Source organism: Providencia vermicola, from assembly GCF_010748935.1.
GTDB classification, from domain to species: Bacteria; Pseudomonadota; Gammaproteobacteria; order Enterobacterales; family Enterobacteriaceae; genus Providencia; species Providencia zhejiangensis.
This window is the reverse complement of record NZ_CP048796.1, coordinates 353,358-411,028: the sequence shown is the minus strand read 5'-3', so window position 1 is coordinate 411,028 and position 57,671 is coordinate 353,358. Positions and strand designations below refer to the sequence as shown.

General features: G+C 43.4%; 53 protein-coding genes and 1 riboswitch (2 of these 54 cut by a window edge). Of the genes, 21 read left to right on the top strand and 32 right to left on the bottom strand.

Annotation, left to right across the window (positions count from 1 at the left end):
* The 10 genes from G3341_RS01780 to G3341_RS01735 form a co-directional block, all read left to right on the top strand.
* Positions 1 to 309, top strand: partial view of an ABC transporter permease gene (locus G3341_RS01780; protein WP_154624795.1) — the end only. Its footprint begins 510 nt before the window's first position; 309 of the gene's 819 nt are visible here — the last part of the coding sequence; the start codon falls outside the window, past its left edge; it ends in the stop codon at positions 307 to 309.
* On the top strand, positions 309 to 1,325 hold the full coding sequence (locus G3341_RS01775) for an ABC transporter ATP-binding protein (RefSeq protein WP_163860566.1): 1,017 nt from the start codon (positions 309 to 311) through the stop codon (positions 1,323 to 1,325). The genes G3341_RS01780 and G3341_RS01775 overlap by 1 nt, the downstream gene beginning before the upstream one ends.
* A gap of 21 nt (positions 1,326 to 1,346) precedes the next feature.
* Positions 1,347 to 2,009 carry an HAD family hydrolase gene (locus G3341_RS01770; RefSeq protein WP_154624793.1) on the top strand — a complete coding sequence of 221 codons (663 nt, stop codon included), beginning with the start codon at positions 1,347 to 1,349 and terminating at the stop codon, positions 2,007 to 2,009.
* A 238-nt stretch (positions 2,010 to 2,247) separates the two neighbouring features.
* Positions 2,248 to 2,359: riboswitch (TPP riboswitch) on the top strand.
* Positions 2,360 to 2,559: 200 nt separating this feature from the next.
* Entirely contained in the window at positions 2,560 to 4,509 is a 1,950-nt protein-coding gene (gene thiC / locus G3341_RS01765; protein ID WP_163860565.1) for a phosphomethylpyrimidine synthase ThiC, read from the top strand.
* The gene (gene thiE, locus G3341_RS01760) at positions 4,493 to 5,131 is read left to right on the top strand and encodes a thiamine phosphate synthase (RefSeq protein ID WP_154624791.1); all 639 of its coding nucleotides are present in this window, start codon (positions 4,493 to 4,495) and stop codon (positions 5,129 to 5,131) included. The genes thiC and thiE overlap by 17 nt, the downstream gene beginning before the upstream one ends.
* A gap of 62 nt (positions 5,132 to 5,193) precedes the next feature.
* Entirely contained in the window at positions 5,194 to 5,952 is a 759-nt protein-coding gene (locus G3341_RS01755; protein ID WP_163860564.1) for a HesA/MoeB/ThiF family protein, read from the top strand.
* Complete coding sequence (gene thiS / locus G3341_RS01750; protein ID WP_154624789.1) at positions 5,940 to 6,140, top strand: sulfur carrier protein ThiS; 201 nt, start codon at positions 5,940 to 5,942, stop codon at positions 6,138 to 6,140. The genes G3341_RS01755 and thiS overlap by 13 nt, the downstream gene beginning before the upstream one ends.
* Positions 6,141 to 6,142: 2 nt before the next feature.
* Entirely contained in the window at positions 6,143 to 6,913 is a 771-nt protein-coding gene (locus G3341_RS01745) for a thiazole synthase (RefSeq protein ID WP_154624788.1), read from the top strand.
* The gene (gene thiH, locus G3341_RS01740) at positions 6,910 to 8,031 is read left to right on the top strand and encodes a 2-iminoacetate synthase ThiH (protein WP_154624787.1); all 1,122 of its coding nucleotides are present in this window, start codon (positions 6,910 to 6,912) and stop codon (positions 8,029 to 8,031) included. Before G3341_RS01745 ends, thiH begins: the two co-directional genes overlap by 4 nt.
* Before the next feature lie 108 nt (positions 8,032 to 8,139).
* Positions 8,140 to 8,790: a hypothetical protein gene (locus tag G3341_RS01735; RefSeq protein ID WP_154624786.1), complete on the top strand. Its 651-nt coding sequence runs from the start codon at positions 8,140 to 8,142 to the stop codon at positions 8,788 to 8,790.
* A 53-nt stretch (positions 8,791 to 8,843) separates the two neighbouring features.
* On the opposite strand, the gene G3341_RS01730 is transcribed toward G3341_RS01735, so the two are convergent.
* Positions 8,844 to 10,157, bottom strand: a complete 1,314-nt coding sequence (locus G3341_RS01730; RefSeq protein ID WP_154624785.1) for a uracil/xanthine transporter — start codon at positions 10,155 to 10,157, stop codon at positions 8,844 to 8,846.
* A 782-nt stretch (positions 10,158 to 10,939) separates the two neighbouring features.
* On the opposite strand from G3341_RS01730, the gene pepT reads away from it, so the two are divergent.
* Positions 10,940 to 12,193 (top strand): peptidase T, encoded by a 1,254-nt coding sequence (gene pepT, locus G3341_RS01725; RefSeq protein ID WP_163860563.1) that lies wholly within the window; start codon positions 10,940 to 10,942, stop codon positions 12,191 to 12,193.
* Positions 12,190 to 13,563: a C4-dicarboxylate transporter DcuC gene (gene dcuC, locus G3341_RS01720; RefSeq protein WP_154624916.1), complete on the top strand. Its 1,374-nt coding sequence runs from the start codon at positions 12,190 to 12,192 to the stop codon at positions 13,561 to 13,563. Before pepT ends, dcuC begins: the two co-directional genes overlap by 4 nt.
* Positions 13,564 to 13,845: 282 nt before the next feature.
* On the opposite strand, the gene rpoC is transcribed toward dcuC, so the two are convergent.
* From rpoC to fkpA, 17 genes are all read right to left on the bottom strand, one after another.
* Entirely contained in the window at positions 13,846 to 18,066 is a 4,221-nt protein-coding gene (rpoC, locus tag G3341_RS01715) for a DNA-directed RNA polymerase subunit beta' (RefSeq protein WP_163860562.1), read from the bottom strand.
* 114 nt (positions 18,067 to 18,180) lie between these two features.
* On the bottom strand, positions 18,181 to 22,209 hold the full coding sequence (gene rpoB / locus G3341_RS01710; protein WP_154624917.1) for a DNA-directed RNA polymerase subunit beta: 4,029 nt from the start codon (positions 22,207 to 22,209) through the stop codon (positions 18,181 to 18,183).
* 348 nt (positions 22,210 to 22,557) lie between these two features.
* Positions 22,558 to 22,926 carry a 50S ribosomal protein L7/L12 gene (rplL, locus tag G3341_RS01705; protein WP_004924778.1) on the bottom strand — a complete coding sequence of 123 codons (369 nt, stop codon included), beginning with the start codon at positions 22,924 to 22,926 and terminating at the stop codon, positions 22,558 to 22,560.
* A gap of 60 nt (positions 22,927 to 22,986) precedes the next feature.
* Positions 22,987 to 23,484, bottom strand: coding sequence for a 50S ribosomal protein L10 (gene rplJ, locus G3341_RS01700; RefSeq protein WP_004924776.1), 498 nt, complete (start codon positions 23,482 to 23,484; stop codon positions 22,987 to 22,989).
* A 304-nt stretch (positions 23,485 to 23,788) separates the two neighbouring features.
* A complete protein-coding gene (rplA, locus tag G3341_RS01695) occupies positions 23,789 to 24,490 on the bottom strand; it encodes a 50S ribosomal protein L1 (RefSeq protein ID WP_154624918.1) in 702 nt (233 codons plus the stop codon).
* 3 nt (positions 24,491 to 24,493) lie between these two features.
* Entirely contained in the window at positions 24,494 to 24,922 is a 429-nt protein-coding gene (gene rplK, locus G3341_RS01690; protein ID WP_154624919.1) for a 50S ribosomal protein L11, read from the bottom strand.
* Positions 24,923 to 25,083: 161 nt separating this feature from the next.
* Positions 25,084 to 25,629, bottom strand: a complete 546-nt coding sequence (gene nusG / locus G3341_RS01685; protein WP_154624920.1) for a transcription termination/antitermination protein NusG — start codon at positions 25,627 to 25,629, stop codon at positions 25,084 to 25,086.
* The gene (gene secE, locus G3341_RS01680) at positions 25,630 to 26,016 is read right to left on the bottom strand and encodes a preprotein translocase subunit SecE (protein WP_163860561.1); all 387 of its coding nucleotides are present in this window, start codon (positions 26,014 to 26,016) and stop codon (positions 25,630 to 25,632) included.
* A 622-nt stretch (positions 26,017 to 26,638) separates the two neighbouring features.
* Positions 26,639 to 27,823 carry an elongation factor Tu gene (gene tuf, locus G3341_RS01675; protein WP_154624778.1) on the bottom strand — a complete coding sequence of 395 codons (1,185 nt, stop codon included), beginning with the start codon at positions 27,821 to 27,823 and terminating at the stop codon, positions 26,639 to 26,641.
* 77 nt (positions 27,824 to 27,900) lie between these two features.
* Entirely contained in the window at positions 27,901 to 30,027 is a 2,127-nt protein-coding gene (fusA, locus tag G3341_RS01670) for an elongation factor G (RefSeq protein WP_154624192.1), read from the bottom strand.
* Positions 30,028 to 30,110: 83 nt separating this feature from the next.
* Positions 30,111 to 30,581: a 30S ribosomal protein S7 gene (gene rpsG, locus G3341_RS01665; protein ID WP_004262486.1), complete on the bottom strand. Its 471-nt coding sequence runs from the start codon at positions 30,579 to 30,581 to the stop codon at positions 30,111 to 30,113.
* A 98-nt stretch (positions 30,582 to 30,679) separates the two neighbouring features.
* Positions 30,680 to 31,054 (bottom strand): 30S ribosomal protein S12, encoded by a 375-nt coding sequence (gene rpsL, locus G3341_RS01660; protein ID WP_163860560.1) that lies wholly within the window; start codon positions 31,052 to 31,054, stop codon positions 30,680 to 30,682.
* A 137-nt stretch (positions 31,055 to 31,191) separates the two neighbouring features.
* Entirely contained in the window at positions 31,192 to 31,479 is a 288-nt protein-coding gene (gene tusB / locus G3341_RS01655; protein ID WP_154624190.1) for a sulfurtransferase complex subunit TusB, read from the bottom strand.
* 20 nt (positions 31,480 to 31,499) lie between these two features.
* Positions 31,500 to 31,859, bottom strand: a complete 360-nt coding sequence (gene tusC / locus G3341_RS01650) for a sulfurtransferase complex subunit TusC (protein WP_163860559.1) — start codon at positions 31,857 to 31,859, stop codon at positions 31,500 to 31,502.
* A 111-nt stretch (positions 31,860 to 31,970) separates the two neighbouring features.
* Positions 31,971 to 32,372: a sulfurtransferase complex subunit TusD gene (gene tusD, locus G3341_RS01645; RefSeq protein WP_163860558.1), complete on the bottom strand. Its 402-nt coding sequence runs from the start codon at positions 32,370 to 32,372 to the stop codon at positions 31,971 to 31,973.
* The gene (locus G3341_RS01640; RefSeq protein WP_154624187.1) at positions 32,369 to 33,073 is read right to left on the bottom strand and encodes a helix-turn-helix transcriptional regulator; all 705 of its coding nucleotides are present in this window, start codon (positions 33,071 to 33,073) and stop codon (positions 32,369 to 32,371) included. The genes tusD and G3341_RS01640 overlap by 4 nt, the downstream gene beginning before the upstream one ends.
* 533 nt (positions 33,074 to 33,606) lie before the next feature.
* Entirely contained in the window at positions 33,607 to 34,359 is a 753-nt protein-coding gene (gene fkpA, locus G3341_RS01635) for an FKBP-type peptidyl-prolyl cis-trans isomerase (protein WP_154623262.1), read from the bottom strand.
* Positions 34,360 to 34,568: 209 nt separating this feature from the next.
* Here fkpA and G3341_RS01630 point away from each other — a divergent pair, with 209 nt between their 5' ends.
* Complete coding sequence (locus G3341_RS01630; RefSeq protein ID WP_154623261.1) at positions 34,569 to 34,790, top strand: SlyX family protein; 222 nt, start codon at positions 34,569 to 34,571, stop codon at positions 34,788 to 34,790.
* Between the two features lie 65 nt (positions 34,791 to 34,855).
* Here the strand turns inward: G3341_RS01630 and slyD are convergent, their stop codons facing one another.
* The 4 genes from slyD to kefG all read right to left on the bottom strand — a co-directional run bounded on the left by slyD (position 34,856) and on the right by kefG (position 38,126).
* A complete protein-coding gene (gene slyD, locus G3341_RS01625; protein WP_154623260.1) occupies positions 34,856 to 35,464 on the bottom strand; it encodes a peptidylprolyl isomerase in 609 nt (202 codons plus the stop codon).
* Between the two features lie 87 nt (positions 35,465 to 35,551).
* Positions 35,552 to 35,755 carry a YheV family putative zinc ribbon protein gene (locus G3341_RS01620; protein WP_163860557.1) on the bottom strand — a complete coding sequence of 68 codons (204 nt, stop codon included), beginning with the start codon at positions 35,753 to 35,755 and terminating at the stop codon, positions 35,552 to 35,554.
* Positions 35,756 to 35,766: 11 nt separating this feature from the next.
* Positions 35,767 to 37,572, bottom strand: coding sequence for a glutathione-regulated potassium-efflux system protein KefB (gene kefB / locus G3341_RS01615; RefSeq protein ID WP_154623258.1), 1,806 nt, complete (start codon positions 37,570 to 37,572; stop codon positions 35,767 to 35,769).
* A complete protein-coding gene (gene kefG / locus G3341_RS01610) occupies positions 37,572 to 38,126 on the bottom strand; it encodes a glutathione-regulated potassium-efflux system ancillary protein KefG (protein ID WP_154623257.1) in 555 nt (184 codons plus the stop codon). Before kefG ends, kefB begins: the two co-directional genes overlap by 1 nt.
* A gap of 300 nt (positions 38,127 to 38,426) precedes the next feature.
* On the opposite strand from kefG, the gene G3341_RS01605 reads away from it, so the two are divergent.
* Entirely contained in the window at positions 38,427 to 40,364 is a 1,938-nt protein-coding gene (locus tag G3341_RS01605; RefSeq protein ID WP_163860556.1) for an ABC transporter ATP-binding protein, read from the top strand.
* A 128-nt stretch (positions 40,365 to 40,492) separates the two neighbouring features.
* On the opposite strand, the gene adiA is transcribed toward G3341_RS01605, so the two are convergent.
* Complete coding sequence (gene adiA, locus G3341_RS01600; protein ID WP_163860555.1) at positions 40,493 to 42,769, bottom strand: arginine decarboxylase; 2,277 nt, start codon at positions 42,767 to 42,769, stop codon at positions 40,493 to 40,495.
* Positions 42,770 to 42,887: 118 nt separating this feature from the next.
* Positions 42,888 to 43,748, bottom strand: coding sequence for a MurR/RpiR family transcriptional regulator (locus G3341_RS01595; protein ID WP_154623254.1), 861 nt, complete (start codon positions 43,746 to 43,748; stop codon positions 42,888 to 42,890).
* Positions 43,749 to 43,984: 236 nt separating this feature from the next.
* On the opposite strand from G3341_RS01595, the gene murQ reads away from it, so the two are divergent.
* Both murQ and murP read left to right on the top strand, forming a co-directional pair.
* Positions 43,985 to 44,896: an N-acetylmuramic acid 6-phosphate etherase gene (murQ, locus tag G3341_RS01590; protein ID WP_154623253.1), complete on the top strand. Its 912-nt coding sequence runs from the start codon at positions 43,985 to 43,987 to the stop codon at positions 44,894 to 44,896.
* Between the two features lie 27 nt (positions 44,897 to 44,923).
* On the top strand, positions 44,924 to 46,396 hold the full coding sequence (gene murP / locus G3341_RS01585) for a PTS N-acetylmuramic acid transporter subunit IIBC (protein WP_163860554.1): 1,473 nt from the start codon (positions 44,924 to 44,926) through the stop codon (positions 46,394 to 46,396).
* A gap of 68 nt (positions 46,397 to 46,464) precedes the next feature.
* Here murP and G3341_RS01580 read toward each other — a convergent pair whose 3' ends face one another.
* Positions 46,465 to 47,070 (bottom strand): LysE family translocator, encoded by a 606-nt coding sequence (locus tag G3341_RS01580; protein WP_154623251.1) that lies wholly within the window; start codon positions 47,068 to 47,070, stop codon positions 46,465 to 46,467.
* 95 nt (positions 47,071 to 47,165) lie between these two features.
* On the opposite strand from G3341_RS01580, the gene G3341_RS01575 reads away from it, so the two are divergent.
* The 3 genes from G3341_RS01575 to G3341_RS01565 are packed head-to-tail and all read left to right on the top strand — an operon-like array spanning position 47,166 to position 49,290.
* Complete coding sequence (locus tag G3341_RS01575; RefSeq protein WP_163860553.1) at positions 47,166 to 48,140, top strand: hydrolase; 975 nt, start codon at positions 47,166 to 47,168, stop codon at positions 48,138 to 48,140.
* 5 nt (positions 48,141 to 48,145) lie between these two features.
* Positions 48,146 to 48,364, top strand: a complete 219-nt coding sequence (locus G3341_RS01570; protein WP_154623249.1) for a YheU family protein — start codon at positions 48,146 to 48,148, stop codon at positions 48,362 to 48,364.
* A gap of 59 nt (positions 48,365 to 48,423) precedes the next feature.
* Positions 48,424 to 49,290, top strand: a complete 867-nt coding sequence (locus G3341_RS01565; RefSeq protein ID WP_154635710.1) for a phosphoribulokinase — start codon at positions 48,424 to 48,426, stop codon at positions 49,288 to 49,290.
* Between the two features lie 71 nt (positions 49,291 to 49,361).
* On the opposite strand, the gene G3341_RS01560 is transcribed toward G3341_RS01565, so the two are convergent.
* Positions 49,362 to 49,766, bottom strand: a complete 405-nt coding sequence (locus G3341_RS01560) for an OsmC family protein (protein WP_154635684.1) — start codon at positions 49,764 to 49,766, stop codon at positions 49,362 to 49,364.
* Positions 49,767 to 50,072: 306 nt separating this feature from the next.
* On the opposite strand from G3341_RS01560, the gene crp reads away from it, so the two are divergent.
* Both crp and G3341_RS01550 read left to right on the top strand, forming a co-directional pair.
* Complete coding sequence (gene crp / locus G3341_RS01555; protein WP_004923862.1) at positions 50,073 to 50,705, top strand: cAMP-activated global transcriptional regulator CRP; 633 nt, start codon at positions 50,073 to 50,075, stop codon at positions 50,703 to 50,705.
* Between the two features lie 182 nt (positions 50,706 to 50,887).
* Positions 50,888 to 51,982: a hypothetical protein gene (locus tag G3341_RS01550; RefSeq protein ID WP_244316465.1), complete on the top strand. Its 1,095-nt coding sequence runs from the start codon at positions 50,888 to 50,890 to the stop codon at positions 51,980 to 51,982.
* A gap of 66 nt (positions 51,983 to 52,048) precedes the next feature.
* Here G3341_RS01550 and G3341_RS01545 read toward each other — a convergent pair whose 3' ends face one another.
* The 6 genes from G3341_RS01545 to G3341_RS01520 form a co-directional block, all read right to left on the bottom strand.
* A complete protein-coding gene (locus tag G3341_RS01545; RefSeq protein WP_154622467.1) occupies positions 52,049 to 53,269 on the bottom strand; it encodes an aspartate aminotransferase family protein in 1,221 nt (406 codons plus the stop codon).
* A gap of 130 nt (positions 53,270 to 53,399) precedes the next feature.
* Positions 53,400 to 53,975 carry an aminodeoxychorismate synthase component II gene (locus G3341_RS01540; RefSeq protein WP_154622466.1) on the bottom strand — a complete coding sequence of 192 codons (576 nt, stop codon included), beginning with the start codon at positions 53,973 to 53,975 and terminating at the stop codon, positions 53,400 to 53,402.
* 325 nt (positions 53,976 to 54,300) lie between these two features.
* Positions 54,301 to 55,449 (bottom strand): N-acetylglucosamine-6-phosphate deacetylase, encoded by a 1,149-nt coding sequence (gene nagA / locus G3341_RS01535; RefSeq protein ID WP_163860552.1) that lies wholly within the window; start codon positions 55,447 to 55,449, stop codon positions 54,301 to 54,303.
* Positions 55,450 to 55,493: 44 nt separating this feature from the next.
* Positions 55,494 to 56,348 (bottom strand): tagatose bisphosphate family class II aldolase, encoded by an 855-nt coding sequence (locus tag G3341_RS01530; RefSeq protein ID WP_154622078.1) that lies wholly within the window; start codon positions 56,346 to 56,348, stop codon positions 55,494 to 55,496.
* Positions 56,349 to 56,357: 9 nt separating this feature from the next.
* A complete protein-coding gene (gene agaF, locus G3341_RS01525) occupies positions 56,358 to 56,792 on the bottom strand; it encodes a PTS galactosamine/N-acetylgalactosamine transporter subunit IIA (protein WP_163860551.1) in 435 nt (144 codons plus the stop codon).
* An 11-nt stretch (positions 56,793 to 56,803) separates the two neighbouring features.
* Positions 56,804 to 57,671, bottom strand: partial view of a PTS system mannose/fructose/sorbose family transporter subunit IID gene (locus G3341_RS01520; protein ID WP_154622088.1) — the 3' portion only. It continues 26 nt past the right edge of the window; only the last 868 of its 894 coding nucleotides appear in the window; its start codon lies beyond the right edge, outside the window; it ends in the stop codon at positions 56,804 to 56,806.

Here is a 57,671-nt window from a genome sequence, read left to right as displayed (position 1 = left end):
CTGCATGATTTGATGGATGCGGCACATTTGTTAGGTGCAAGTACTTTCAAGGCTTTTTTATTGATTGTGTTACCGAATATTCGTAAAGGCCTATTGGTATCTCTATTAATTTCATTTTCATTTTTAATGGGTGAATTCGTCTTTGCCAACATTTTGGTCGGTACACGTTATGAAACCCTGCAAATCTATCTATTTAATATGCGTCAAACCAGTGGGCATTTTACCTCTGCGTTAGTGATGTCTTATTTCCTATTTACATTGCTTCTCACATGGTTAGCAACTCGAATGAGTCGCTCTGGAGATAAATAATGAGTTATGTCATTGCTGAAAATTTGAGTAAATCATTCGGCCAAAATCACGTCTTCTCAAATATCCAATTCACAATTGAAAAAGGTGAATTCATCACCTTACTCGGGCCCAGTGGCTGCGGAAAATCGACATTATTACGCTGTATTGCAGGACTCGAACAACCGGATCATGGTGAGCTGTATATTAATCGTCAAAATATAACCCACCAAGCTGCTCAGCAACGTGGGATCGGTATGGTTTTTCAAAGCTATGCCTTATTTCCGAATATGACTATTGAAGATAACATCGCTTTCGGCTTAAAAATGCGCAAAGTAGAGTGTCAGGAACGAAGAAAAGCAGTAGCAGAAGTTATTGAAATGGTTGAATTACAAGGTAAAGAACATCAGTTTCCTCATCAGCTTTCAGGGGGACAACGTCAGCGGGTAGCCCTTGCACGAGCACTGGTGATGAAACCACAGATTTTACTCTTAGATGAGCCATTATCAGCACTTGATGCACGTATTCGTAAACATCTGCGACAACAGATTCGCCATATTCAACGTGAATTAAAACTCACGACGATTTTTGTGACTCATGATCAAGACGAAGCGATGATCATGTCTGATCGCATCTTTTTAATGAATAAAGGCGCTATTATCCAGAGTGATACCGCTGAAAATATTTATACCCAGCCAGCGAATGAGTTTGTGGCACGTTTTATGGGTCACTATAACCTTGTTGATGCAGATAAAGCGAATGCCTTATTGGGGCTAAATTTACAAGGCACACTCGCTATTCGCCCTGAATCCATCTATGTTAAGGAGACAGGACGCCACTACGGCGATCATATTTCACACCCTGTTGATGCAATCATTCTTGATCATCAACTACTAGGAAACATTATTCGTTACTCAGTCAATACGGCAGCGGGTAACATGACGGTTGATTTGCTTAATCGTTCGTCTGAACGACTCTTTGAACCCGGTACTCGCCTAGAGTTAATGTTTAACAAGAATGAAATTCGTGCATTTAGTTAGCGAATCGTAAAAAGAGGCATAATGCAAAATAAATTAGCCGTTTTTGATTTAGATGAGACCTTAATTCAAGGTGATAGTAGCGTGTTGTGGACACAATACCTGTGGGATCAGCAAATTATCACAGATCCTCGCTTTGTCGAAGCGGATAAACAGATGATGGCACAATACAATGCGGGTACGCTGGATATGGCAACTTACCTGCGTTTTAGCCTACAGGCTTTAGCTGGGATCAGTACCTCACAAATTGATCTCTGGTTAGCCGATTTTGTTGACACTATGGTGGTACCACGCATCTACCCTGAAGGGATCCGTACTATCGAAAATTATCGACAACACGGCATTCCGATCATAGTGATCTCCGCAACAGTCTCATTTATTGTGAAAAAAATCGCCGAACGTTTAGGCGCTGACGTTGTAATGGGGATCGATATAAAGCAGCAAAATGGCTGCTATACCGATGAAGTCGAAGGTATTGCGACATTTAAAGAAGGTAAAGTCAAACGGCTCCTCCAGTGGATCCGCCACCAGCCAATTACCGATGCCTATATCTATTTTTATACTGATTCCGCTAACGACCTTCCTATGTGTCAATTTGCGGATGAAGTGTTTATTGTTAATGGCGATCAAAAACTACAACGGGCAGCGGAAGAAAATAACTGGCGACAATATACGTGGCAACTTTAACCTTATTTTTAGTTTGAATACGCCATTATTAAAATATTCTTTTCCTTTAAGCCATGTATATGCCATTCCTCGAAACCACGCATATGTCACTTCCTCTAAAGCGCATATAGGAAAGCAAAGATATCCCAAGGAGCATACACACGTATGTGACTTGGGTCGCTGAGCGTAGCCAACACACTGATCGTGTGAAGGATGACAAGGAAAATGCTTGAGAATAACCCAGAGAACACTATACTGGAGTCTCTTGTCGGAGTGCTCAGTGGTGTATACCACGAGCTGAGACCGTTAATTCGGGATCCGCGGAACCTGATCGGGTTAATACCCGCGAAGGGAACAAGAGTAATCATTTAGCGCCCAATTTTGTTTATTTCGCAGCTCATATTGATATTGATGAAAAAACTCACAATATGGCGAAACTAACAGCACAGCAAAATGAAAGCGCAACATCTTACTATTACTCCATCCGAACTCCAGACAAGCAACTTTCTTACGATAAACCAGAACGCTATGCATACCGCATAATCGTTCGTGACAATGTCAGGAAATTGCTATGTCCCAAAATAATATTATCCCTACAACTGACCTTTCACCTAAAGCTGCACCTGCACGAACGCGAAAAGCGCAACGTGATGCTGCTGAGAACTTCATTAACACGGTTTCTGGCGTCTCATTCCCTAATTCCAAACGTATCTATTTAACGGGATCGAGAGAGGATATTCAGGTACCTATGCGAGAAATTCAACTCTCGCCAACACTGATTGGTGGTGATAAAGATAATCCACAATTTGAAGATAATGAAGCGGTGCCCGTTTATGATACGTCGGGTCCTTATGGTGACCCAGACTCGGAACTGAATGTCCATAAAGGATTAAAAAAGATCCGTGAAGGTTGGATCCGCGAACGTAATGATACTGTTCAGGTTGATAATCTCAGCTCTGATTTTACACAACAGCGACTCGCTGATGCGGGGCTAGACCATTTAAGGTTTAATCATCGCCCTCGCCCATTAAAAGCGATCTCTGGCAAGCGTGTCACTCAGTTACACTATGCTCGCCAAGGTATTATTACCCCGGAAATGGAATTTATCGCCATTCGTGAAAATATGGGCCGTGAACGTATTCGTGGTGAGGTATTAAGGCAGCAGCATCCAGGACAAAGTTTTGGGGCGAATCTACCGGAAAACATCACGCCTGAATTCGTTCGTCAAGAAGTCGCAGCGGGTCGTGCCATCATACCCGCCAATATCAATCACCCTGAATCAGAGCCCATGATTATCGGCCGTAACTTCTTAGTGAAGGTGAATGCCAATATCGGTAACTCATCGGTCACTTCATCCATTGAAGAAGAAGTCGAGAAACTGATTTGGTCTACTCGCTGGGGGGCAGATACCGTGATGGATCTGTCTACTGGACGCTATATTCATGAAACTCGCGAATGGATTCTACGCAATAGCCCTGTGCCTATCGGTACTGTTCCTATTTATCAAGCATTAGAGAAAGTCAATGGTGTCGCCGAAAACCTAACATGGGAAATGTTCCGTGATACGTTACTTGAACAGGCAGAACAAGGCGTCGATTACTTCACCATCCATGCAGGCGTATTATTGCGTTATGTTCCAATGACCGCGAAGCGTTTGACAGGCATTGTCTCTCGCGGTGGCTCGATTATGGCGAAATGGTGCCTCTCTCATCATCAAGAAAATTTCTTGTATGAAAATTTCCGTGAAATTTGCGAAATCTGTGCGGCTTATGACGTTTCTTTATCATTAGGGGATGGTTTACGCCCTGGCTCCATTCAAGATGCAAACGATGCTGCACAATTTGCCGAGTTACACACGCTTGGTGAATTGACAAAAATTGCATGGGAATATGATGTACAGGTGATGATTGAAGGGCCGGGGCATGTGCCAATGCAGATGATCCGTCGTAACATGACTGAAGAGCTTGAGCACTGCCATGAAGCACCATTTTATACATTAGGCCCTTTGACTACCGATATTGCACCGGGCTATGACCATTTCACATCAGGCATTGGAGCCGCCATGATTGGTTGGTTTGGTTGCGCAATGCTGTGTTATGTCACGCCTAAAGAGCATCTGGGTTTACCCAATAAAGAAGACGTTAAGCAAGGGTTGATTACCTATAAAATCGCAGCGCATGCCGCTGATCTTGCCAAAGGCCATCCCGGTGCACAAATTCGTGATAATGCCATGTCCAAAGCACGTTTTGAGTTCCGCTGGGAAGACCAATTCAACCTCGCACTCGATCCTGATACTGCCCGTGCTTATCACGACGAAACCTTACCGCAAGCTTCTGGGAAAGTTGCTCATTTCTGCTCTATGTGCGGCCCTAAATTCTGCTCAATGAAAATTTCGCAGGAAGTACGTGACTATGCGGCACAAAAAGAAGCGGGAATGGAACAAATGTCCGAAGCTTTCCGAGCCCATGGTAGTGAGTTATATCATAGCGCTGAGGTCGTATCCGATGACAAAATTGCCTAATACACCTTTTGCCCCTACAGAACATCGACTCGGCCTGTATCCCGTGGTCGACTCTGTCGAATGGATTGATCGTCTACTCAATGCAGGCGTCACAACCATACAGCTCCGTATAAAAGATAAGCGTGAAGATGAAGTTCGTGATGATATCCAACAAGCGATAGCTTTAGGCAAAAAACATCATGCACGGTTATTTATCAATGACTATTGGCGTTTAGCCATTGAGTTTGCTGCCTATGGTGTGCACCTCGGTCAAGAAGACCTAGAAACCGCCGATCTACTTGCTATTCATCAAGCAGGGCTACGTTTAGGTATCTCAACCCATGATGAGCATGAACTCGCCATCGCAAAATCAGTGCGTCCTTCTTATATTGCGATGGGGCATATTTTCCCGACACAAACTAAAGAAATGCCGTCATCTCCTCAAGGATTAAACACGCTAAAAGCCATGGTGGAGGCGACTCCAGACTATCCAACCGTTGCTATCGGTGGCATTTCTATCGATAAAGTGCCCGCCGTACTCGCAACTGGGGTGGGTAGTGTTGCCTTAGTAAGTGCAATTACCAAAGCGGACGATTGGCTAGAGGCAACAAAAACACTTTTGCGCCTCGTAGAAAATCATTGATTACCTGAATCAAACCTACAGCATACTTTCTTGTAGCTGTAGGTGAATTCGAGGAGTTTATCATGTTAAATGATCACGAATTTATGCGTTACAGCCGCCAGCTATTGCTTGAAGATATTGGGCCAGAAGGTCAAACCAAGCTGAAAAACAGTAAAGTGCTCATTGTTGGTCTCGGTGGTTTAGGTGCCCCAGCATCCCTTTATTTGACAGCTGCTGGTGTGGGTGAATTGTGGCTTGCTGACCACGATGAATTGCATCTCTCTAATTTACAAAGGCAAGTTTTATACGGTACCGAAGACATCCCACAATCAAAAGCTAAGCTGGCCTCAGAACGACTGCAACACCTTAATCCATTAGTGACAACCCATGTTTTACAAAAGAAATTAGATAGTCAAAGCTTATTGCCACTTGTCGAGCAAGTCGATCTAGTCCTCGATTGTTGCGATAACATGGCGACGCGTCATGCTGTGAATGAAGCCTGTGTGATAGCCAATAAAACACTCGTTAGCGGGAGTGCTGTTGGGTTTGGTGGACAGTTAATGGTGCTCGAGCCTCCTTTTAATCATGGTTGTTATGCCTGTTTATATCCCGACCAAACGGAGCCTCAACGTAACTGTCGTACCGCTGGTGTTCTTGGGCCTGTCGTTGGTGTCATTGGCACCTTACAAGCCTTAGAGGCGATTAAGCTATTAGTTGGGTTACCTTCCTCTTTAAGTGGAAAATTGCGTTTATTTGATGGCAAACAGCAACAATGGAATACATTGCAGCTAACCCCTTCTATTCAATGTCCTATCTGTCGAGAAGAAACATGCGCCTTATAATTAACGACCAACCAATGGAGTTCGAGGCGCCATTAACGGTGTCTCAATTACTTACCGCGATAGAACGTAGTACCGTTGGTACGGCTTTGGCCATTAACCAAATTATCATTCCTCGTCATCAGTGGGATTCACACCATCTAAATGATCAAGACAATATTTTATTGTTTCAAGCTATCGCTGGAGGCTAATCATGTTAAAAATTGCCGATGTCACTTTTCAATCACGTCTATTTACCGGAACAGGGAAATTTGCCAACCCAACCTTAATGCAAGCGGCAATAACGGCATCAGGTAGCCAGCTCGTTACTATGGCGATGAAACGTGTTGACTTACGTGGCAATGACGATGGAATTTTAAAACCTTTACAAGAACTTGGCGTAAAACTACTCCCCAACACGTCGGGGGCCAAAAATGCTCAAGAAGCCATTTTCGCGGCACGGCTTGCTCGGGAAGCTTTAGGTACGAATTGGGTAAAGTTAGAAATCCACCCAGATGTCAAATACCTACTGCCCGATCCCGTTGAAACCCTTCTTGCAGCAGAGCAGTTGGTCAAAGAAGGCTTTGTGGTACTTCCCTATTGCAGTGCAGATCCGGTTCTCTGTCGACGGCTCGAAGAGGTGGGTTGTGCGGCCGTAATGCCTTTAGGTGCGCCGATTGGAACCAATAAAGGGTTAGTAACCAAGGAGATGCTACGGATCATTATCGAGCAAGCCGCCGTTCCTGTCGTCATTGATGCGGGGATTGGTGCGCCTAGCCATGCCCTTGAAGCCATTGAAATGGGCGCCGATGCGGTATTAGTCAACACGGCCATTGCCGTTGCTAATGATCCGGTACTGATGGCAAACGCATTTAGAGTTTCCCTAGAAGCAGCAGAACTCGCTCGGCAAGCCGGTCTTGCTAGACCTAAACAACATGCTGAAGCATCCAGCCCCTTAACCGAATTTTTGGGAGCACTGCAATGAGTACAAGCTTTCGTCAACGCTGGCAACAGCTCAATTGGGATGACCTTACATTACAAATCTATGCCAAAACAGCTCAAGATGTACAACAGGCACTTGCTAACGACACCCTAACACTCAATGATTTTATGGCGTTACTTTCGCCTGCCGCTCGTCCTTTTCTTGAACAGCTGGCACAGAAAGCTCAAAAGTTGACACGACAACGTTTTGGAAACACGGTCGGATTTTATGTCCCGCTATATCTATCAAATTTATGCGCGAATGATTGCACTTATTGTGGTTTTTCGATGAGTAATCGTATTAAACGAAAAACCTTAGATAAACATGAAATCATTAATGAATGCGAAACGATCCGTCAAATCGGTTTTGATAGCCTGTTACTGGTGACGGGTGAACATCAATCTAAAGTTGGGATGGATTATTTTCGTGAACACTTGCCTACTATACGCAGCTACTTTAGCTCCTTGATGATGGAAGTTCAGCCACTCGCAACTGAAGAGTATGCCGAACTTAAAGCTTTAGGGCTAGATGGCGTCATGGTATATCAAGAAACCTACCATGAACCGGCTTACCAGTTGCACCACCTAAAAGGTAAAAAGCAGGATTTTCACTGGCGATTAGAAACTCCAGACCGTTTAGGACGGGCCGGAATCGATAAGATAGGACTCGGAGCATTAATTGGTTTGTCTAATAGCTGGCGAACTGACTGCTATATGGTGGCAGAACATCTGATTTACCTCCAAAAACACTATTGGCAAAGCCGCTATTCAATCTCATTTCCGCGATTACGTCCTTGTGCTGGTGGCATCGAGCCGGCTTCTTTAATGAATGAAGCTGAACTCGTGCAACTAATTTGTGCCTTTCGTTTATTAGCCCCAGATATTGAGTTATCACTTTCCACTCGTGAATCCCCTTATTTCCGCGATCATGTTGTCCCTCTAGCCATTAATAATGTGAGTGCGGGCTCCAAAACACAACCGGGCGGCTATGCCGATGACCATGCGGAATTAGAACAATTTTCCCCACACGATAATCGTAGCGCTGCCCAAGTTGCCGAATCACTGATCCGTTCAGGATTACAACCTGTTTGGAAAGATTGGGATGGCTACCTAGGCCGTTAAATTATCAGAGATAAACTTCATGGATGAGGTTTATCCCTTTTTTAGCTACTTTTTAACTAGGCTTGTCAGTCTATACTGCATTCTCTTTCCACTATTATCAAATCCACTATGACTGCTAAAAAATGGCCTCTGTGGCTCTTTGCCGCATTATCAGTATGCTTATTGAGTGCCTGTGCGAATGTGCGTTGGCAGCATCCAACACCTTCAACAGAAATCGTCCAATTAATGATGGCGGAAATTCAAGGGGCCAGAAATATAGATGGCGAGGAATATACCGTAGAAGAGACCTTCTCTCGCTTACAGGCACAAAAAGAGATTAAGGGAACTCGCCCTTTTCAGGTCATTACTATCAGTCAAAATCATGAAATAACCATCGAAGGTTATAGTGAGTATTTCGATTCTATTGGCTTGATAACCGATGCGGATTTTGCACGTTTTTCTATTCCGAATAAGCACAACATCCAAGGGTACTACTATTCCTACCGTGGGCAAATGGTCGCCGTAAACTATAGCCTTCCTCATATGGTAAGGGATGCAAACAGTAAAGATAGCTTAGTTCTCCAGACCCAACCAATCACTGATTATCACATCACCGTCGTCTATTTAGATGGTACTCAATACCCATTTAAGTACCGTTCAACATCAGTATCCGCCGGCATGTTTGGTCGTTATAAATCTTACAAAAATAGCTTTGATGGCCGCTTTTATATTCCTACTCATTACCAAACCGGTCGTTATGAGCTCTATGCTCCCCTGTAGCGAATAGGCTTTAGCCTCATTATAAAAATAACATAATGAGGTTTTTACCACTTCTAATGAATATGATCCCACTTAATGCTGTTTTCGAGGATCAATGACAGAATAATCCCCATTAACAAACCATTTCCTAGCAGTGAACTGAACATCATCGGTAGCGAATTCATTACCGCATCAGGTGCTGACATCAAAAAAATCCCAATAAACAGGGGAAGTGCCAAACGATAAATATTACGCGCGTTCAGTTTAATTTCGGCTAAAAATGAAAAAGAAGAGAATAACAGGGGTAAATAGGTTGCTAACATGACAGCACTGCCAATCGCGAGAGGCAATGAGCGAAAAAATTGGGTTAATGCGGCGATAGCCCCAACCAATAACAACAACACGCTACCGATAGTAAAAGAGACTCGTGAAGTGTCTTTCGTTTGTGTAATCAAGCCAATAGATGATACAAAAGGCGAAAATGGCACCACACCTAACGGAGCCGAAAATAAAGTCAAAACACCCGACGCCACAAAACTCCGACGGTAAATAGACTTTGTTAATCCCTTTTGCTGATAAAAAACATCACTTCCACGTATTGCCCCAAAAGTATTTGACGTGTTCAAAATACCGGCCAATATCGCCGTGATCACGATGCTGGGTTGGACTTCATCTGCACGTCCAAAGGGAAACAACTCCCACTTAACTTCCGAAATGGCTGAAATTTTGCCATCAAATAACAGACTATACGCAATCCATCCAATAATGGTTCCACATAATAAGGCGTATTGACTCACGCTTGCGGGTAAAAACACAATCATCGCAATCACCAAAATTAGCACCGCGAATGCTAAAAAGAATACCGGATAATTAACCTCGACATTGGTATCTATGACGCCAAATGGAAGCCCGAGCATACCTTTTAGAAAAATCGAAACTAATTGGGCTCCAAGGAGAAACATAAATACCACTAAAACACCGGGTTTGAACAAACTGGATAACCCATTGCCAATACCTGTGATACCGATTAAGAGGGTAACAATCCCCGACAAAAAAATACCGACGGTTAGACTCCACCCAATGGTTGCTAAAGCGGTTCCTTGCATTGATTCCGAGAGGGTGACGGTCAATATTGTGGCCCACCATAGCCCTGTCGATCCCTCCATCAATGAGCGCTTATGACCTAAAAAAGCTTGAATTAAACAAGCCACAGCGATCAGTAAGAAAGCGTATTGTGTGATAACAAATGTGGTTTCAGCTGTTAAATGAAAAGCCGATTGTAAGGTAGGTGGAATCACGACTGTGTTACAAAAAATAAAGAAGAACCACTGGAAGCCTGAAATAAAACTACTCTTTGTTATTATACTTTTTTGCACTGAAAACCTCATGACTTATTATCATTGCTTGTTAACAGTCTAGTAGCATTTAAATCAAATTTCTAATGATTATTTTTAACTTATCGTTTTGGTTTTTATAGCGTATATAACGCCATATAAGACTATAAGTATATTTTAAATTTTAATCATACTTAGATTTCGGTTATAAATAGAAAATAACCACACCTAATCCTATTTTACTAAAACTTTATTCTATTTCGATTAGCCTTGGCTATTTAAATAATAACATTGTCTATAGACGTCCCTCTCAATTAATTTAACAAAAGCAAAAACAATCAAAAATAATTGAATAAAACACGCCTCGGCAAAAACAAAAGACATTTCAAATCAATATGTTAATAGAAATTAAACACCTGAGTTTTAGTTAAAACTAGCACTGCATCAAGTTAACTCTCTGTTTTAGAATTAAATAAAATTAACCCATTAAATTTATTTAAAAATTTAAACTAAATTATGAGTTTATTTTGATATCATTAACTACCAATAGACAAAAAGGCAATACAAATGAAAGGCTATCTATTTCTCAACAAAAATATTAGATTAAAATCACTAATAAACTTAAAGCCTAGCATCTTAATCTATTAATCGAATAATGTCCTCTACTAATTATCATTTTTCTACACTCGTTGGCATTTTGAAAAAAAATTCACTGGTCAGATATTGGTTCTTTCATTATTCATGATAAAAAAGATTGTGATAAATATGGAAACGACATTTATAACCACAATCATAAAAGAAAACATTCATCATAGTGATGTTGGAGAATGAATATAATGAATATTGTTGATCGGTTTATTTCTTATACCCAAATTAATACCACCACCAATAGGGAAAATGGCGCTGCGGGTATTATGCCCTCTTCTGAAGGTCAGCGCGTTTTAGCCAAAAAACTCGTTCAAGAGCTGGAAGCATTAGGTCTTGAAGAGATTAAACTACGTGATACCGCCATTGTCACTGCAACCTTGCCCTCAAATTTAGATTATGACGTCCCTACCGTTGCTTTCTTTGGTCATCTTGATACGAGTGCTGAACAAACTAATGATACTAAAGCACAAATCCTGCACTATAACGGTGAAGACCTGTGCTTAAATAAACAGCTAAATATCTATCTTCGTCAAAGTGAGTTCCCTGAACTCGCTAACTATCTAGGTGATGATATTATTGTCACGGACGGCACGAGTCTATTGGGTGCCGATGACAAAGCAGCCATAGCCTCTATTATGGATATGCTGCAATACTTCAAACAGAACCCTCAAATTAAACATGGCACCATTAAAGTCGGCTTTGTTCCCGATGAAGAGCAAGGTTTGCGTGGCGCAAAAGCCTTTGATGTACAAGAATTTGGGGCAGACTTTGCCTATACCCTTGATTGCTGTGGTATTGGTGAATTAGTGTATGAAAACTGGAATGCGGGTGACGTTGAAATCGTCTTTACAGGTAAATCCGCCCACCCAATGTCCGCCAAAGGCAAACTCATTAACTCATTATTAATGGCCCATAAATTTATCGCCATGCTACCGGGCGGTGAAGCTCCTGAATACACTGCGGATCGTGAAGGTTACTATTGGGTAAAACAGTTATCAGGTAATAGCGCTCGTACCGTACTCAAAATGGATGTACGTGATTTCACAGAAGATGGTTATCGCGCGCGCATGGCATTTTTGAAAAAATTAGCCGCACACTGTGAAGACTTATGGGGCAAAGAGAGCGTCACTTGTACCCTAGCAGACCGTTATTCTAACGTTTATAACAGCTTACAAGGTGAAAATCGTTACCCTATCGACATCGCTGTAGAGGCTTATCACGCTTGTGGTATTCCCCCAAAAGTGATCCCAATGCGTGGTTGCTACGATGGTGCAGCACTATCGCAAAATGGCTTACCTTGCCCAAATATTTTTACTGGTGCTCATAATTTCCATTCTATTTATGAATATCTTCCAATTAAATCATTATACGCTGCAAGTGATGTGCTAAAACAAGTCGTTCAAATCACTGCTGAACGCTTCAAATCAGGAGCAAAAGCATGATCCCAATTCTAACGGTTCTTATTATCGTTATTTTGGTAGCACGTTTCATTCTGAAGGGTTATAAGGCTGAACCTGTATTATTTATTGCCGGTTTAGCGTTAATGATTATGACCCTCGCCTTAGGTTGGGGTCCTATCTTGCCCAAAAATGTCGCGTCTACTGGTTTAACATGGCTCGATCCCTTTGAGGTTATGCGTGATCTCTTCAGTAGTCGTGCTGCCGATCTCGGTTTAATGATCATGGCACTAATGGGTTTCGCTCATTACATGGATCATATTGGTGCTAACGAAGCCGTCGTGCGTGTTGCAACTAAGCCATTAAAAAATATGCGTTCTCCCTATGTTCTGCTGTTTTTTTCATTTTTACTGGCCAGTATTTTGCAACTCGCGATCCCGTCAGCAACAGGTTTAGCCGTGTTATTGATGGGAACCATGTTTCCTATCATGATTGGATTGGGCTTATCGCCAGCATCAGCTGCGGGGGTCATTGCCACCTCATTAGGCGTTGCTTATACCCCAACCGCTATCGATGCTATCCGTGGCGCCAAAGCGGTTGATATGTCAGTTGTTGAATATGTATTGTATTATCAAGGACCTGCTGCATTAGTTACCGTCTTAGCGGTTGGTATTACACATATCTTCTGGCAACGTCACTGCGATCGCAAAGCAGGCTTTATCCCTGAGATTGGTAAAGCCGTTCAATCTCATGAAAAAGAACCGACAAGCAAAAATATTCCTGGCTACTATGCCATTCTTCCTATGTTGCCCATTATCATGGCGGTAGGTTCTTCAAACCTCTTTTTTGAAGGCATACACCTTGATGTTGTCACCATCGTATTGATTGCAATGGCTATCTGTATGCTTATCGAAACATTACGTATTCGTAATTTCAAAACGGTATGTAATGGCTTCCAGCACTTCTTGAATGGAATGGGGCAGGCTTTTAGTCACGTTGTTGGGCTACTCGTTGCAGCGGGCGTTTTCGCACATGGGATTAAAGTCAGCGGTGCCATTGACCAGTTGATCTTAATGGCGGAATCCGTTGGTTTACCCCCCTTTGCAATGGCACTCGTATTTGCATTGGTCACTCTAGCTGCTGCTGTGATCATGGGTTCAGGTAATGCGCCATTCTTAGCTTTTGTCGAATTGATCCCACAGATCGCACACAGTATGGGGGCTAACCCGATCGCCATGATCTTACCTATGCAGCAGGCTTCTCATATGGGGCGTGGTATGTCACCTGTTGCTGGCGTGATCATTGCCGTTTCCAGTGGCGCTAAATTACAACCTTTTGATGTGGTTAAGCGTACCGCCATCCCACTCATGGTCGGTTTTGTGATTCATTGCACGATCATTGGCGTATTCTATTAGCCCATTTTTACATCGCGGTGATATCACTCAAATGGGGAAATAAATTCCCCATTTTTCTCATCACTGAAATCAGCGACTTTTTAAAATAATAAAAGCAACAGGCTAATTTCATGATCCACTGAATACCTGTGTGAAGTCACGCATACTCACATACCATTTGTTATCACTGTAAAGCAAAGTTCAGGCTGAATGGCTTTTGCTTGAACACACGTTTAAATAAAAAAAAACCGGCGCTATTACAGCGCCGGTTTTATCATTGTGTTCCAATCTGACGAATACGTCTTAATTGTTATCGCTGCTGAATCCTGCATTTAACAGTTCAGCCAAGTTAGCCGTTGCTTCATCCGCACTAACTTGTGGAGCTTCCACAACATCGTTCAGATGACGACGACGGATACGGTCTTGGTGATACGCAAAACCAGTACCTGCTGGGATCAAACGACCCACAATAACGTTTTCTTTCAGACCACGCAGTTCGTCGCGTTTACCTGCAACGGCTGCTTCTGTCAGTACGCGTGTTGTTTCTTGGAACGATGCTGCTGAGATGAAGGATTCTGTTGCCAGAGATGCCTTCGTGATACCCAATAGGTCGCGATCGAACTTAGCTGGGATTTTACCATCCAGCTCAAGTTTACGGTTAGAAACTTTAACACGTGAGTACTCGACCTGCTCGCCTTCAAGGAACTCAGAGCTTCCCGCATCAGCAATAGTCACCTTACGCAGCATCTGACGAACGATAACTTCAATGTGTTTATCGTTAATCTTAACGCCTTGTAAACGGTAAACTTCCTGAACTTCGTTAGTGATATAACGTGTCACTGCATGTACACCACGCAGACGCAAGATATCATGTGGCGACTCAGGGCCATCAGAAATTACATCACCGCGTTCAACGATCTCACCTTCAAATACGTTGAGCTGACGCCATTTAGGGATCATCTCTTCATACGGATCAGAACCATCCATCGGTGTAATCACCAGACGACGTTTACCTTTGGTCTCTTTACCGAAGGAAACAATACCGCTGATCTCAGCCAAAATAGCTGGCTCTTTCGGACGACGCGCTTCAAACAGGTCAGCAACGCGAGGTAGACCACCCGTGATATCTTTAGTTCCCACAGATTCTTGTGGAATACGTGCTAAGGTATCACCGACGTTGATAGCGATGCCATCATCTAACTGAACAATTGCCTTACCTGGTAAGAAATACTGAGCAGGCATGTCGGTGTTAGGGATCAGAACATCGTTACCATTCGCATCAACAACACGAAGTGCTGGACGTAAATCTTTACCACCACTCGTACGCTCTGCTGTATCCAGAACAACGATTGAAGACAGACCGGTTAATTCATCCGTCTGACGCGTCATTGTTTGGCCATCAAGCATGTCTGAGAAGCGAATAATACCGGATACTTCACTGACAACTGGCATGGTATGTGGATCCCAGTTAGCAACGGTTTCACCGCCAGTAACTGCCGCGCCATCGCCTTTAGTCAGGTGCGCACCGTAAGGTACTTTATAGCTCTCTTTAGTACGACCGAACTCATCAATCAGGCGCAATTCGGTATTACGTGAAGTAATAACCAGTTTGCCTTCTGAGTTAGTCACAAATTTCGCGTTAACCAGTTTTAGTGTACCTGGGTTACGAACTTGGATGCTAGATTCTGCTGCCGCACGAGATGCCGCACCACCGATGTGGAACGTACGCATCGTCAACTGTGTACCTGGTTCACCGATTGACTGTGCCGCGATAACCCCGATAGCTTCACCTTTGTTGATGATATGACCACGAGCAAGGTCACGACCATAACAGTGAGCACACACACCGAAGTCAGTTTCACAGCTAACGACTGAACGGACTTTAACGCTGTCGACAGAATTTTCTTCTAACAGGTCACACCATTTTTCGTGTAGCAACGTATTACGTGGAACCAGAATGTCCGCAGTACCTGGGATCAGAATATCTTCTGCCGTCACACGACCCAATACACGCTCACGCAGTGGTTCTTTAACATCACCACCCTCAATAACCGGAGTCATCAAGATACCTTCGTGTGTACCACAGTCGTCTTCAGTCACCACCAAGTCCTGAGCAACGTCAACGAGACGACGAGTCAGATAACCGGAGTTCGCTGTTTTCAATGCCGTATCCGCAAGACCTTTACGAGCACCGTGCGTAGAAATAAAGTACTGGAGAACGTTCAGACCTTCACGGAAGTTTGCCGTGATTGGTGTTTCGATGATTGAGCCATCTGGCTTAGCCATCAGACCACGCATACCGGCTAGCTGACGAATCTGAGCAGCAGAACCACGAGCACCGGAGTCGGCCATCATAAAGATACTGTTGAAAGAAACCTGCTGTTCTTCTTCACCGTCGCGGTTAATCACCGTTTCAGTAGACAGGTTTTCCATCATCGCTTTAGCAACACGTTCGTTAGCCGCAGCCCAGATATCGATAACTTTGTTGTAACGTTCGCCTGCTGTCACCAGACCAGACTGGAACTGTTCCTGAATTTCTGCAACTTCTGCTTCGGCTTCGGCGATGATCCCTGCTTTTTTCTCAGGAATAACCATATCGTCGATACCAACCGATGCACCAGAACGTGCCGCATAGGCAAAACCGGTATACATGATTTGGTCAGCAAAAATAACCGTAGGTTTCAGACCCAGAACACGGTAACAAGTGTTCAGCATTTTAGAGATCGCTTTTTTACCTAACGCTTGGTTAACCAGCGAGTAAGGCAGACCTTTCGGCACGATCATCCACAGAATTGCACGACCAACAGTAGTATCAACCATACTGGTGTTAATCGTAATGTTACCTTCACCGTCTTTCACTTCTTCAGTGATACGGACTTTAACACGGGCATGCAGTGAAGCATGGCCAGAACGGTAAACACGCTCAGCTTCTTTAGGGCCTGCCAGAACCATCCCTTCGCCTTTCGCGTTTACACAGTCACGAGTCATGTAATAGAGACCCAATACAACGTCCTGTGAAGGAACGATGATAGGCTCACCACTCGCTGGTGACAGGATGTTGTTGGTTGACATCATCAACGCACGCGCTTCTAACTGAGCTTCCAGAGTTAGAGGAACGTGTACCGCCATTTGGTCACCATCGAAGTCGGCGTTATATGCCGCACACACCAGAGGGTGCAACTGGATCGCTTTACCTTCGATCAAAATAGGTTCAAAGGCTTGGATACCCAAACGGTGAAGTGTTGGCGCACGGTTCAGCATAACTGGGTGTTCACGGATAACTTCATCCAAGATATCCCATACTACCGCTTCTTCACGCTCAACCATTTTCTTCGCAGCTTTGATGGTTGTTGCCAGACCACGGAGTTCTAATTTGCCATAGATGAATGGTTTGAATAACTCAAGAGCCATTTTCTTAGGCAGACCACACTGATGCAGACGCAGGTATGGACCGACAGTGATAACCGAACGACCTGAGTAGTCAACACGCTTACCAAGCAAGTTCTGACGGAAACGACCTTGTTTACCTTTGATCATATCAGCCAAAGATTTCAGAGGACGTTTATTAGAACCGGTAATTGCACGACCGCGACGACCGTTATCTAACAGAGCATCGACCGCTTCTTGTAACATACGTTTTTCGTTACGTACGATGATGTCTGGCGCAGCCAGATCCAGAAGACGTTTCAGACGGTTGTTACGGTTGATCACACGACGGTAAAGATCGTTCAGATCCGATGTTGCAAAACGGCCACCGTCGAGTGGAACTAATGGACGCAGATCAGGTGGTAGAACTGGCAGAACATTCAAGATCATCCATTCTGGTTTGTTACCAGACTGAATAAATGCTTCTAACAGTTTAATACGCTTAGTCAGCTTCTTACGTTTAGTTTCAGAGTTCGTTTCGTTCAACTCTTCACGTAACGTTTCACACTCGTTCTCAAGATCGAGGTTTTTCAGCAGACCTTGGATTGCTTCCGCACCCATTTTCGCGTCAAATTCGTCACCGAACTCTTCCAGCGCATCTAAGTATTGCTCTTCTGTCAGAATCTGTGAGCGTTCAAGGCTAGTCATACCACCTTCAACAACCACGTAGGATTCAAAGTACAGAACACGCTCGATATCACGCAAAGGCATATCAAGTAGCAAACCGATACGGGATGGCAATGATTTTAAGAACCAGATATGAGCTGTCGGAGAAGCAAGTTCAATATGACCCATGCGCTCACGACGAACTTTAGTCTGGGTGACTTCAACGCCACATTTCTCACAAATCACACCACGGTGTTTTAAACGTTTGTACTTACCGCACAGACATTCGTAGTCTTTTACTGGCCCGAAAATACGCGCACAGAAAAGGCCGTCACGCTCAGGCTTGAACGTACGGTAGTTAATGGTTTCTGGCTTTTTCACTTCACCGAATGACCATGAACGGATCATATCAGGCGATGCCAGAGCAATTTTGATCGCATCAAACTCTTCGGTCTTGGTTTGCGCTTTCAGAAACTTAATTAAGTCTTTCACAAAATGGCTCCTGTCGGAGTTAGACCTGTCAGGTGAGAGGCCCCTGCCTCTCTCCCCTAATCCCAGTACTTATACTGGCCGGAAGGCTAAACCTAGCCTTCCGGTACAAACGAATTACTCGTCTTCCAGTTCGATGTTGATACCCAGTGAACGGATTTCTTTCAACAATACGTTGAAGGACTCCGGCATGCCAGGTTCCATCTGATGGTTGCCATCGACGATGTTTTTATACATCTTCGTACGGCCGTTAACGTCATCCGACTTAACCGTTAGCATCTCTTGGAGTGTATAGGCTGCACCATATGCTTCCAGTGCCCACACTTCCATCTCCCCGAAACGCTGACCACCGAACTGAGCTTTACCACCCAACGGTTGCTGAGTAACCAAGCTGTAAGAACCAGTAGAACGGGCGTGCATTTTATCGTCAACCAAGTGGTTCAGTTTCAGCATATACATGTAACCAACCGTTACCTGACGCTCAAACTTCTCACCTGTACGGCCGTCGAACAATGTAATCTGACCTGAAGTTGGCAGACCACCCAATTTCAATAGTTCTTTAATTTCAATCTCTTTTGCACCATCGAACACTGGTGTTGCGATTGGCATACCTTTTTTCAGGTTTTCAGCCAGACGCATAACTTCTTCGTCAGAGAAAGTATTCAAATCTACTTTCTGGCGAGGGTCATCACCAAGATCGTAGGCTTTCTGGATGAACTCACGCAGTTTGGCGACATCTTGCTGCTGTTTAAGCATAGCATTAATTTTATCACCAATACCTTTCGCAGCCATACCCAAGTGGGTTTCCAGAATCTGACCGATGTTCATACGCGATGGTACGCCCAGCGGGTTCAGAACGATGTCTACAGGGTTACCGTTTTCATCGTAAGGCATATCTTCAACTGGGTTGATTTTTGAGATAACACCTTTGTTACCATGGCGACCCGCCATTTTATCACCCGGTTGGATCTGACGTTTAACGGCCAGATAAACCTTAACAATTTTCAGTACGCCTGGTGCCAAGTCATCACCTTGAGTGATCTTACGGCGTTTAGCATCCAGTTTCTTCTCGAACTCAGATTTCAGTTCATCGTACTGCTCAGCTAATTGTTCTAACTGATTTTGCTTCTCTTCATCAGCCAGAGAAAGCTCTAACCAACGATCGCGAGGCAATTTGTCCAGTTTCTCAGCTTCAATACCGCCGTTAACCAGCACAGAACGGATACGCGCAAACAAACCTGCTTCGAAAATACGTAACTCTTCCGTTAAGTCTTTCTTCGCTTCACGTAACTGAGTTTCTTCAATCTCTAGCGCACGTTTGTCTTTTTCTACACCATCACGGGTGAAGACTTGTACGTCAATGACGGTACCGGAAACACCGTTAGGTACACGCAGAGAAGAGTCTTTAACGTCAGATGCTTTCTCACCAAAGATAGCGCGCAGCAGTTTCTCTTCTGGTGTCAGTTGGGTTTCACCTTTCGGTGTCACTTTACCAACTAGGATATCGCCACCTTTAACTTCAGCGCCGATATACACAATCCCAGACTCATCGAGTTTAGAAAGTGCAGCTTCACCAACGTTAGGAATATCAGCCGTAATTTCTTCAGGCCCCAGTTTTGTGTCACGAGACACACAAGAGAGTTCCTGAATATGAATTGTTGTGAAACGGTCTTCTTGAACAACACGCTCAGAGACAAGGATGGAGTCTTCGAAGTTATAACCATTCCATGGCATAAATGCCACGCGCATGTTTTGGCCAAGAGCCAATTCACCGAGGTCAGTTGAAGGACCATCAGCTAACACGTCACCACGTTCAACTGGCTCACCTAAAGATACACAAGGCATCTGGCTAATACAGGTGTTCTGGTTAGAACGGGTATATTTAGTCAGGTTATAGATATCGATACCAGCTTCACCTGGATACATCTCATCTTCATTAACTTTAATAACGATACGAGAAGCATCAACGTACTGAACAGTACCGCCACGTTTCGCAACAGCCGTTACCCCTGAGTCAACCGCTACTGCACGTTCCATACCTGTACCGACTAAAGGTTTATCAGCACGTAAAGTTGGAACCGCCTGACGTTGCATGTTTGCACCCATCAATGCACGGTTAGCATCATCGTGTTCAAGGAATGGAATCAGTGACGCACCAACAGAAACGACCTGCTGAGTCGAAACGTCCATATATTCAACTTGATCACGGCTGAACAAGCTTGATTCACCATGGTTACGGCAAGTGATCAGCTCTTCAACAAAGCTACCATCTTCCGCTAATACGGTGTTTGCCTGAGCGATGATGAAGTTACCTTCTTCAATGGCAGACAAGTAATGAATTTCGTCAGTAACAAGGCCATCACGCACTAAGCGATAAGGTGTTTCAAGGAAACCGTACTCGTTTGTCTGAGCATACACAGACAAGGAGTTGATCAGACCGATGTTCGGACCTTCAGGGGTTTCAATTGGACAAACACGACCATAGTGAGTTGGGTGTACGTCACGTACCTCAAAGCCCGCACGCTCACGAGTCAGACCACCTGGGCCCAACGCTGAGATACGACGTTTGTGCGTAATTTCAGACAGTGGGTTGTTTTGGTCCATAAACTGAGAAAGCTGGCTGGAACCAAAGAACTCTTTCACTGCCGCAGAAATTGGCTTCGCGTTGATCATATCTTGTGGTACTAATGCATCAAGGTCACCCAGAGAAAGACGCTCTTTCACTGCACGCTCAACACGGACCAGACCAACACGGAATTGGTTTTCTGCCATCTCACCAACAGAACGAATACGACGGTTACCTAAGTGGTCAATATCATCGACTTCGCCTTTACCGTTACGGATATCGATGAGTTTACGCATAACATCAATGATGTCTTCTTCACTCAGGATACCAGAACCTTCGATTTCATCGCGGCCCAGTGAACGGTTAAACTTCATGCGACCAACAGCTGATAGATCATAACGATCTTCTGAGAAGAACAGGTTATCGAACAAGTTCTCAGCAGCTTCACGTGTTGGTGGCTCACCAGGACGCATCATACGGTAGATTTCTACCAACGCGCTCAGGCGGTCATTCGTTGGATCGACACGCAGCGTTTCAGAAATGTAAGCACCGTGGTCTAAGTCGTTGGTAAACAATGTTTCAATTGTTTTATGACCCGCTTGGCTCAGACGTGCCAACATATCCAATGAAAGTTCCATGTTAGCTGCGCAAATCAGCTCACCTGTACTTTCATCAATGTAATCTCTTGCGACCACTTTACCAGCGATGTACTCAACAGGCACTTCGATGCTGTTGACTTCTTCTTTTTCTAGTAAGCGGATATGACGAGCAGTGATACGACGGCCTTTTTCAACATACACTTTGCCGTTTGCTTCAATATCAAAAGAAGCGGTCTCACCACGCAGACGCTCAGGAACTAGCGTCATCATCAGTTTGTTATCGCGGATTTGGAAAACAGTTTTCTCGAAGAACAAATTCAAGATGTCTTCAGTGCTGTAATCCATTGCACGTAGAATAATGGTCGCAGGTAATTTACGGCGACGGTCGATACGTACAAACAGGTTATCTTTCGGATCGAATTCGAAATCAAGCCATGAACCACGGTAAGGGATAATACGCGCGTTATACAGGACTTTACCTGAAGAGTGTGTTTTCCCTTTATCGCTGTCGAAGAAGACACCAGGACTACGGTGTAACTGAGAAACGATAACACGCTCAGTACCGTTGATAACAAAGGTTCCGTTTTCAGTCATGAGTGGAATTTCACCCATGTAGACTTCTTGCTCTTTGATGTCTTTTACGGTGCCTTCTGGTGCTTCACGCTCATAAACAATGAGGCGCAGCTTAACACGCAGTGGTGCAGAGTATGTGACGCCACGAATTTGACATTCTTTAACATCAAATACAGGCTCACCCAGACGATAGCTGACGTATTGCAGTTCAGCATTACCGCTGTAGCTCTGAATAGGAAACACAGAACGGAAAGCTGCTTCCAGCCCGTTCTGACCATCAGGATCTTGCTCGATAAACTTCTGGAACGAGTCAAGTTGGATAGAAAGGAGATAAGGTACATCCAAAACTTGTGGACGTTTACCAAAATCCTTACGAATACGTTTTTTCTCGGTATAGGAGTAAACCATAGGGTTCCTCAGCTCGCTGATCAGTGACCCACTCTGTCCGTCCATAAGGACAGCATCGATAACGCTATTTTTTGAAATGGAAAATGAACACTTTCCGTAATACTCATTGCTATTACTCTTAAATCATTTCATTGTGCCACTCTGACTACCGAGCTACCCGAGCGGGTCGTAGCTGAGAACACAGTATATTAAGTCGTCAATAGAAAGAAGTATTGGAGGGTTTGTTAACATCAAAATTGCGTGAAAAAGCTGTTAACACCCAATCACGCTTTACAGCGCAAAAAGGCTGGTGATTAAAAAATCACCAGCCATCAGCCTTTAAGTTAGGCTGCAAACTGAAAGCTGAACTTATTTAAGCTCAACAGAAGCGCCTGCTTCTTCAAGAGATTTTTTCAGAGCTTCAGCTTCGTCTTTGCTAGCACCTTCTTTGATGGTTGCTGGCGCAGATTCTACCATATCTTTAGCTTCTTTCAGACCCAGACCGGTCGCACCGCGAACTGCTTTGATAACAGCAACTTTGTTACCGCCAACAGAAGCCAGAACAACGTCGAACTCAGTTTTTTCTTCAGCAGCTTCAGCAGCAGCACCTGGAGCAACAGCAACAGCCGCAGCAGCAGAAACGCCGAATTTTTCTTCCATCATAGTGATCAGTTCAACAACGTCCATTACAGACATTTCAGCAACTGCGTCAAGGATTTGGTCTTTAGTGATAGACATAACAAGTGTTCCTAAAATTCAGAAATAGTTTATACGTTAAAAAGCAACGAAGGAAAGGGCTTATGCAGCTTCTTTCTGATCGCGCAGAGCAGCCAGAGTGCGAACCAGTTTGCCTGCAGCGGCTTCTTTCATGGTTGCCATCAGGCGTGCGATTGCTTCTTCGTAAGTTGGGAGTGTTGCCAGACGATCGATATCTTTAGCCTGGATTAACTCACCTTCAAAGGCCGCAGCTTTAATCTCAAATGCTGGATTCGCTTTCGCGAACTCTTTGAACAGACGAGCAGCAGCGCCCGGATGTTCGTTAGAGAAAGCAATCAAGGTTGGACCAACAAACGCGTCTTTCAGGACTTCATAAGAAGTTCCTTCAACAGCACGGCGAATCAGCGTGTTACGAACAACACGGATGTAAACGCCAGCTTCGCGACCTGCTTTACGCAGTTCAGTCATTTTTGCTACAGTTACGCCGCGTGAATCAGCAACAACTGCAGAAAGCGCGCCTTTGGCTACTTCGCTGACTTCAGCAACAATCGCTTGTTTGTCTTGAAGATTTAGTGCCATTAGCTTCTTGCTCCTGGATTAACCGGGAAACCCCGAGGACTCACATCACTCAAACACGACATGTGTTGAGCGCTAAAACACGGTGAGCAGAAGCCAGAATAAAATTCTTGGTATCTCTGTCACCGTCTACGCAGGTAGATTAAGTATCGCTACACCTGCGGTCTTGGACGGGGTCTGGAAAGGCCAGACTCCATACCGAAATTTGTGGTTTATTGATACTAATAACAGTACGAATAAACTCAAGGCGTCAGATTTTATACAAATCTGACGCAAAGGTAAAGTTTAATTACTAAAAGTATTAGTATTAAACTGCTGCTGATAGACCAGCTTGGTCAATAGCAACACCTGCACCCATGGTAGTAGACAGGCTAACTTTCTTGATATACACACCTTTAGCAGAAGCTGGTTTTGCTTTTTTCAGCGCGATCAGCAGTGCTTCTAGGTTTTCTTTCAGTTTGTCAGCATCAAAGTCAACTTTACCGATAGTGGTGTGGATGATACCGTTCTTGTCGTTACGGTAACGAACCTGACCCGCTTTAGCGTTTTGAACTGCTTCAGCAACGTTAGGTGTTACAGTACCTACTTTCGGGTTTGGCATCAGGCCGCGCGGACCCAGGATTTGACCTAATTGGCCAACAACGCGCATTGCATCTGGAGAAGCAATAACAACGTCAAAATCCATTTCGCCAGCTTTGATTTTGTCAGCCAGATCGTCCATACCAACCAGCTCAGCACCTGCTGCTTTAGCAGCTTCTGCGTTTGCGCCTTGAGTAAAGACAGCAACGCGAACTGAACGGCCAGTACCGTGTGGCAGTACAGTTGCACCACGTACGTTCTGGTCAGATTTACGAGCGTCGATGCCAAGGTTAACAGCAACGTCAACGCTTTCGACGAATTTAGCAGTCGCTAATTCTTTCAGCAGAGCAACGGCTTCGTTGATGTCATACTGTTTAGTTGCATCAACTTTTTCACGGATATTGCGCATGCGCTTATTCAGTTTAGCCATTGATTAGTCCTCCACAACCAGGCCCATGGAACGAGCAGTACCTTCGATTGAACGCATCATAGCGTCAATGTCAGCACCAGTCATGTCCGCAGCTTTAGTTTCAGCGATTTCGCGAATCTGAGCAGAGGTCACTTTACCCACTTTGTCTTTGTTCGGCTTACCAGAACCAGACTTAACGCCAGCTGCTTTTTTCAGCAGAACAGCAGCAGGTGGAGTTTTCGTAACGAAAGTGAAAGAACGGTCTGCATAAACAGTGATAACAACAGGAATTGGTAAACCTTTTTCCATGCTGTCTGTTTTTGCGTTGAACGCTTTACAGAATTCCATGATGTTCACACCTTGTTGACCCAGTGCTGGACCAACCGGTGGGCTTGGGTTAGCCATACCAGCTGCAACTTGCAGCTTAACGTAGGCTTGTACTTTCTTAGCCATGAATATTTCCTCTAGATGGGTGATAGCGCCTAGCGATTAGGCTCCCCGTTAATTAACGCCCCTCGCAACTGACTAAACACGTGTGCGAGGCGCAAAAAACAAAAGGCGCGAAATTGTAGTCAAATTTCACACCTTTTGCAAGCCAGTTTTTGTCGTTAAAGTTATACTTTTTCGACCTGACTGAAATCCAATTCGACTGGTGTCGCACGGCCAAAGATTGAAACCGAGACTTTCAAGCGGCTCTTTTCATAATCCACTTCTTCGACAACACCATTAAAGTCAGCAAATGGACCATCGCTAACGCGAACCATTTCACCTGGCTCAAACAATGTTTTCGGACGTGGTTTATCGCCAACTTGTTGCAGACGATTCATAATCGCGTCGACTTCTTTATCACTAATTGGTGCTGGGCGATCCGACGTTCCGCCGATGAACCCCATAACACGTGGTACGCTACGTACTAAGTGCCATGAGTCATCATTCATTACCATTTGAACTAATACATAGCCTGGAAAAAACTTACGTTCACTTTTACGGCGCTGACCACTACGGATCTCAACAACTTCTTCTGTTGGTACCATGACTTCGCCGAAAGAGTCTTCCATACCGTGTAATTTGATATGTTCACGCAAAGACTGCGCTACGCGACCTTCAAAACCAGAGAAAGCCTGAATGACATACCAGCGCTTTTTAGGTGAATCTGACATTTAGAATAACCTCAGGCTTGTAATAAATGAAACTAAACGCACTAGGATACCATCTAATCCCCACAGTATTAATGACATAACAGCCGTTACTGCGGCAACAATCAAAGTCGTTTGTAATGCTTCTTGGCGAGTTGGCCAAATCACTTTTCGCATTTCAATGCGAGCTTCACGCGCAAACGCTAATGTTTGTTTGCCCTTTGTAGTCCACAAAGCGACAGCACCTGCAATGGCGACAACAGCCACAACAGCAAAAGCACGCAGCGCGAGATTATATTGACGGAAGTAATAGTTGCCAACTATAGCAATCAGTAGCAGGACAGCAACAACGATCCACTTAAAGATGTCTACACTGCGTCCACTTCCTTGAGCTTCGCTATTCGCACTCATAATTCAACCTGTTACCATGAAGTATGTATAAAGCCTGTGCCCTACCAATGAAGGCAAACAGACCGAACCAATAGAATATGTCAACATATCCCTTATGTACTACGAGCCGAGCTTGCTAAGTCAAACAAGGAGAATTGTTGACAACGCCTACGAAACTCAAAGAGCAATCGACTAGCAAAAGGCGATGATGTGCTCACTCGCTATTCCGTAGGTAAATTTAAGGCATGCTCAACAAATTTTTTGCCGCGATTATTATGAAAATTAATTTCTAAATGCGGCAGCAGTAAAATATACCATATCTTCTGAGCAAAACCTTAATAAATCTCATATAACTGCATAAAGCTAATGATGCAGTTGCTATATTCGTTGCATCAGAGCCTATCTCACCAATAATTTCCACAACCATTGATGAGATAGGTTCTTAATTTTACAACGTTATACCCTTCATAGTTTAAAATATTGCATGGTGATGGCTCAAATCGCTATCGCGTCGCGACATTTTACACTATTGAGGCATTGAGATAACTCAAGATAACCAATTGATTAATAATATATTACTTGAATTATTTTAAGTATAAAAAGGGCATCTTAAAGATGCCCTTTTTACTAAAGTGGGTTGTTATTATGCAATGATTTTTGCAACAACACCCGCACCTACAGTACGGCCACCTTCACGGATTGCGAAACGCAAACCATCATCCATCGCGATTGGGTGGATCAGGGTAACTTTCATGTTGATGTTGTCACCTGGCATTACCATCTCTACGCCTTCTGGCAGTTCGATAGTACCGGTTACGTCAGTTGTACGGAAGTAGAACTGTGGACGGTAGCCTTTGAAGAATGGAGTGTGACGACCACCTTCATCTTTGCTCAGGATATAAACTTCTGATTCGAAAGTAGTGTGTGGCTTGATTGAACCTGGTTTCGCCAGAACTTGACCACGTTCGATTTCTTCACGCTTAGTACCACGCAGAAGAACACCAACGTTCTCACCTGCACGACCTTCGTCTAGAAGCTTACGGAACATTTCAACACCAGTACAAGTGGTTTTCGCGGTCTCTTTGATACCAACGATTTCAACTTCTTCACCCACTTTGATGATACCACGCTCAACACGGCCTGTTACTACAGTACCACGACCAGAGATTGAGAATACGTCTTCGATTGGCAGCAGGAATGGCTTGTCAATTGCACGCTCTGGCTCTGGAATGTAGCTGTCCAGTGCTTCTGCTAATTCAACAATTTTCGCTTCCCACTCTGGGTTGCCTTCCAGCGCTTTCAGAGCTGAACCACGGATAACTGGTGTGTCATCGCCTGGGAAATCGTACTGAGACAGAAGCTCACGAACTTCCATTTCAACCAGCTCTAACAGCTCTTCATCGTCTACCATGTCACATTTGTTCAGGAAAACGATGATGTAAGGAACACCAACCTGACGACCTAACAGGATGTGCTCACGAGTTTGTGGCATTGGGCCATCAGTTGCAGCAACAACCAGGATTGCACCATCCATCTGCGCAGCACCGGTGATCATGTTTTTAACATAGTCGGCGTGTCCTGGGCAGTCTACGTGTGCGTAGTGGCGAGTTGGTGTATCGTACTCTACGTGAGAAGTAGAGATGGTGATACCACGCGCTTTTTCTTCTGGTGCGTTATCGATTTGATCGAATGCACGAGCGCTACCGCCGTAAGTTTTTGCCAGAACAGTAGTGATTGCTGCTGTCAGGGTAGTTTTACCGTGGTCAACGTGGCCGATTGTACCAACGTTAACGTGCGGTTTGGAACGTTCAAATTTTTCTTTAGACACGACTCTATTCCTTATGGAGTTCCCTCTTCACTATAAAGAGGGAACTTAATTAAAGTAGTTAAATCGATTAAAACCGATTACTTAGCGTTACGAGCTTCGATAACAGCTTGTGCAACGTTGTTAGGTGCTTCATTGTACTTCAAGAACTCCATTGAGTATGAAGCACGACCTTGAGTTTGTGAACGCAGGTCTGTAGCGTAACCGAACATTTCTGACAATGGTACTTGTGCACGAACAACTTTACCAGTTGCCATGTCATCCATACCTTCAATCAGACCACGGCGACGGTTCAAGTCACCAATAACGTCACCCATGTAGTCTTCTGGTGTTTCCACCTCAACTTTCATGATTGGCTCAAGCAGAACAGGTTTAGCTTTTTTGAAGCCATCTTTAAACGCGATTGATGCCGCCAGTTTAAATGCCAGTTCAGATGAGTCAACATCATGGTAAGAACCGAAATGTAGACGAATACCCATGTTAACAACAGGATAACCAGCCAGTGGGCCAGATTTCAACTGCTCTTGGATACCTTTGTCAACCGCAGGGATGTATTCACCAGGGATTACACCACCTTTGATTTCGTTGACAAATTCGTAGTCCATAGGAACGCCGTCTTTATCATTTTTGTCAAGTGGGTACATATCGATAACCACATGACCGTACTGACCACGACCACCAGACTGTTTCGCGTGTTTACCTTCGATGTCTGTCACTTTAGCAGTGATAGCTTCACGGTAAGCAACTTGTGGTTTACCAACGTTCGCTTCAACTTTAAATTCGCGACGCATACGGTCAACCAGAACGTCCAAGTGCAATTCACCCATACCAGCGATGATGGTTTGACCCGTTTCTTCATCACTTGATACGCGGAATGATGGATCTTCTTGAGCCAAACGACCCAATGCGATACCCATTTTTTCTTGGTCAGCTTTAGTTTTTGGTTCAATTGCAACAGAGATTACTGGCTCTGGGAATTCCATACGTTCTAGGATGATTGGCGCTTCAACAGCACACAGAGTATCACCTGTAGTTACGTCTTTCAGACCGATAGCTGCCGCGATGTCACCAGCGCGAACTTCTTTAATCTCTTCACGCTTGTTAGCGTGCATCTGAACGATACGACCAAAACGTTCTTTCTTAGATTTAACTGGGTTCAGAACCGTGTCACCTGAGTTAACAAAACCAGAGTAAACACGGAAGAACGTCAGGTTACCAACGAACGGGTCAGTTGCAATTTTAAATGCTAAAGATGAGAACGGCTCATCATCACTTGCGTGACGTTCAGCTGGCGTATCTTTACCATCGTCCAGAATACCATTGATTGCAGGTACATCTGTTGGTGAAGGTAAGAACTCGATAACTGCATCCAGCATTGCCTGAACACCTTTGTTCTTAAATGCAGAACCACAGGTAACCAGGATAATTTCGCTTGCAAGAACGCGTTGACGAAGAGCAGCTTTGATTTCTTCTTCAGACAGTTCATCACCGCCTAAATATTTTTCCATCAGTTCTTCTGATGCTTCAGCAGCAGATTCAACTAGGAAGTTATGCCATTCTTCAGCTTGATCTTGCATATTCGCAGGGATATCTTCGTATTCGAAGGTAACGCCTTGATCTTCATCGCTCCACTTGATCGCTTTCATTTTGATCAAGTCAACAACACCAGTGAAGCCTTCTTCTGCACCAACTGGTAATTGAAGTGGAACTGGGTTTGCAGCCAGACGTGTTTTTAATTGTTCAACAACACGCAGGAAGTTTGCACCCATACGGTCCATTTTGTTAACGAACGCGATACGTGGAACTTTATATTTGTTAGCTTGACGCCATACAGTTTCAGACTGTGGCTGAACACCACCAACAGCACAGTAAACCATAACTGCACCATCAAGAACACGCATAGAACGTTCTACTTCGATAGTGAAGTCAACGTGTCCTGGGGTGTCAATAATGTTGATACGGTGTGGCTCAAACTGTTTTGCCATACCGGACCAGAATGCTGTAGTCGCAGCAGACGTGATAGTAATACCACGCTCTTGCTCCTGTTCCATCCAGTCCATTGTTGCAGAACCTTCGTGGGTTTCACCAATTTTATGGTTTACACCTGTATAGAACAGAATACGTTCAGAAGTTGTTGTTTTACCGGCGTCGATGTGTGCACTGATACCGATGTTACGATAGCGTGATATGGGCGTTTGACGGGCCATTTTTTCCTCTCTCGTGGGCGTTCAATTCATCATATAAAGGGTAGCGGAAGGCTACCCTAAGAAGCATCACTAATGCGGTGAAATTACCAGCGGTAGTGAGCGAACGCCTTGTTAGCTTCTGCCATACGGTGAACGTCTTCACGTTTCTTAACAGCAGAACCTTTGTTCTCAGCTGCATCCGATAATTCGTTTGCCAGGCGCAGAGCCATTGACTTATCACCGCGTTTACGAGCAGCATCAACGATCCAACGCATTGCCAGAGCATTACGACGAACCGGACGAACTTCTACAGGAACTTGGTAAGTAGAACCACCAACACGGCGGGATTTAACTTCCACAGTCGGACGCACGTTATCCAGTGCGAGTTCGAATGCATCAAGTTCAGTCTTACCAGAACGCTGAGCCAGGGTCTCAAGCGCGTTATATACGATTGCTTCAGCAGTAGATTTTTTCCCGTCTACCATCAGGATGTTCACAAATTTGGCCAGTAATTCTGATCCGAACTTAGGATCTGGAAGAATTTTACGTTGACCAATTACGCGACGACGTGGCATGGATATTACTCCGTTGTTAATTCAGGTTTGCCCAAAACTCTATTAGAGTATTTTGACATTAAGATTAAAAATGTTTGGCCTTACTTAACGGAGAACCATTAAGCCTTAGGTTTCTTAGCACCGTATTTAGAACGGCCTTGTTTACGGTCTTTAACACCAGAACAGTCCAGTGCACCGCGAACGGTGTGATAACGCACACCTGGCAAGTCTTTAACACGACCGCCACGGATCAGGATTACGGAGTGTTCCTGCAAGTTGTGGCCTTCACCACCGATGTAGGAAGAAACTTCATAACCGTTAGTTAAACGAACACGGCACACTTTACGTAGTGCTGAGTTTGGTTTTTTAGGAGTGGTAGTATATACACGAGTACATACGCCACGTTTTTGCGGGCAAGCTTCCAGTGCTGGAACGTTGCTTTTAACAACTTTCGAGCTACGTGATTTGCGTACCAGCTGATTAATAGTTGCCATTATTAAAAAAGCTCCTGGTTTTTTTTGCTTCGTAAACACGGATTTCGACCTCGTTCGCCAACATGACGATACACGAGGACGCGAAATTTTATTGCTGACTGGCTCAGGTGTCAAGAAATATACAACTTTTAACGCTTTTATAGGGCAAAATGTTGTTTATGGCTCACAGTTAGCTGAACAAAATCGCGATATGAAGCTAAAGAGACCTGTTCTGATAGCATATTCTGCAAACCTCGAGCATTGACATCTGCATCTAACGCATAGATTTGTGCACCTTTTTTTTGCAGTTCACAAAGATGAGTGGATTGATGAATGGCAGCAATAACGCCATCTTGTAACAATAATACCGCATCATCCGGCGTGATCAGTCGTAGAAACGCGGTGAGATCACAGTGAAAAGGTGACTTTGCTATAGTATAAAGCATAGAAAAGATCCTACAACAGATCAAAATTTAAGCACAACATCATATTCGGATAATTTATCGCGAATTTGTGTCGAATTGATGACATTTACCTCAACGACCCACTCACTATTTTCGCAAATCCCTCTTTCTTTTAGTGAATCCGCACACACGAAAATATTATTGATATCGTAAAGTGGCAAAATTTTAAACGTGGAAATATAGTCTCTCGCTAAAATTTCTTTTGGATTTTGATTAGCAAGTAACTGGCAGACACCATCTGAAAGGAAAAAAACATCAATATCTTCAGTGAGTGCCGATGTGGCAAGTAGCGCATCTAGCCCTTCTCGACCACTCGCATTTCCGTGAGGCATGGAGGTAAAAACAAAGGCAAACTTTTTCATATATCCACTAAATGATGCAAAGCGTTGCTAAACCGCCCCCCGCAACCGGCTGAGTTTGAGTTTACTCAGGTCGCCATGATGAAGGGGGGTGAATCGCATAATAAATTGGTTTTAAAAACGAATGGTTCTATCCGCTGTTATCATCGCCTCAGCTAAACTTCCGAGCCCACTCATCATAAAACCCTCTCCTAAATTGCTAACGGCAAGTGATAAAAGCTCAGCCTGTTCTTTATCCACCACCCCGCGGCGCAACGCGGCAGAAACACAAACATGCATTTCACAACCCGATTTCATCGCTAATTGCTGCCATGCTTTCACTAAATTGAATTCATCATTGGCAGGTGACGTTAGCGCATTCGCATTCGTCACACCTTCACTGTAAAAAAAGAGCGTTTTTAAGCAATGCCCTTCCTCAAGAAGTGCATTCGCAAATTGGTAAGCACTGGCTGCTTGCTGTGTACCATAAGCGGGTCCAGTAACTAGCAAGCAGTATGTGAGAGATTGTTTACTCATTCCCCACTCTTAAACTGGCGAATATAGAGATACACGGTATGTTTAGAGATATTTAAGCGGTCAGCCACCTGGTTAATGGCATCTTTAATATCAAAAATACCTTTTTCATACAGATTAAGTACAACTTGTTTATTTTTCGCATTGTTCGACACATTACGATCGGCCCCCACCTCTTCAATCGTAAATTCTAATGTCTGAGCCACCAGATCATCAACGGAAGAGGCAAAGTTAACATCTGAAGTCACATCTTGTTTTTCTTCAGGCACAAAGCTTTTAATAATCTCTGAAAATGGCACATCTAAATTCATATTAATGCACAAAAGGCCTATCACGCGTTGATTGCGGTTACGAATGGCAATCGTAACCGATTTCATCAGGTCGCCACTTTTCGCTTTCGTAAAATAGGCTTTTGAAACATTTGATTCTTCATCCGCCATATCGTGAAGCATACGCAATGCAAGATCCGTAATGGGTGAACCAATTTGACGTCCAGTATGTTGCCCGTTGGCTATTCTGACGGCTGAACATTTTAAATCTTCCAGAGAGTGAAGAACGATTTCACAATGTGCACCTATCAACATAGCTAAGCCATCTACGGCAGCTTCGTACGATTTTAGAATTTCATGATCAGTCTGAGTAAAAGGCTCATTATTTAATAAATTAATATCATTATGATCATTTGAAAGTACTGAGTTAGACATTTTTAAACACCATCCTTCAAGTGTACGAAAAATCGCCTTACTGACTCATGAAGCGTTAATTGTTGGAGGCTTTTATACTCGTCATATTTCAAGTTGCGACATTGCTGGCGACGTTCAATCGCACTAGTTGTATAGTTTCCTATATGCCTAGCGAGTCATTCACTTGCCGCCCTGCTGCACCTCAAATTATTTAGTGTATAGCTTCATTGCATATGTTTGGTCAGCAAATGTGGCGATAAATAATTAGGTCGAATACAGTGAAGTTAAAACTACGAGGCGCCGCCGTCAAGCAATTGCATGCAAGAGAGTTTGTCTTATCACAAGTTTTCAGCAAAATAAGCATTATTTTTAACACATAATCCATCAACTAATGCCAAATAAGCTTATGGGTCCCTTTTCTTAAATATATAAGAGTTATCAATAAATTAATTATTATATTTTGCTTAACTCTTTTTTTGAAGAAAATAAGTTGATCACGCCTTAACGTAAAAAACCCAGACATCGCTGGGTTTTTTATGACAACTTAACAGTTATTATTTTGCTTCTGGCTTGATGTCTAATAGTTCAACATCAAATACCAGTGTGGAGTTAGCAGGAATTCCTGGAACACCATTTTCACCGTATGCCAGTTCCGCTGGGATTACGAGCTGGATTTTGCCGCCTTTCTTCACATTAACCAGACCTTCTGTCCAACCTTTAATCACTGAATTCAGTGGGATGGTCAGAGGCTCATTACGTGAATATGAGCTATCAAATTCAGTACCATCCGTCAGCATACCTTTATAGTGAACGACAACGGTATCATCTGCTTTAGGTTTAGCACCTGTACCTTCTTTTTCAATTTTGTACAGTAGGCCTGACTTAGTTTTCACTACGCCTTTTTCTTTCGCGTATTTTTCACGATACTCAGCACCTGCTTTTTCATTCGCAGCTGACTCATCTTTCATTTTTTTCTCAGCCGCTTGTTTAACTTGGCCTTCAAACTGGCGTAGCGTCTCTTCAACTTCTGCATCCGTCATTTTACTTTTGTTGTTGAAGGCATCTTGAACACCAGCAAGCAACTGAGCTTTGTCTAGATTGATACCAATCGCTTTTTGCTCTTCCAATGAGTTTTGCATATAGCGGCCCAAAGACGCGCCTAATGCATAGGCATTACGCTCTTCGGCTGATTTAAATGCGCTACTTGTTGGCGCTTTAGCAGTGGTCTCAGCCGCCATAACTTGAGGGGCTCCAAAAGCCAATGCTAATGTCGTTGCCAGAAGACTTGCCTTAAACAGTGATTTCATCCTAATCTCCGATATCTATTATAAGTATGCGTTGTTACTCACTTATTAAAATTCAGTGTAGAATAGTAAGCAACAGAATGACTACTTAGACAACATTAACAAAAAGAGGTTTCATCGCCTATCTCTTTAACTAAAACTTATCTATTGATTTGTAATGTTCAGTTATTATGATGGCTTTTTTATGATAAAAAGCCATAAGGGGCTCCAAAATGGATTCATTTGACGCTTTTGAACAACGCCTTGAGCTTTTAGAAAGCAAAGTGGCTTTTCAAGAAATTACGATAGAACAACTTAACCAAGTGATTACCGACCAACAAATGCAGTTGTCCAAGTTACAAGAGCACATACGTATTGTGGCAGAGCGATTAAAATCATCTCAATCCTCTCACCTCGCAAGGCCAGAAGAAGAGACACCTCCTCCACATTACTAATTCGTTATCAACTTCAGACGCAAAAAAGGAAAGCCAGCGCTTTCCTTTTTTTGTTATTTAACCACTTAGTGGCAACCACAACCGCCGTGTTTGTGGCCATGGCCGTGACCTTCACCGCCACCACAACAACCGCCAGCATCACCATGGCTATGGTCGTGACCATGACCGCCGCCACAGCAACCACCTTCATGGTCGTGATCGTGGCCATTTGCACCGTGAACATGACCATGAGCCAATTCTTCTTCGGTGGCTTCACGAATCGCGATGATCTCAACATTAAATTTCAAGTTTTGACCCGCTAACATGTGGTTACCATCGACGATGACTTCATCACCTTCAATACCGGTAATTTCAACTGGCACCGGTCCCATATCTGTATCTGCCAAGAAGCGCATACCAACTTGCAGTTCTTCAACGCCCATGAACACATCTTTTGGAACACGTTGAACTAAGTTTTCGTCGTATTGACCGTATGCGTCATCAGAGGCGACTTCAACATCAAAGTGATCACCTACAGCACGACCTTCCAACGCTTTTTCCAGACCAGAAATTAAAGAACCACGGCCATGTAGATAGTCGAGTGGCGCATTTGCCGGGGACTCATCAACTAAAACACCGTCTTCTGTTCTTACTTGATAAGCCAAGCTGACTACCAAATCGTTTGCTACTTTCATGACATCTCCTACAACCCATAGAGGGGAAAAATTTTGCTAATTGTACCGGAAAACAAAACAGCTGTATTGAGAATTGACAAAATTCTCTTATTCAGGCGTAAAAATTCCGATCACTTGCTCTTGTTTTCTCACATGAGGAGTCGCACTATCATCAACTTGGCGCTGCTGATCCCCACAATTAACGCACTCAACAACATCAATTTGATCTTCACACCACATCATGAGGGTGTCTTGTGATTGACATTTAGGGCAGATTGCCCCTGCAATAAACCGCTTACGTGTTGACGACATTAATCTATCCTTTATTTATCATGATTCCAGCTATGTGGCTGGCGATGTTCTCTTAGCATCTCTTTTTCGAACAACTCATTTAACTCTCGGCGCGCTTCTTTAACACGGGAAATTTGGCCGCTATCACCTTCATTTTCTGGGATTATCTCCCGTAATACTCGCATATCCAATCGTCGAAAATGCTGTTTGGCGCGATAGGCTTTATGCGGGTGCATGCCTGTACTAATGAGTGCTTTACTCCCCAACTCTAATGCGCTGGAAAAGGTTTCACGACTAAAATCGGTGACGCCACGCTGCAATAATTCATGCGCCTCAACGCGCCCTTTTGCTCGAGCAATAATATGTAGGTTTGGAAAGTTTTCTTGACATAATTGCACGATTTCCATCACCTCTTCAGGAACGTCACTCGTAATGACAATCGCTTTCGCTTTCTCGGCTCCCGCTGAACGCAATAGTTGTAGCTCACGCGCATCACCATAATAAACGGTATAACCATAACGACGCATGGTGCTAATTGCCGTGACATCCTGCTCAAGAACCGTAATTTTCACTTTATTAGCCATTAGTAAGCGACCAACAACTTGGCCCATGCGCCCAAAGCCAACTAAAATCACATGGGGATCATTGTCTTCAACGAATGGTTTTTCATGGGAAACAGGCTGGCGATTATAACGATAATTCAAATAGGCATCGATCAATTGCATCACAAGTGGTGTCGTCATCATCGATAACGTGACGACCACTAGCAGTAAATCCATCTGCCTTTCATCAATCACACTGGCACCCGATGCCGTCGCAAAAATAACAAACGCAAACTCACCACCTTGGCTTAATACGCCAGAAAATTGCGCTCTAGCGCCATTGCGTAATCGCGCTATCCAACTGAGGGTATACAGCACTAGAGCCTTCACCGAGACTAAGACCAGAACACCGAATAAAACTTGTGGAAGATATGACCAGAGTATTTGTAAATTTAGCGACATGCCCACTGAAATAAAAAAGAGTCCCAGCAATAAACCTTTAAATGGCTCAATATTAATTTCTAACTCATGGCGAAATTCTGTTTCAGCGAGCATCACTCCCGCCATAAAAGTTCCGAGTGCCATGGAGAAGCCGAGGCTTTCCATAATAAGCGCAGAACCAAGCACAACCAACAGTGCTGCCGCGGTAAAAATCTCATGGACACCTGATTTTGCCGCCAGACGGAACATCGGGCGTAATAAGTAACGTCCCACCACCCAAAGGCCTGCAAATGCAGCAACCTTCAAGCCAATACGATACCAATCACTGCTCGCGGTATCACCAGCCAATAATGGGATTAATGCCATTATTGGGATCACGGCCATATCTTGGAATAACAATACCGAGAACCCTAACTGCCCGCTCTCTTTATTGGACATGCCCTTTTCATTCATGAGCTGCAAAGCCATTGCGGTTGATGACATTGCCATACCTAGCCCGCCAACAACCGCAGCTTGCCAAGAGAATTTTGCTAAAAAAAGTAATCCCGCCATGATTGCGGCCGTGACGACAACTTGTGCTGTCCCAACGCCAAAAATGGAACGACGTAACTCCCAGAGTTTCGATGGCTTCAGTTCTAAGCCAATTAAAAACATCAAAAATACAACGCCCATTTCCGAAAAATGGAGAATATCGTCAACGTTATGAATGAAACCAAAGACAAACGGTCCAATCATAATACCCGCTAATAGATACCCCAGCACCGCACCTAAACGAATTTTTTGGGCGATGGGCACCATGACGACCCCAGCACACAGGAACACGATGACAGCTTCAAAGATATCGAGTTGTCCCATTAGGAGAGGCCCCCTGTTTGTAATGGTTGTTGTAACCACTCACGGTACCCTGAGATGATCTGCTGTAAATGGTGTTTATCTTGCCTACGCGCAGCATAAATAATGTTGGGTTCTAACCATTGCATGTCACACATTGCCGCTGTCAGTTCGAAAGGACGTAAAATGTCGTTTAAGGGATAACGATTATAGCCTCCATATTGATAGGCTTCCTGAGGCTCTCCCGTAGTAATGACTGAGCGCCAATATTTCCCTTTTAATTTTTGATACCCCATATCTGTCGCAAAACGTCGCGTTAATACTCTATCAAACCACTCTTTTAATAACGCTGGGCAACTATAGGTATAGAGGGGATGCTGAAAGACAATGACGTCATATTGGCATAGCAGTTTTTGCTCTGCGGTCACATCAATAAAATAGTCAGGATAAGTCGCATACAGATCATGTACAGTCACATGGTCTAAATCTTTGACGGCTTCGAGCAAAGCTTTATTGGCGACGGATTCTTCAGGGTCAGGATGTGCGTAGAGCACTAATACTTTCAGCTTATTTGACATCTTTCCCTCCTCAAAGGCGTGTCAGACGGATAATTTTCCGTTACCATGCAGCTTGGATATCGCTTTTATTTTACACCTACACATTTTCGTATGGTCGTATACCAGCTGAAAATTCTAGGGTATTCACTGTATATACTCTTAATAATTCGAATTGCAGTGAGGCAGCAAGTGAATGAATCGCTAGGCACCTAGAGAGCTAGGTAACTAGTGTGGATAAACTAGCTAGCATGCCTTGACAACACGCGCTGCAACTTGAAGTATGACGCGTATAATTTAACATATTTTCAACTGACGGCATCTATGATTGTTTTCTCTTCATTACAAATTCGCCGTGGCGTTCGCGTTTTGCTGGACAATGCCACCGCGACAATCAACCCAGGTCAAAAAGTTGGGTTAGTGGGTAAAAACGGCTGTGGAAAATCAACCCTGCTTGCATTGCTAAAAGGCGAATTACAAGCAGAAGCAGGTTCGGCTACCTTCCCAAATACATGGGCGCTCGCTTGGGTTAACCAAGAAACCCCCGCCCTCGATCAGCCTGCACTTGAGTATGTGATAGATGGTGATCGCGAATTTCGTACTCTCGAACAACAACTGCAATTGGCCAATGAAAAGAATGATGGCCATAAAATAGCCGCCTTACATGGTCAACTTGATGCGATTAATGCATGGAGTATCCGTTCACGCGCTGCAAGTCTGTTACATGGCCTTGGTTTCAATCAACACCAATTACAAGAACCGGTAAAATCATTTTCAGGTGGTTGGCGCATGCGCCTTAACCTTGCGCAAGCATTGCTATGCCGTTCTGATTTATTATTACTGGATGAACCAACGAACCACCTTGATTTAGATGCCGTCATCTGGTTAGAGAAATGGCTGAAAAGCTATCCTGGCACATTAATATTAATTTCTCATGACCGAGATTTCCTCGATCCGATCATTGATAAAGTATTGCATATTGAGCAAGAAAGTATGTTCGAATATACCGGCAACTATTCTTCCTTTGAACGGCAACGCGCCACCAAACTGGCTCAGCAACAATCTTTATATGAAAGTCAGCAAGCTAAAGCCGCCCACCTACAAAGCTATATCGATCGCTTTAGGGCACAGGCAACCAAAGCGAAACAAGCTCAAAGCCGTATTAAAATGTTAGAGCGGATGGAAATGGTGGCACCGGCCCATGTCGACAATCCCTTTCATTTTTCCTTCCGTAAGCCTGAAAGCTTGCCAAATCCATTACTGAAAATGGAAAAAGTCAGTGCCGGTTATGGTGATACCATCATCTTAAAATCGATTAAATTGAATCTGGTTCCCGGTTCGCGTATTGGTTTGTTAGGCCGCAACGGTGCGGGTAAATCGACACTGATTAAACTACTTGCTGGAGACTTACAGCCATTACAAGGCACTGTTTCGTTAGCTAAAGGTATTAAATTAGGTTATTTCGCGCAGCATCAGTTAGAGTATTTGCATGCTGACGAATCCCCTTTGCAACATCTCGCAAGACTGGCACCACAAGAAACCGAGCAGCAATTACGTGATTATTTAGGTGGGTTTGGTTTTAAAGGGGATCAAGTGACTGACCCAAGTGGCCGTTTTTCTGGCGGCGAAAAAGCCCGTTTGGTACTCGCCTTAATTGTTTGGCAACGACCTAATTTGTTACTGCTTGATGAGCCCACGAACCACCTAGATTTAGATATGCGTCAAGCGCTGACAGAAGCATTGATTGATTTCGAAGGGGCCTTGGTTGTGGTATCTCATGATAGGCACTTATTACGTTCCACAACCGATGACTTATATTTAGTGCATGATGGTTTGGTTGAACCTTTTGATGGTGATTTAGAGGATTACCAACAATGGCTAGCCGAACAAAATAAAATGGAGTTACAGCAGGCTCGCGATCAACAAGAAAAAGAACGCCCAGCGAACACAACGACAGTCACTGCGCAAGATAGAAAAGATCAAAAACGCCGCGAAGCCGAGTTTCGCCAGCAGACTCAACCTATTCGTAAAAAGTTGGTGGAGTTGGAAAAGAAAATGGAGAAGCACGCTAGCGCCTTAGCCGAACTGGAAGCGATGCTTTCTGATGCCTCCATCTATGAGCAGGCTCGCAAGAATGAGCTATCAGAATGTTTGAAAAGCCAAACCGAGCAAAAAAATGCGTTAGAAGAGGTGGAAATGGCATGGATGGAACTGCAAGAGCAGCTCGAAGCCATGACCACTGAATTCGAATCCAACGCGTAGCCGATTGATTTATCGCTTCCAAAGAACCGTAGTGGGAACAAATAGGTGTTGAATAAACAGACATTCACCTCGTTGTTCCCTCGGTTCTCTAAAGATAGCGCGTTAATATTCGCGCTCCCCTATTTCACTTATTGCTCTCGTGCTGTCACACACATCACATGATATCGGCCATCAATCACTTCCGTGCCTTCAGTTTCATGCTCAAAACCTGGGAACGCACTATCCCATGCCTGTAAACCTTGTAAATAACGAATATGGGGGCTATTTTCATCACCAAAGTTTTCCCCCGATAAAAGCATTGGGATACCGGGTGGATAAGGAATAATCGAGTTAGCGGCCACTCTACCGACTAATTGATCAACCGGAACCGCTTCAACACGATTCGCCACAATTTCTTGATAAGCATCTCGCGGGCTCATCATCACCTGAGGTAAATGCGAATACGCCTGATTGAGTAATCCGCCTGGGTTATTTTTCTGTAAATAAGCAAACATATTATCCCCTAGGTCACGTAACCCCATTTCACCATAAATTTCAGGGGCAGACTGCACAACCTCAGGGAGCACCTTTTTCAACGCGGTATTACTATCATAGTGACGCTTAAAGGAAAGCAGGGTATTCACTAATGTTCCCCACTTCCCTTTGGTGATCCCCATCGAAAAGAGAAACATGATTTGAAAGTCAGTAGTGCGTGTCGGCACAATGCCATAATGATTGAGCCACGCGGTCACCAGTGCAGCAGGCACCCCTGTATCCAATAAGTTACCATCATCCCCCATCCCAGGAGAGAGAATACTCACTTTAATAGGGTCTAACATGGCCCAATTATCAGGAATATCATTAAAGCCGTGCCATTTATCCTCTGGATGCATGACCCAACAGCTTTGCTCTTTCATGAGTAGTTCAACAGGGGCATCTTCAAAGGCATATCGTTTACCCGTGGCAGGGTCTTTCACCATTTCCTGATTCCAAGGCTTAAAGAACCATTCCCCATCATTGATAAATTCTTTATACAAATAAGCCAAAGACTGCCTAAAATCGATAGATTCACGGATCACCTCATCGGTCAGTGACCGCCCGCTATTACCATCCATCATATCCGCGGCGATATCATTGGATGCACAAATCGCGTATAGCGGTGAGGTGGTTGAGTGCATTAAATAGGCTTGATTGAAACGATTAAAATCAATCGCGTTACGACCATTACGTACGTGAATAAAAGAGGCTTGTGATAAGGCATTCAGTAACTTATGCGTAGAATGCGTGGCAAAAATAGTGGGCTGGTTTTCTGTTCTTTCTTCATCACGCATTGCAAAATGGTCACGATAAATAGGGTTAAAACGCGCATAGCCATACCAAGCTTCGTCAAAATGAATACGGTCTAAAGAGCCGTCCAGCAAGTCTTGTACCTTACGTGCGTTATAACAAACGCCATCATATGTACAATTGGTCACAACACTATAAGCCGGTTTCTGTTTAACTTTCGCCTTCGTAAGCGGGTTATGCGCGATTTTAAATTTAATCGCATCTGGCGTCATTTCTTTGGGATAAATTGGCCCAATAATGCCATAACGATTGCGACTCGGGATCATATAGACGGGTTTCGCCCCCGTTAATATTAATCCTTGCTCAATAGATTTATGACAATTACGGTCAATCACCACGACATCTTCATCCGTCATGCAGGCTTGCATAATTGTTCGGTTAGAGCCGGAGGTGCCCACAACCACAGAATAAGACTGGTCAGCACCAAACACGCGAGCTGCATTCTTTTCACACTCGCCGAATGCCCCTGTATGGTCAAGTAACGATCCGACAGCCACGCGCTCTATTCCGATATCTGTACGGAAAAGATTTTCCCCAAAAAAATCATGATAAATACGCCCTGCTGGCGTTTTGGTAAACCCTACACCGCCTTGGTGACCCGGCGCTGCCCATGAGTATTCATGCACATCGCTGTACTTGATTAGGCTTTTCATTAACGGAGGGAGCAATTGAGAGCGATAGCGTTGAATAGCCGCCAGTACTCGGCCTGCAATGAAGTCGGCTGAATCTTCTAAGATCCAAGCAAATTCATCAACTTGCTCCATCATATTACGATCAAAAGCAACCAGCGCTTCTTCACGATCACTGAGCAAGAAGACGGGAACATCTTCTTGCCTACGATGTAATTGGGTAATTAAGCGATGCGCTTGAACCTGTTCATCACGGTCAGACATATCTCGACCGTACAATAAGCAATCAATACTGGTATTTGAGCGGATATAAGCGAGGCCGTCTTCAAAGTCGCGAATGATGACTGTTTCGACATGTTCATCATTGAGTTCACTGGCAAGTCTTGCTACTGCATGGCTAATGACGGAGTCGTCATCCGTTAGCTCCGTATAAACAATTAATGCCCTCATTAATAATGCCCTTATTATATTGCGTCATATTATTTATTCATTATATTAGTCTTAACTCAAATAAGGGCATTTTGCAAAGAACAAGCAAGTGACTTATTGATAAAAAACAATTTTGCCTTTACTCGTCTAATTTATTGATCATGACTCGCGCATTCATTACCAACATTTTCGCTCGTGCTTCACGTTTTTGGAGCAAAGCCATAAACAGTAGGTCTGTCAGCGTATTTTGAGCCGTTCTCGATGAAATTGATGAGCTACGCCATTCGTTTTCTTCCGCAATACTTTCCAGTACATAATCTGACAATTGTGCTAAAGGAGAAAGCCTACTACGCGTAATTGCCACCACATTAGCGCCTTGTTTACGGGCAATGCTGGCAGCAGTCAGCATATCTTTACGCTTACCTGTAAACGAAATCACGATTTGAGTATCCTGCGGGGTCAAGGTCAGTGCGGCTGCAATTTGCACATGGTGATCCGATTCTACCAAGGTGGTGATACCAATCTTTTGTAATTTGTAACTTAAGTCTTTGGCCGTTAAGCCTGATCCCCCAATACCCACAATCTGTACACGTTGTGATTTATCAATGCTATCCACAATTTTTTCAAACATTTTAAAATCGAGATGACGCGTTGTTTCGGTGATGGAATAGTTTTTTTCCAGAGCCAACTTTTGTGCGACAACCATTAGGTTATCGCTCTGAGTGATACGATTATGCAACGCCACATGGGGGTTCGCTTCATCAAGTTGTTGACGACCAATAATTTCACTGAGTGCTAATTTGAGTGCCGGATATCCCTTCACGCCGACCTTTTGGCTAAATTTAACAATAGCAGATTGACTCACATTCAACGTTTCCGCCAGTTGCTGAGAAGATAAGCTAAGTACGCGCTCGGGTTTTTCGAGGATGTACTGAGCGATCTTACGTTGATTTTCAGCAAGCCTTGGCAGCAAACACGTGATGGTATCCAGTAAAGTCATCCTTATTCCTTATTCATTGCCTATGATTAAAAATAAATTATTCCTCGTAGAAAAATAGCATTACTTAGCATTAATCCCTTAAATTCAATAAGTAACTAATCATCTCTATCTAAATCATACAGAAATATTCTTTCATATTGACAATTCAGAATAGAGAGCACCGTGATCATCATCACATCACTGGAATAAATAATTCCTTAATATCCTTCCATTAACCGAAGTAGGAGTAATTTATTATGACCATTGACTTAAGCAAAATGGTAACGGAAAGTCGTAACGCAGCGAGCACCCATATCGATCAGTTGTCTACTCTTGATATGTTGCAAGTCATCAATAATGAAGATAAGCAAGTACCCTTTGCTGTCGAAAAAGTACTGCCACAAATAGCACAACTTGTCGACAAAGTCGCCCAAGCATTTCTCAATGGCGGTAGATTGATTTATTCAGGTGCAGGCACATCAGGTCGCCTCGGTATTTTGGATGCGAGTGAATGTCCTCCTACCTATGGCACTCCCCATGAACAAGTGATTGGTTTAATCGCTGGCGGTCACCAAGCCATTTTCCGTGCTGTTGAAAATGCGGAAGATAAACCAGAGCTGGGAGAGCAAGATCTGATTAACATCCAATTTAATCACAAAGATGTACTTGTCGGTATTGCCGCTAGTGGCCGTACACCTTATGTACTCGGTGCGCTGGCCTACGCACGCACAGTCGGCGCTGTGACAGCTTCCATTAGCTGTAACCCAAATAGTCCGGTCGCCAATGCAGCCGATATCGCTATTACACCTATTGTCGGACCAGAAGTCGTGACAGGTTCTTCACGCATGAAGGCAGGAACAGCACAGAAATTAGTGCTCAACATGATCACGACGGGTGCAATGATCCGTATTGGTAAAGTCTTCGGCAATTTAATGGTCGATGTTGAAGCAACCAATGCCAAGTTAGTTGAGAGACAAGTCAGAATCGTCATGGAAGCGACTGAATGTGACAGGGAAACCGCAGAATCCGCGTTACAACAATGTCAAAGACACTGCAAAACAGCAATTTTGATGATCTTATCTGGGCTAAATGCACATGAAGCACGTCAATTGCTATCAGACAATAATGGGTTTATTCGTACGGCGCTCAACGTCGCAAAGTCCGTTTAATAAACGGAAACTGATAGGGTAAATGGCATGGCTAAAATCACAAAAGAAATGATGCAGGAGATCCTGCAAAAGGTCGGCGGCAGTGCAAATATTAAGCAAGCGGGAAACTGTATGACTCGCTTGCGTTTAACACTCAACAATGACCAACTTGTCGATAAAACAGCAATTAAACAAATCGCTGGCGTCCTTGGCGTCATCGAAAGTGATGAGCAATTACAAATTGTTCTAGGGCCAGGTAAAGCACAAACTGCTGCTGACCTAATGAATCAAATACTCGAAAGTGGTGAGCAGGTCGTTGACGAAAAAACAGATCCTTCATTAGCAACGAACCTAAGTGCACTTGCCTCATCGAATAAGCAACAGATGAAGCAGAAACAAACAAGTGCAGTGCATCGTTTTTTATCTAAGTTTGCCACCATTTTTACTCCCCTTATTCCTGGGTTTATTGCTGCCGGTCTACTACTCGGTTTCGCAACATTAGCGACTCAAACCTTCTATCCGGAAGGGTTACCTAAAACCCCAGAGCAACAGACATTTGGCGTGCACTTAATTCTTTATATGTCGGTGTTCAGCAAAGGGTTATTTAGCTTTTTAAGTATTTTAATTGGCTATAATGCCCAAAAAGCCTTCGGTGGTAGTGGAGTCAATGGCGCGATTATTGCCGCACTCTTTGTATTGGGTTATGACCCCAATGCAACCACTGGGGTGTTTTCAGGAATGACCAACTTTTTTGGTTGGGATATAGACCCTAGAGGCAGCATTATCGGTGTGTTAATCGCCTGTATTTTTGGTGCATGGGTTGAAAAACAGGTACGTAAAATTATTCCTGCTAACCTTGATATGATTTTAACTTCCACCATTACCTTACTGATTGTTGGTGCGGCGGCTTATGTGGTCATCATGCCATTAGGTAGCTGGTTATTCAGTGGTATGTCATGGCTATTTATGCACCTCAATGGTAATCCATTTGGAACCGCCGTATTAGCAGGTTTATTCTTGATCGCCGTGATGTTTGGGGTACACCAAGGATTTGTTCCCGTCTATTTTGCCTTAGTGGATGCGCAAGGCTTTAACTCATTATTCCCAATTTTGGCCATGGCCGGTGCTGGGCAAGTGGGTGCCGCTCTCGCACTCTATGCAAAAGCGAAAAAAGATTCGGTTTTGCGTAATCAAATTCGCGGTGCCATCATTCCGGGCTTCCTTGGTATTGGAGAACCCCTGATCTATGGCGTCACCTTACCACGCGTGAAGCCTTTCGTGACGGCCTGTTTAGGGGGGGCTGCGGGTGGTTTCTTTATTGGTTTAATTGCTTGGATGGGCTTACCTGTCGGACTGAACACGGTGTTTGGCCCATCAGGTTTAGTTGCCATTCCGCTCATGACCTCTGCCCAAGGTGTGTTTGCAGGTATGTCGGTTTATGTCGGTGGCATTGCCGTCGCTTATGTGTGCGGATTTATTTTCACTTACTTCTTTGGTAGCAAAAATATCGATTTGGATTAAATGATAGGGGGGCCACAATGATTAGGCTCCCCCCTTCATAAGGGCTTTTTGCCGTTTACCGCACATTTTTATTCAAGCCAAATCAAGAGGACGCAAGCTGCCGTTAATAGTCCCATCACTATATTAAAAATAAACCACGCACGACGGCTTCTTAAAAAATGGCCAATGAAGACTCCGCCAGCCATCCAAATTACCCCTGCCACTAAATTAACCATGACCACGGCAATACTCATTATAATAATCGATTGAGTAAACAGTTCTCCGGGGAGACTATAACTACCGACAGCACCGAGCCCCATCATCCAAGCTTTTGGATTTAAAAATTGTAACAACCCACCTTGATACCATTTGATGTTTTTGGCAACGGTACTCTCTGTTTTCAATGGTGAATAGCTGGCTGTTGCGGTTTTCCATGCCAACCACAATAAATATATACTACCAACGATTTTCATGCCGATATGTAATGCGGGATAAAGCAATAAAAGCGCTGCAACACCAAACGCGGAAAGGTAAAGTATAGACTGCATACCCAACATGATCCCCAATAATAAGGGAACACTGCGACGGAAACCATAATTGGCAGTGCTTGATGTTAACAACATGTTGTTAGGACCGGGTGTTATTGCTGCAATAAATAGAAACGTAAAAAGTGAAAAAACTAGTCCTAGACTCATTTATAATCAATCCTAACGATTAAGTGCACTTGCATCACAAAAAAATAACAGTATGTTATGTGCCCCACAAGGGTATTACTAAATTAAATAAGGCTATGTCAGAAAACTTTCGACCAATCAACTGGGCTAAGAATCCACACCTTCAAACATTATTGCCAAGGATCTTTCGACGTACACCGAAAATTAAGCCTATTTGGCAACGACTTGAGTTACCTGACGGTGACTTTATCGACCTTGCTTGGAGTGAAGCCCCTGAGCTGGCACGCGATAAACCGCGTTTAGTGATATTTCATGGCTTAGAAGGTAGTTTTAAAAGCCCTTATGCTCATGGCATGTTAGAAAGCGCCCAGAATCACGGTTGGTTAGGGGTGATCATGCATTTCCGAGGTTGTAGTGGTGAACCGAATCGTCAAAAGCGGATTTATCACTCAGGTGAAACCAGTGATGCGCGGTATTTTTTGCATTGGCTAAAACAGACTTGGGGAAATGTTCCAACCGCTGCTGTTGGCTATTCTCTTGGTGGTAATATGCTTGCTTGCTATTTAGCGGAAAGTGGTGATGAGGCAGACCTTGATGCAGGGGTTGTCGTATCTGCTCCTTTGATGCTAGAACCTTGTTCGATTCGCATGGAAAAGGGGTTTTCCCAATTCTATCAACGTTATTTACTGAATGGATTGAAACGTAATGCCACACGCAAACTGGTGCGTTACCCAGGTTCATTACCCCTAAATTTAGCGCAATTGAAGCAACTAAAACGTATTCGTGAGTTCGATGATGTGATCACGGCTAGGATCCATGGTTTCGAAAATGCGACAGATTATTATCAAAAATGCAGTGCGTTACCAAGGTTACCCCGTATTACCAAACCGACATTAATCATTCATGCCAAAGATGACCCTTTTATGGCACCTGATGTCGTGCCTGATTTAGCACATTTACCCGCGAATATCGAATATCAAATGACTGAACATGGTGGACATGTTGGTTTTGTTAGCGGTTCCTTTAGGAAACCAGAAATGTGGTTAGAAAAACGTATTCCTCAATGGTTAACAGCATATTTAAGTAAATAAACGTCATGATTATTCCTTGGAAAGATTTAGACCCTGACACTTTAGAAAACCTGATCGAAGCTTATGTCTTACGTGAAGGAACAGATTATGGTGAACATGAAAAGTCGTTACAACAAAAGGTAGACGACGTAAAACGGCTGTTAGTTTCAGGAGAAATTGTGCTAGTCTGGTCAGAATTACATGAATCTGTTAATTTTATGCCAAAAAGTCAGTTTCGCCCGTAAACCCGTTTCGCTCATGATTTTAATAAGCATGGACGCAAACGCAGCACAGGGAGTCCATGATGTCAAAAAAGCACCCAATTATTGCAATTACTGGTTCTAGTGGTGCCGGAACCACCTCCACAAGCTTAGCATTTCGTAAAATATTCCATCAGTTAAATATCCAAGCGGCAACATTAGAAGGGGATAGTTTCCACCGTTATACGCGTCCAGAAATGGATATGGCGATTCGCAAAGCAAGAGAACAAGGCCGCCATATCAGCTATTTTGGTCCCGAAGCGAATGATTTTTCATTGTTAGAACAGACCTTATTAGATTACAGCTTACAGGGTGGAGGTCAATCACGTAAATACCTTCATACCTATGATGAAGCTGTACCCTATGGGCTTCAGCCTGGCACATTCACACCGTGGGAACCCTTACCTGCAAATAGTGATGTTTTATTCTATGAAGGCTTGCATGGCGGTGTCGTCACGCCTGAAAACGATGTCGCACAGTACGTCGATTTATTAGTGGGTGTGGTTCCAATCGTTAACCTTGAATGGATCCAAAAATTGATCCGCGATACAACAGAACGGGGGCATTCACGAGAAGCCGTCATGGATTCCGTCGTACGCTCAATGGGTGACTATATTAATTATATTACCCCTCAATTTTCACGTACCCATATTAATTTCCAACGTGTACCGACTGTCGATACATCCAATCCATTTTCCGCTAAAGCGATTCCTTCACAAGATGAAAGTTTCATTGTCATTCGTTTTAGGGGGCTAGAACAGATCGACTTCCCTTATTTATTGTCGATGTTAAATGGTTCTTTTATATCCGCAATGAACACTATCGTTGTACCAGGTGGAAAATTAGGATTAGCGATGGAGTTAATCATGACACCGTTGGTCGAAAAACTCATAAAAAGAAAACATGATTAATAATAAATGATGCTTATTATTATTTAAAATAAGCATCATAAATTAAAAAAATTATATAATTAATAAATAAATTATTGGTTTTTGATTTCAAAACTGTGGGTAACAGTGACGGCTTTTTCTAACATTAATGAGACCGAGCAATATTTTTCAGCAGAAAGCTGAACAGCGCGTTCAACCGTTTTTTCCGTTAAATCCGTTCCCGTTACAATAAAGTGCAAATTAATATGGGTAAAATAACGAGGTGCTTCATCCCTACGCTGTGACGTTAATTTAACTTCACAACCCCTCACGTCATTACGGCCTTTTTGTAAAATAGAAACAACATCAACAGCACTACAACCGCCCGCAGCCATCAAGACCATTTCCATTGGGCTAGGCGCTTTATCACCGGAATTACCGTCCATCATAACTTGATGACCTGAAGCCGATTCGCCTAAAAAAGAGAGCCCTTCAACCCATTTAACTCTTGCTTCCATATTTTATTCCCCTAGGAAAAAGTTTATCTAAAAGATTACATTGTTACATAAACCCTTTCAATCAAATAGGCGCTTTATGATGCTGAATCGATAAAAACAAGACTTTCTGAGTTTAATATGTTACAAACAAAGTTCCACCTGATAGGGTTAAGATCAAAACTCAAGGTTTCAATTGATTATATTATAGTGTTGGTATTAACTTGCTCTATAATGCGAATTAATATGCTAAGCTAGTGACTTTAAAAAACCAGCTATTCTGGTGACGATTAACCGAATGGCTGTATTAACATACAGAGGATAACGCTAATGGTTCTCGGCAAGCCACAAACAGACCCTACTCTTGAATGGTTTTTGTCACACTGCCATATTCATAAATATCCATCCAAGAGCACTCTGATCCATCAGGGTGAAAAAGCAGAAACCCTTTACTATATCGTTAAAGGCTCAGTGGCTGTTTTAATCAAAGATGAAGAAGGCAAAGAAATGATCCTCTCCTATTTAAATCAGGGAGACTTCATTGGTGAACTAGGGTTATTTGAAGAAGGGCAAGAACGTTCAGCTTGGGTCAGAGCAAAAAGTGCCTGCGAAGTCGCTGAAATTTCTTATAAAAAATTTCGTCAGCTTATTCAGGTTAACCCTGATATCCTTATGCGCCTTTCCGCGCAAATGGCAAGCCGCCTACAAACCACATCAGAAAAAGTCGGTAATCTGGCTTTCCTTGATGTCACAGGCCGTATTGCTCAAACGCTACTTAATTTAGCGAAACAACCCGATGCGATGACGCATCCAGATGGAATGCAAATTAAGATCACACGCCAAGAGATTGGCCAAATTGTCGGTTGTTCCCGCGAAACGGTTGGTCGCATCTTAAAAATGCTAGAAGACCAAAACCTTATCTCCGCGCATGGTAAAACTATCGTGGTGTACGGTACTCGATAAACCTATAATTCGTCTGACCTCAATTGCATAATGGCTTTATATCTTTGATATAGAGCCATTTTCCTTCGATATCACCACAAAACCAGCAAATAGCATAAGTATCGTTATTTTATATTATTCATATCCACTAAAAAATAAAATCTAGAATAATTAATATACTATTATTTAAAGGTTTTATTAAAATGAAAACAAGTCAACATCACCCATCCGTAAAATATATCAACCAAACAGTAGCGGCTCATGCAGAGATGCTCAAACGTGGCAATCTGACAACTGAAACAATCGCTGAATCATGTCGTATAAAAAGAAATAATCTAGAAGCAAAGTATAAGTTTCTTAACGAAATACATAGCACTAAGCCAACCTCAATCACCTTATCGACACCCGTAAAATACGATGATAATGCATGTCAGGTACAGCAAACTAAAATCGATGCGGCAATCAATACCGCCAATATTCTCAATAAGAGCCAGCTCCCTTCTTTACCCTCATTATCGTTACCCTTTTCCTATTCATTAAAACCAAGCATGTCAAAAAATACGATTAAAACAAATGAGCGTCATATCTGTGATAACCAATCAACCTCCCCATTAAATGTGAAGAGACCGACGTCTGAATGTCATCTTCAACAAAAACTTGAGCAGTTGAAATCTAAATATCATCACGTGTTAGATAAATTAGAGGCTAATCGCTATTCTGCTGAATCTCTAAAAGATCGCTCAATGCTCTACCTGAAAAAATCAGAACTCAATGCAAGCCTTATTGGTACAAACTATTCAGAACTGGATTTAGTTTGGTATATGGATAAAAAAGAACAAACTCAATCCGAGAAAGACACCATTATTAAACACTTCACTCAACCGAAACCAATTTCATATCAAAAAGGAAGTCGCATTCCTCTCAAAATAGCCACCACGACTAAGGAACTCAATCCACCGAAAAAGGAACAGTCAATTCATCAGACCGCTCATGTCATCTCTTCTCATTCTCAAGGCACTGGACGCGTCATTATAAATGGGCAAGTTAAAAGAGGTCTGACTGGAATAGCATTATCTCCTTGCGTTTCTGAGACTCACAACAAGGCAGATCCCCAACAAATACAAAATAAGGGAAACCGCATTAATCACACAAAAAATATAAGCACGCAAAGTTCTCGTAAAATAAAAAAAACGATTACTCCAAATAATGCTCAAAATGCTCCTGTTATTATTCGAAAAACATTTGCGACATTAGAGGATCAGCAGGCGTCAGTGGAAAGGTTATACAAAAAAAGATAATGATCTAATCTACTCATCAATGGTTAAAAACTCAAAGAGGTTAATACCTCTTTGAGTAAAAGACATTTATTTATTTTTTAATACGTTTTCAATCACTGTTTCTAATTTTTTCATACCACTATTAATTTCTTCCTCAGAAATAATTAATGATGGAGTAAAGCGTAATACATTTGGCCCAGCATTGAGCATCATTAATCCCTCAATGGCACACGCCTGTAAAATCTCTTTCGAACGATGATTGAGTTGGTTTTTCAATTCTGCACCAATTAATAACCCTTTCCCTCTGATCTCAGCAAAAATATCATATTTTTCATTGAGCTTATTCAAGTGGGAAACAAATAGCTCATGTCGCTTGATGACACCATCCAGCACTTTTGGTGTATTGATAATATCAAACGCCGCATTACCGACAGCACAAGCTAACGGATTTCCACCATAAGTCGTACCGTGTGTACCAAGCCCCATTTCTTGCGCTATTTCATGGGTGGTCAGCATCGCACTAATAGGAAAACCGCCACCAAGAGCTTTCGCAGTGGTCAGAATATCGGGCGCCACACCATAATCCATATAAGAGAATAACTTACCAGTACGCCCCATACCACTTTGCACTTCATCAAAGACCAATAGAGCCTTATTATCATCGCATAACTGACGCACGCCTTGTATAAACGCTTGCGTTGCAGCAGTGACGCCCCCTTCCCCTTGTACAGGTTCCAATACGACCGCACATGTATTTTCATCAATGACCGCTTTGACCGCATCAAGGTCATTAAATGGCACATGAATAATATCAGCGGGTTTTGGTCCAAAGCCATCCGCATATTTGGCTTGCCCTCCAACTGATACGGTAAAAAAGGTACGACCATGAAAGGCTTGCTTAAAAGCGATGATCTTCGTTTTATATGGATTGTATTTAGTGATAGCGTAATGACGCGCTAATTTAAATGCGGCTTCATTGGCTTCAGCACCAGAGTTTGCAAAAAAGACACGTTCAGCAAAAGTGGCTTCAATTAGCTTTTGAGCCAATCTTAGCGCAGGCTCATTGGTAAAAATATTACTCACATGCCACAGCTTTTCGCTCTGTTCACGAACTGCATCAACTAAAGCAGGATGGCAATGACCGAGTGCTAACACCGCAATCCCACCAGCAAAGTCGATATACTCTTTACCTTGCTGGTCCCAAACTCGGCTACCTTCCCCACGAACAGGAATGAATTCTGCCGGAGAATAAATAGGTAACATCACCTCATCATAGGTCTGCCGATTTACTGCTTGTTGTTCTTTCATACCCCTCACCTGCTTTTGCTTAGTGCTTAAGTGAAAATATAAGCAATAAATATGAATAAAAAATCACAAAAGAGCAATAGCTAAGCGAGTGATGAAGTGAATTTTATTTTTTTGTTGAAATAAGCAAAATCTAGTATTTTAGGAAATTATTCAGTAGATCATGACCTTGCTCACTCAAAATACTTTCTGGGTGAAACTGAACACCTTCGATTGGTAGGGTTTTATGACGTATTCCCATAATTTCATCCACATCACCGTTATTCAGTGACCATGCGGACACATCAAAAGATGCTGGCAATGTTTCCGCGGCAATGACGAGGGAATGATAACGAGTTACTGTAAGCGGCCTATTTAACCCTTTAAAAACCCCTTGATGATTATGATGAATAGCAGAAGTCTTGCCGTGCATCACTTCTCTTGCTTTCACAACCGTGGCTCCAAAGGCTTGACCGATCGCTTGATGACCAAGGCAAATCCCTAAAATTGGAATTTTACCTGCAAAATATTTAATGGCTTCAAGAGAGATCCCTGCCTCATCAGGCGTGCAAGGTCCTGGTGAGATCACTAGGTGTGTAGGCGCTAATAATTCTATCTCTTCGATAGAAATTTCATCATTACGTTTAACGAGTACTTCTGCGCCTAATTCGCAAAAGTATTGATATAAGTTATAAGTAAATGAATCGTAATTATCAATAAGTAAAAGCATAGTAGCCTATCCGACTGATTTTTATCATTATATATTATATCCCCAGCATAGTTTACTACCATTAGCAATCAGAATACGAGCTAAAAAGCAGTGAAAAATAATAAGGGGCGGGTATCATAACACAGCCGAGGCAGGAAAATAGCCTATTTAAATCAAGTAATCCAATTTATCTAAACCATTTTCCATATAAAAATCATGGGATTATATTTACATACTGATAACAAATTATTCTTAATTAATAAAATAATAATTCTTAACTCTACAAGCATTCATTCGATTAAACGATTTCAGCTTTAGGGTATGACATCACATACCCTAAATCAGTTTATCGCTGAAAAACCAACTTACCCTGCACAAAAGTAGCCTGTATTTCTCCTGCGGTATCACAGAGTGTTAAATTCGCTTGCTTACCAGGCGCGATGGAACCCAAACGGTCAGCAATCCCTAACGCTTTTGCCGGATATAAACTGCCATGTAGCCATGCTTGTGCGAAAGATATATTGCAAGCTTGCTGTAGCGTGCTCACTCCCCGTTCTAAGGTCAAGGTACTCCCCGCGAGACTACCGCTTTCTGTTCGAACGACACCATTTTTCATCTGAACCGTCATTTCACCGAGAGAGTATTCACCATCTGGCATGCCGGCCGCACGCATTGCATCTGTAATCAACAACAAACGTTCCCCACAACAGCGGTAAACCACGTTGATTGCAGCTGGATGCACATGGTGACCATCACAGATTAATTCCACCTGACATTGGTCGTGAGTTAATGCAGCACCAACCATACCCGGCTCACGGTGGTGTAGACCATTCATTCCGTTGTAGCAATGGACAACCCCATCCGCACCTTGATTTAACCCTTGTTGCGTTAATGCATAATCTGCACTTGAATGACCAATCATGACACGCACTCCCTGTGACTTTAACCAAGGTATTAGCTCAAGTGACGTTGGATGCTCAGGGGCTAGCGCCACACATTTTAAACTACCTTCTGCAACCGCTATCCATCGCTGTAATAACGCTTTTTCCGGTTGATGTAATAAATGTTGTGGATGAGCCCCTTTATGTTGTGCCGTAAAAAATGGCCCTTCAAGATAGCTCCCTAAAATTTCGGCACCATCCACACCTTGTTTTTGGCTGTTTTTAACTTGAACCAATGCTCGTTCAATAGCGTTATGATGAGCAGTGACTGTTGTTGCCAAAAACGCACCAACACCTTTTGATGCTAAGAAACGAGAGATATTATTGAGTGATTCATGGGTCGCATCCATCACATCAGCACCCGCGCTTCCGTGAATATGGGTATCAATAAGTGCAGGTAATAATGTGAATGGCGACGGCTGTTCCGCAGACTGCGTATTCGGGATCACACGCTGGATACCCCCATGATCATCCAATATGACTAAAACATTATCCGCCCACCCCGAAGGCAATAATGCCCTACGAACATATATCTGCTTATTTGATTTAATCATCTTACATCCTATCAATGCCTCTTGTATGTATAAGTGAGTGCCACTTACATCATACCGGCACTCCCACAAATCGTAATTTTACTTTCAACAACTTTGCGCATGGCCTCTTTACCCGGTGTGATATATTTGCGAGGGTCGTTAGCATCTGGATGCTCGGCAAAATGCGCTTTGACAGCATCAGCAAAAGCAATTTTTAAATCTGTTGCCACGTTGACTTTACACACACCAAGCGAAATAGCCCGTTTAATCATGTTTTCAGGGATCCCTGAAGCCCCATGTAATACCAGAGGAATATCAACCTGCTGCTTAATCGCTGCTAGGCGCTCAAAATCAAGGTGAGGCTCGCCATGGTACAAACCATGCGCTGACCCTATCGCGACGGCTAAGGAATCAATGCCTGTCCGCGTGATATACTCTTTTGCTGCCATCGGATCAGTATAGAAGCTATCTTTACTGTCGACGACCAAATCATCTTCTTGCCCACCTAATCGTCCTAGCTCAGCTTCAACGCTAACATCATAGTTTTGACAATACTTCACCACTTTCTTGACCGTTTCGATGTTTTGCTCAAAAGCAAAGTGAGAACCATCAATCATCACAGAACGAATGCCTGCTCTGACTTTATGGCAAATATCGTCATACTCTTCATGATGATCAAGATGCAACGCAATAGGTAGACGGTTCACCCGTGCCGCTTCACGACAAATTGAGACCATGTATTCCAAACCCGCATAAGTAAAAGTGCTTGGTGTGCCGGCAAGAATAACGGGGGATGACATCGCTGCTGCCGTTTCAACAACAACTTGAACCGTTTCTAGGTTATGGACATTAAAAGCCGGTACCGCATAACCACGGTATTGTGCTTTTTTCAGCATTTCACGGTTAGAAATTAAATACATATACTCTCCTTAAATGCCATCATCATTCACAACAGCGTCTTTTTCACGTTGTTGCTCATGCCACAAACTGGTTAAACCGCGGTGCCCACATTCCAATGCCATATCTCGAAATTCGGCGACTGACATACCGTCGCGCTCTAGCATCATTTCTGCTGCCATTTGCATATTGGTTCCGGTGATAACTTGATAATTTTCATTTTCTAGCGCCATCAATGACGCCTGCCGAAATGGAGATCCCCCTAATAAGTCAGTGAGAAAAACAACCCCCTCCCCTCGGTCACATTGCTGGCTCGCCTTTTTTAAGGCCTGCTGGAGCGTGTCGGTACACATACCTTCAGGAAAATCGATAGCAACACATTGTTCTTGCGGGCCTATCACCTGTTGTACTGCTTGTAATAGGCCACTCGCAAATCCCCCATGACCTGTAATCACTACACCTAACATTTGCCAACCCCTTATAAGAATCCAACTAATTTACCAAGCACGCCAAATACCACAGTGACACCAATGAGTTTCACGGGTGAAAAGCCCTTTTTCATTAGCCAGTAGACAAGCAATGTAAAACTGAGAGGCAATAAATTTGGCATCAGTTTGTCTAATACGTCTGTTTGTAGCGCCACTTTAGCTTCGCCGGCCGTCATGACTAACGGTGTAGAGAGATGCACATAAGAAGCCACGAGGGCACCGATCACCGTCATCCCAACAATGGAAGCTGCATGAGAAATATTCTTTGTGTGTGCTTTTAGCATGGCTATCGCTTTTGTTCCTGCTCGATAGCCGTAATGAGCCAATCCAAAACGTAACGCAAAATGCACGATGTTAAACATCAGCAGGAAAATGATGGGACCAAATAAACTTCCTTGCAGAGCGAGTGAGGCGCCAATACCGGCACAAATGGGCAATAACGTCAGCCAGAACAGCGCATCCCCAATGCCACCTAACGGCCCCATTAACGCTATTTTCACAGCGCGAATCGTCGAGATTTTTTCTTTACTGCGCTCCATCGCCAGCACTAAACCCGATAAAAATGTCACATCAAACGGGTGCACGTTGATAAATTCCATGTGCATTTTCATCGAATTCGATAAGTCTTCCGGCTTTTTATGAATTTTACGTAGTGCTGGGATCAGCGTATAAAGCCAGCCGCCCGCTTGCATACGTTCATAGTTAAAAGAAGCCTGTAGTAGTAATGAGCGCAGCGCCATAACGTTAATATCACGGTTAGTGAGCCCTGTTGCAGGTTCGCTATCAAGGTAATCATCACGCTCTACCTGACTCGTTGCCATCGCTTGAGCCATTCGCTGCTCCGCTTTTGCTGCCAGA

Bases quoted from the DNA above. Each gene is read 5' to 3' on its own strand.
- G3341_RS01775 (WP_163860566.1), top strand. From the start codon at position 309: ATGAGTTATGTCATTGCTGAAAATTTGAGTAAATCATTCGGCCAAAAT.
- G3341_RS01770 (WP_154624793.1), top strand. From the start codon at position 1,347: ATGCAAAATAAATTAGCCGTTTTTGATTTAGATGAGACCTTAATTCAA.
- thiC (WP_163860565.1), top strand. From the start codon at position 2,560: ATGTCCCAAAATAATATTATCCCTACAACTGACCTTTCACCTAAAGCT.
- thiE (WP_154624791.1), top strand. From the start codon at position 4,493: ATGACAAAATTGCCTAATACACCTTTTGCCCCTACAGAACATCGACTC.
- G3341_RS01755 (WP_163860564.1), top strand. From the start codon at position 5,194: ATGTTAAATGATCACGAATTTATGCGTTACAGCCGCCAGCTATTGCTT.
- thiS (WP_154624789.1), top strand. From the start codon at position 5,940: ATGCGCCTTATAATTAACGACCAACCAATGGAGTTCGAGGCGCCATTA.
- G3341_RS01745 (WP_154624788.1), top strand. From the start codon at position 6,143: ATGTTAAAAATTGCCGATGTCACTTTTCAATCACGTCTATTTACCGGA.
- thiH (WP_154624787.1), top strand. From the start codon at position 6,910: ATGAGTACAAGCTTTCGTCAACGCTGGCAACAGCTCAATTGGGATGAC.
- G3341_RS01735 (WP_154624786.1), top strand. From the start codon at position 8,140: ATGACTGCTAAAAAATGGCCTCTGTGGCTCTTTGCCGCATTATCAGTA.
- G3341_RS01730 (WP_154624785.1), bottom strand. From the start codon at position 10,157: ATGAGGTTTTCAGTGCAAAAAAGTATAATAACAAAGAGTAGTTTTATT.
- pepT (WP_163860563.1), top strand. From the start codon at position 10,940: ATGAATATTGTTGATCGGTTTATTTCTTATACCCAAATTAATACCACC.
- dcuC (WP_154624916.1), top strand. From the start codon at position 12,190: ATGATCCCAATTCTAACGGTTCTTATTATCGTTATTTTGGTAGCACGT.
- rpoB (WP_154624917.1), bottom strand. From the start codon at position 22,209: ATGGTTTACTCCTATACCGAGAAAAAACGTATTCGTAAGGATTTTGGT.
- rplL (WP_004924778.1), bottom strand. From the start codon at position 22,926: ATGTCTATCACTAAAGACCAAATCCTTGACGCAGTTGCTGAAATGTCT.
- rplJ (WP_004924776.1), bottom strand. From the start codon at position 23,484: ATGGCACTAAATCTTCAAGACAAACAAGCGATTGTTGCTGAAGTCAGC.
- rplA (WP_154624918.1), bottom strand. From the start codon at position 24,490: ATGGCTAAACTGAATAAGCGCATGCGCAATATCCGTGAAAAAGTTGAT.
- rplK (WP_154624919.1), bottom strand. From the start codon at position 24,922: ATGGCTAAGAAAGTACAAGCCTACGTTAAGCTGCAAGTTGCAGCTGGT.
- nusG (WP_154624920.1), bottom strand. From the start codon at position 25,629: ATGTCAGATTCACCTAAAAAGCGCTGGTATGTCATTCAGGCTTTCTCT.
- secE (WP_163860561.1), bottom strand. From the start codon at position 26,016: ATGAGTGCGAATAGCGAAGCTCAAGGAAGTGGACGCAGTGTAGACATC.
- fusA (WP_154624192.1), bottom strand. From the start codon at position 30,027: ATGGCCCGTCAAACGCCCATATCACGCTATCGTAACATCGGTATCAGT.
- rpsG (WP_004262486.1), bottom strand. From the start codon at position 30,581: ATGCCACGTCGTCGCGTAATTGGTCAACGTAAAATTCTTCCAGATCCT.
- rpsL (WP_163860560.1), bottom strand. From the start codon at position 31,054: ATGGCAACTATTAATCAGCTGGTACGCAAATCACGTAGCTCGAAAGTT.
- tusB (WP_154624190.1), bottom strand. From the start codon at position 31,479: ATGCTTTATACTATAGCAAAGTCACCTTTTCACTGTGATCTCACCGCG.
- tusC (WP_163860559.1), bottom strand. From the start codon at position 31,859: ATGAAAAAGTTTGCCTTTGTTTTTACCTCCATGCCTCACGGAAATGCG.
- tusD (WP_163860558.1), bottom strand. From the start codon at position 32,372: ATGAGTAAACAATCTCTCACATACTGCTTGCTAGTTACTGGACCCGCT.
- G3341_RS01640 (WP_154624187.1), bottom strand. From the start codon at position 33,073: ATGTCTAACTCAGTACTTTCAAATGATCATAATGATATTAATTTATTA.
- fkpA (WP_154623262.1), bottom strand. From the start codon at position 34,359: ATGAAATCACTGTTTAAGGCAAGTCTTCTGGCAACGACATTAGCATTG.
- G3341_RS01630 (WP_154623261.1), top strand. From the start codon at position 34,569: ATGGATTCATTTGACGCTTTTGAACAACGCCTTGAGCTTTTAGAAAGC.
- slyD (WP_154623260.1), bottom strand. From the start codon at position 35,464: ATGAAAGTAGCAAACGATTTGGTAGTCAGCTTGGCTTATCAAGTAAGA.
- G3341_RS01620 (WP_163860557.1), bottom strand. From the start codon at position 35,755: ATGTCGTCAACACGTAAGCGGTTTATTGCAGGGGCAATCTGCCCTAAA.
- kefB (WP_154623258.1), bottom strand. From the start codon at position 37,572: ATGGGACAACTCGATATCTTTGAAGCTGTCATCGTGTTCCTGTGTGCT.
- kefG (WP_154623257.1), bottom strand. From the start codon at position 38,126: ATGTCAAATAAGCTGAAAGTATTAGTGCTCTACGCACATCCTGACCCT.
- G3341_RS01605 (WP_163860556.1), top strand. From the start codon at position 38,427: ATGATTGTTTTCTCTTCATTACAAATTCGCCGTGGCGTTCGCGTTTTG.
- adiA (WP_163860555.1), bottom strand. From the start codon at position 42,769: ATGAGGGCATTAATTGTTTATACGGAGCTAACGGATGACGACTCCGTC.
- G3341_RS01595 (WP_154623254.1), bottom strand. From the start codon at position 43,748: ATGACTTTACTGGATACCATCACGTGTTTGCTGCCAAGGCTTGCTGAA.
- murQ (WP_154623253.1), top strand. From the start codon at position 43,985: ATGACCATTGACTTAAGCAAAATGGTAACGGAAAGTCGTAACGCAGCG.
- murP (WP_163860554.1), top strand. From the start codon at position 44,924: ATGGCTAAAATCACAAAAGAAATGATGCAGGAGATCCTGCAAAAGGTC.
- G3341_RS01580 (WP_154623251.1), bottom strand. From the start codon at position 47,070: ATGAGTCTAGGACTAGTTTTTTCACTTTTTACGTTTCTATTTATTGCA.
- G3341_RS01575 (WP_163860553.1), top strand. From the start codon at position 47,166: ATGTCAGAAAACTTTCGACCAATCAACTGGGCTAAGAATCCACACCTT.
- G3341_RS01570 (WP_154623249.1), top strand. From the start codon at position 48,146: ATGATTATTCCTTGGAAAGATTTAGACCCTGACACTTTAGAAAACCTG.
- G3341_RS01565 (WP_154635710.1), top strand. From the start codon at position 48,424: ATGTCAAAAAAGCACCCAATTATTGCAATTACTGGTTCTAGTGGTGCC.
- G3341_RS01560 (WP_154635684.1), bottom strand. From the start codon at position 49,766: ATGGAAGCAAGAGTTAAATGGGTTGAAGGGCTCTCTTTTTTAGGCGAA.
- crp (WP_004923862.1), top strand. From the start codon at position 50,073: ATGGTTCTCGGCAAGCCACAAACAGACCCTACTCTTGAATGGTTTTTG.
- G3341_RS01550 (WP_244316465.1), top strand. From the start codon at position 50,888: ATGAAAACAAGTCAACATCACCCATCCGTAAAATATATCAACCAAACA.
- G3341_RS01545 (WP_154622467.1), bottom strand. From the start codon at position 53,269: ATGAAAGAACAACAAGCAGTAAATCGGCAGACCTATGATGAGGTGATG.
- G3341_RS01540 (WP_154622466.1), bottom strand. From the start codon at position 53,975: ATGCTTTTACTTATTGATAATTACGATTCATTTACTTATAACTTATAT.
- nagA (WP_163860552.1), bottom strand. From the start codon at position 55,449: ATGATTAAATCAAATAAGCAGATATATGTTCGTAGGGCATTATTGCCT.
- G3341_RS01530 (WP_154622078.1), bottom strand. From the start codon at position 56,348: ATGTATTTAATTTCTAACCGTGAAATGCTGAAAAAAGCACAATACCGT.
- agaF (WP_163860551.1), bottom strand. From the start codon at position 56,792: ATGTTAGGTGTAGTGATTACAGGTCATGGGGGATTTGCGAGTGGCCTA.